General features: G+C 69.2%; 54 protein-coding genes (1 of these 54 running past the window's edge). 19 read left to right on the plus strand and 35 right to left on the minus strand.

Annotation, left to right across the window (positions count from 1 at the left end; all coding sequences use genetic code 11):
- Positions 1-125 precede the first annotated feature (125 nt).
- From ACWGID_RS37740 to ACWGID_RS37755, 4 genes are all read right to left on the minus strand, one after another.
- Positions 126-1,628: a hypothetical protein gene (locus ACWGID_RS37740; RefSeq protein ID WP_452204164.1), complete on the minus strand. Its 1,503-nt coding sequence runs from the start codon at positions 1,626-1,628 to the stop codon at positions 126-128.
- 231 nt (positions 1,629-1,859) lie between these two features.
- Positions 1,860-2,105, minus strand: coding sequence for a hypothetical protein (locus tag ACWGID_RS37745; protein ID WP_452204165.1), 246 nt, complete (start codon positions 2,103-2,105; stop codon positions 1,860-1,862).
- Positions 2,106-2,222: 117 nt separating this feature from the next.
- Positions 2,223-3,059, minus strand: coding sequence for a DUF4097 family beta strand repeat-containing protein (locus ACWGID_RS37750; RefSeq protein ID WP_452204166.1), 837 nt, complete (start codon positions 3,057-3,059; stop codon positions 2,223-2,225).
- Positions 3,056-3,835, minus strand: a complete 780-nt coding sequence (locus tag ACWGID_RS37755; RefSeq protein WP_452204167.1) for a hypothetical protein — start codon at positions 3,833-3,835, stop codon at positions 3,056-3,058. Before ACWGID_RS37755 ends, ACWGID_RS37750 begins: the two co-directional genes overlap by 4 nt.
- A gap of 111 nt (positions 3,836-3,946) precedes the next feature.
- Between ACWGID_RS37755 and ACWGID_RS37760 the strand changes: the two genes are divergently transcribed.
- The 3 genes from ACWGID_RS37760 to ACWGID_RS37770 all read left to right on the plus strand — a co-directional run bounded on the left by ACWGID_RS37760 (position 3,947) and on the right by ACWGID_RS37770 (position 9,984).
- A complete protein-coding gene (locus ACWGID_RS37760) occupies positions 3,947-4,741 on the plus strand; it encodes an SDR family NAD(P)-dependent oxidoreductase (protein ID WP_452204168.1) in 795 nt (264 codons plus the stop codon).
- 194 nt (positions 4,742-4,935) lie between these two features.
- Positions 4,936-7,368 carry a hypothetical protein gene (locus ACWGID_RS37765; protein ID WP_452204169.1) on the plus strand — a complete coding sequence of 811 codons (2,433 nt, stop codon included), beginning with the start codon at positions 4,936-4,938 and terminating at the stop codon, positions 7,366-7,368.
- Positions 7,369-7,497: 129 nt separating this feature from the next.
- Positions 7,498-9,984, plus strand: a complete 2,487-nt coding sequence (locus ACWGID_RS37770) for a polysaccharide lyase family 8 super-sandwich domain-containing protein (protein WP_452204170.1) — start codon at positions 7,498-7,500, stop codon at positions 9,982-9,984.
- On the opposite strand, the gene ACWGID_RS37775 is transcribed toward ACWGID_RS37770, so the two are convergent.
- The 4 genes from ACWGID_RS37775 to ACWGID_RS37790 are packed head-to-tail and all read right to left on the minus strand — an operon-like array spanning position 9,962 to position 11,722.
- Positions 9,962-10,453, minus strand: a complete 492-nt coding sequence (locus tag ACWGID_RS37775) for a MarR family winged helix-turn-helix transcriptional regulator (protein ID WP_452204171.1) — start codon at positions 10,451-10,453, stop codon at positions 9,962-9,964. The genes ACWGID_RS37770 and ACWGID_RS37775 overlap by 23 nt on opposite strands.
- Positions 10,450-11,049, minus strand: a complete 600-nt coding sequence (locus ACWGID_RS37780) for a DJ-1/PfpI family protein (protein WP_452204172.1) — start codon at positions 11,047-11,049, stop codon at positions 10,450-10,452. The genes ACWGID_RS37775 and ACWGID_RS37780 overlap by 4 nt, the downstream gene beginning before the upstream one ends.
- Positions 11,050-11,099: 50 nt before the next feature.
- Complete coding sequence (locus tag ACWGID_RS37785) at positions 11,100-11,489, minus strand: type II toxin-antitoxin system VapC family toxin (RefSeq protein WP_452204173.1); 390 nt, start codon at positions 11,487-11,489, stop codon at positions 11,100-11,102.
- Positions 11,489-11,722, minus strand: coding sequence for a hypothetical protein (locus ACWGID_RS37790; protein WP_452204174.1), 234 nt, complete (start codon positions 11,720-11,722; stop codon positions 11,489-11,491). Before ACWGID_RS37790 ends, ACWGID_RS37785 begins: the two co-directional genes overlap by 1 nt.
- A gap of 89 nt (positions 11,723-11,811) precedes the next feature.
- Here ACWGID_RS37790 and ACWGID_RS37795 point away from each other — a divergent pair, with 89 nt between their 5' ends.
- A complete protein-coding gene (locus tag ACWGID_RS37795; protein WP_452204175.1) occupies positions 11,812-12,132 on the plus strand; it encodes an N-acetyltransferase family protein in 321 nt (106 codons plus the stop codon).
- On the opposite strand, the gene ACWGID_RS37800 is transcribed toward ACWGID_RS37795, so the two are convergent.
- From ACWGID_RS37800 to ACWGID_RS37815, 4 genes are read right to left on the minus strand one after another with little or no spacing between them, the layout of a single operon-like run.
- Positions 12,099-13,280: an MFS transporter gene (locus ACWGID_RS37800; protein WP_452204176.1), complete on the minus strand. Its 1,182-nt coding sequence runs from the start codon at positions 13,278-13,280 to the stop codon at positions 12,099-12,101. The two genes, ACWGID_RS37795 and ACWGID_RS37800, sit on opposite strands and share 34 nt — an antisense overlap.
- On the minus strand, positions 13,277-14,308 hold the full coding sequence (locus ACWGID_RS37805) for a DNA polymerase III subunit beta family protein (RefSeq protein WP_452204177.1): 1,032 nt from the start codon (positions 14,306-14,308) through the stop codon (positions 13,277-13,279). The genes ACWGID_RS37800 and ACWGID_RS37805 overlap by 4 nt, the downstream gene beginning before the upstream one ends.
- A 34-nt stretch (positions 14,309-14,342) precedes the next feature.
- The gene (locus ACWGID_RS37810; RefSeq protein ID WP_452204178.1) at positions 14,343-14,861 is read right to left on the minus strand and encodes an AAA family ATPase; all 519 of its coding nucleotides are present in this window, start codon (positions 14,859-14,861) and stop codon (positions 14,343-14,345) included.
- A gap of 15 nt (positions 14,862-14,876) precedes the next feature.
- The gene (locus ACWGID_RS37815) at positions 14,877-16,028 is read right to left on the minus strand and encodes an anhydro-N-acetylmuramic acid kinase (protein WP_452204179.1); all 1,152 of its coding nucleotides are present in this window, start codon (positions 16,026-16,028) and stop codon (positions 14,877-14,879) included.
- Between the two features lie 253 nt (positions 16,029-16,281).
- Here ACWGID_RS37815 and ACWGID_RS37820 point away from each other — a divergent pair, with 253 nt between their 5' ends.
- Positions 16,282-17,214, plus strand: a complete 933-nt coding sequence (locus ACWGID_RS37820; protein ID WP_452204180.1) for an endo-beta-N-acetylglucosaminidase H — start codon at positions 16,282-16,284, stop codon at positions 17,212-17,214.
- Here the strand turns inward: ACWGID_RS37820 and ACWGID_RS37825 are convergent.
- A complete protein-coding gene (locus ACWGID_RS37825; RefSeq protein ID WP_452204181.1) occupies positions 17,211-17,729 on the minus strand; it encodes a histidine phosphatase family protein in 519 nt (172 codons plus the stop codon). The genes ACWGID_RS37820 and ACWGID_RS37825 overlap by 4 nt on opposite strands.
- An 83-nt stretch (positions 17,730-17,812) precedes the next feature.
- On the opposite strand from ACWGID_RS37825, the gene ACWGID_RS37830 reads away from it, so the two are divergent.
- From ACWGID_RS37830 to ACWGID_RS37850, 5 genes are all read left to right on the plus strand, one after another.
- On the plus strand, positions 17,813-19,681 hold the full coding sequence (locus tag ACWGID_RS37830) for an acyl-CoA dehydrogenase (protein ID WP_452204182.1): 1,869 nt from the start codon (positions 17,813-17,815) through the stop codon (positions 19,679-19,681).
- Positions 19,682-19,942: 261 nt separating this feature from the next.
- Positions 19,943-21,187 (plus strand): hypothetical protein, encoded by a 1,245-nt coding sequence (locus ACWGID_RS37835; protein ID WP_452204183.1) that lies wholly within the window; start codon positions 19,943-19,945, stop codon positions 21,185-21,187.
- A complete protein-coding gene (locus ACWGID_RS37840; protein WP_452204184.1) occupies positions 21,184-21,828 on the plus strand; it encodes a hypothetical protein in 645 nt (214 codons plus the stop codon). The genes ACWGID_RS37835 and ACWGID_RS37840 overlap by 4 nt, the downstream gene beginning before the upstream one ends.
- Positions 21,825-23,048, plus strand: a complete 1,224-nt coding sequence (locus tag ACWGID_RS37845; RefSeq protein ID WP_452204185.1) for a hypothetical protein — start codon at positions 21,825-21,827, stop codon at positions 23,046-23,048. Before ACWGID_RS37840 ends, ACWGID_RS37845 begins: the two co-directional genes overlap by 4 nt.
- Before the next feature lie 121 nt (positions 23,049-23,169).
- A complete protein-coding gene (locus tag ACWGID_RS37850; protein WP_452204186.1) occupies positions 23,170-23,940 on the plus strand; it encodes a DUF4097 family beta strand repeat-containing protein in 771 nt (256 codons plus the stop codon).
- Here the strand turns inward: ACWGID_RS37850 and ACWGID_RS37855 are convergent, their stop codons facing one another.
- Complete coding sequence (locus ACWGID_RS37855; protein ID WP_452204187.1) at positions 23,941-24,189, minus strand: DUF6458 family protein; 249 nt, start codon at positions 24,187-24,189, stop codon at positions 23,941-23,943. It lies immediately after the preceding gene.
- A 64-nt stretch (positions 24,190-24,253) separates the two neighbouring features.
- On the minus strand, positions 24,254-26,032 hold the full coding sequence (locus ACWGID_RS37860; RefSeq protein WP_452204188.1) for an NHL domain-containing thioredoxin family protein: 1,779 nt from the start codon (positions 26,030-26,032) through the stop codon (positions 24,254-24,256).
- An 82-nt stretch (positions 26,033-26,114) separates the two neighbouring features.
- Between ACWGID_RS37860 and ACWGID_RS37865 the strand changes: the two genes are divergently transcribed.
- Positions 26,115-26,933 carry a hypothetical protein gene (locus ACWGID_RS37865; protein WP_452204189.1) on the plus strand — a complete coding sequence of 273 codons (819 nt, stop codon included), beginning with the start codon at positions 26,115-26,117 and terminating at the stop codon, positions 26,931-26,933.
- Here the strand turns inward: ACWGID_RS37865 and ACWGID_RS37870 are convergent, their stop codons facing one another.
- From ACWGID_RS37870 to paaN, 12 genes are all read right to left on the minus strand, one after another.
- The gene (locus ACWGID_RS37870) at positions 26,934-28,568 is read right to left on the minus strand and encodes a hypothetical protein (protein WP_452204190.1); all 1,635 of its coding nucleotides are present in this window, start codon (positions 28,566-28,568) and stop codon (positions 26,934-26,936) included.
- Positions 28,569-28,693: 125 nt separating this feature from the next.
- Positions 28,694-29,587: a carbohydrate ABC transporter permease gene (locus tag ACWGID_RS37875; protein ID WP_452204191.1), complete on the minus strand. Its 894-nt coding sequence runs from the start codon at positions 29,585-29,587 to the stop codon at positions 28,694-28,696.
- The gene (locus tag ACWGID_RS37880; protein WP_452204192.1) at positions 29,584-30,486 is read right to left on the minus strand and encodes a carbohydrate ABC transporter permease; all 903 of its coding nucleotides are present in this window, start codon (positions 30,484-30,486) and stop codon (positions 29,584-29,586) included. Before ACWGID_RS37880 ends, ACWGID_RS37875 begins: the two co-directional genes overlap by 4 nt.
- 43 nt (positions 30,487-30,529) lie before the next feature.
- Positions 30,530-31,816, minus strand: coding sequence for an ABC transporter substrate-binding protein (locus ACWGID_RS37885; protein WP_452204193.1), 1,287 nt, complete (start codon positions 31,814-31,816; stop codon positions 30,530-30,532).
- Between the two features lie 200 nt (positions 31,817-32,016).
- On the minus strand, positions 32,017-33,048 hold the full coding sequence (locus tag ACWGID_RS37890; protein WP_452204194.1) for a zinc-dependent alcohol dehydrogenase family protein: 1,032 nt from the start codon (positions 33,046-33,048) through the stop codon (positions 32,017-32,019).
- Positions 33,049-33,062: 14 nt separating this feature from the next.
- Positions 33,063-33,617 carry a hypothetical protein gene (locus ACWGID_RS37895; RefSeq protein ID WP_452204195.1) on the minus strand — a complete coding sequence of 185 codons (555 nt, stop codon included), beginning with the start codon at positions 33,615-33,617 and terminating at the stop codon, positions 33,063-33,065.
- On the minus strand, positions 33,614-34,177 hold the full coding sequence (locus ACWGID_RS37900) for a TetR/AcrR family transcriptional regulator (RefSeq protein ID WP_452204196.1): 564 nt from the start codon (positions 34,175-34,177) through the stop codon (positions 33,614-33,616). The genes ACWGID_RS37895 and ACWGID_RS37900 overlap by 4 nt, the downstream gene beginning before the upstream one ends.
- Positions 34,178-34,219: 42 nt before the next feature.
- On the minus strand, positions 34,220-34,738 hold the full coding sequence (locus ACWGID_RS37905; protein WP_452204197.1) for a flavin reductase family protein: 519 nt from the start codon (positions 34,736-34,738) through the stop codon (positions 34,220-34,222).
- On the minus strand, positions 34,735-36,105 hold the full coding sequence (locus tag ACWGID_RS37910) for a serine hydrolase domain-containing protein (protein ID WP_452204198.1): 1,371 nt from the start codon (positions 36,103-36,105) through the stop codon (positions 34,735-34,737). The genes ACWGID_RS37905 and ACWGID_RS37910 overlap by 4 nt, the downstream gene beginning before the upstream one ends.
- 97 nt (positions 36,106-36,202) lie before the next feature.
- Positions 36,203-36,349: an LPXTG cell wall anchor domain-containing protein gene (locus ACWGID_RS37915; protein ID WP_452204199.1), complete on the minus strand. Its 147-nt coding sequence runs from the start codon at positions 36,347-36,349 to the stop codon at positions 36,203-36,205.
- A gap of 40 nt (positions 36,350-36,389) precedes the next feature.
- Positions 36,390-37,481 (minus strand): glycosyltransferase, encoded by a 1,092-nt coding sequence (locus tag ACWGID_RS37920; RefSeq protein WP_452204200.1) that lies wholly within the window; start codon positions 37,479-37,481, stop codon positions 36,390-36,392.
- Positions 37,482-37,621: 140 nt separating this feature from the next.
- Positions 37,622-39,295 carry a phenylacetic acid degradation protein PaaN gene (gene paaN / locus ACWGID_RS37925; protein ID WP_452204201.1) on the minus strand — a complete coding sequence of 558 codons (1,674 nt, stop codon included), beginning with the start codon at positions 39,293-39,295 and terminating at the stop codon, positions 37,622-37,624.
- 74 nt (positions 39,296-39,369) lie between these two features.
- Here paaN and paaI point away from each other — a divergent pair, with 74 nt between their 5' ends.
- From paaI to ACWGID_RS37950, 5 genes are all read left to right on the plus strand, one after another.
- Positions 39,370-39,795, plus strand: a complete 426-nt coding sequence (gene paaI / locus ACWGID_RS37930; protein WP_387769211.1) for a hydroxyphenylacetyl-CoA thioesterase PaaI — start codon at positions 39,370-39,372, stop codon at positions 39,793-39,795.
- On the plus strand, positions 39,792-40,994 hold the full coding sequence (pcaF, locus tag ACWGID_RS37935) for a 3-oxoadipyl-CoA thiolase (protein ID WP_452204202.1): 1,203 nt from the start codon (positions 39,792-39,794) through the stop codon (positions 40,992-40,994). The genes paaI and pcaF overlap by 4 nt, the downstream gene beginning before the upstream one ends.
- A 9-nt stretch (positions 40,995-41,003) precedes the next feature.
- On the plus strand, positions 41,004-42,302 hold the full coding sequence (paaK, locus tag ACWGID_RS37940; protein ID WP_452204203.1) for a phenylacetate--CoA ligase PaaK: 1,299 nt from the start codon (positions 41,004-41,006) through the stop codon (positions 42,300-42,302).
- A 204-nt stretch (positions 42,303-42,506) separates the two neighbouring features.
- The gene (locus ACWGID_RS37945) at positions 42,507-43,028 is read left to right on the plus strand and encodes a DinB family protein (protein WP_452204204.1); all 522 of its coding nucleotides are present in this window, start codon (positions 42,507-42,509) and stop codon (positions 43,026-43,028) included.
- Between the two features lie 150 nt (positions 43,029-43,178).
- Positions 43,179-43,805, plus strand: a complete 627-nt coding sequence (locus ACWGID_RS37950; protein WP_452204205.1) for a TetR/AcrR family transcriptional regulator — start codon at positions 43,179-43,181, stop codon at positions 43,803-43,805.
- 55 nt (positions 43,806-43,860) lie between these two features.
- Here the strand turns inward: ACWGID_RS37950 and ACWGID_RS37955 are convergent, their stop codons facing one another.
- On the minus strand, positions 43,861-47,124 hold the full coding sequence (locus ACWGID_RS37955; protein ID WP_452204206.1) for an AfsR/SARP family transcriptional regulator: 3,264 nt from the start codon (positions 47,122-47,124) through the stop codon (positions 43,861-43,863).
- A 72-nt stretch (positions 47,125-47,196) separates the two neighbouring features.
- Here ACWGID_RS37955 and ACWGID_RS37960 point away from each other — a divergent pair, with 72 nt between their 5' ends.
- Positions 47,197-48,549, plus strand: coding sequence for a serine hydrolase domain-containing protein (locus ACWGID_RS37960; protein WP_452204207.1), 1,353 nt, complete (start codon positions 47,197-47,199; stop codon positions 48,547-48,549).
- A gap of 4 nt (positions 48,550-48,553) precedes the next feature.
- Here ACWGID_RS37960 and ACWGID_RS37965 read toward each other — a convergent pair whose 3' ends face one another.
- The 5 genes from ACWGID_RS37965 to ACWGID_RS37985 form a co-directional block, all read right to left on the minus strand.
- Positions 48,554-48,997 (minus strand): VOC family protein, encoded by a 444-nt coding sequence (locus tag ACWGID_RS37965; RefSeq protein WP_452204208.1) that lies wholly within the window; start codon positions 48,995-48,997, stop codon positions 48,554-48,556.
- A 38-nt stretch (positions 48,998-49,035) separates the two neighbouring features.
- Entirely contained in the window at positions 49,036-49,854 is an 819-nt protein-coding gene (locus ACWGID_RS37970) for an ABC transporter permease (RefSeq protein WP_452204209.1), read from the minus strand.
- The gene (locus tag ACWGID_RS37975) at positions 49,851-50,840 is read right to left on the minus strand and encodes an ATP-binding cassette domain-containing protein (protein WP_452204210.1); all 990 of its coding nucleotides are present in this window, start codon (positions 50,838-50,840) and stop codon (positions 49,851-49,853) included. Before ACWGID_RS37975 ends, ACWGID_RS37970 begins: the two co-directional genes overlap by 4 nt.
- A 133-nt stretch (positions 50,841-50,973) precedes the next feature.
- Positions 50,974-52,302: an MFS transporter gene (locus ACWGID_RS37980; RefSeq protein WP_452204211.1), complete on the minus strand. Its 1,329-nt coding sequence runs from the start codon at positions 52,300-52,302 to the stop codon at positions 50,974-50,976.
- Positions 52,299-53,051 (minus strand): GntR family transcriptional regulator, encoded by a 753-nt coding sequence (locus ACWGID_RS37985; RefSeq protein ID WP_452204212.1) that lies wholly within the window; start codon positions 53,049-53,051, stop codon positions 52,299-52,301. The genes ACWGID_RS37980 and ACWGID_RS37985 overlap by 4 nt, the downstream gene beginning before the upstream one ends.
- A gap of 278 nt (positions 53,052-53,329) precedes the next feature.
- Between ACWGID_RS37985 and ACWGID_RS37990 the strand changes: the two genes are divergently transcribed.
- Both ACWGID_RS37990 and ACWGID_RS37995 read left to right on the plus strand, forming a co-directional pair.
- Positions 53,330-54,733: a S8 family peptidase gene (locus tag ACWGID_RS37990; protein ID WP_452204213.1), complete on the plus strand. Its 1,404-nt coding sequence runs from the start codon at positions 53,330-53,332 to the stop codon at positions 54,731-54,733.
- Positions 54,734-55,138: 405 nt separating this feature from the next.
- Positions 55,139-55,972: a carbon-nitrogen hydrolase family protein gene (locus ACWGID_RS37995; protein WP_452204214.1), complete on the plus strand. Its 834-nt coding sequence runs from the start codon at positions 55,139-55,141 to the stop codon at positions 55,970-55,972.
- Positions 55,973-55,974: 2 nt separating this feature from the next.
- Here ACWGID_RS37995 and ACWGID_RS38000 read toward each other — a convergent pair whose 3' ends face one another.
- Together ACWGID_RS38000 and ACWGID_RS38005 are read right to left on the minus strand one after the other, a co-directional pair.
- Entirely contained in the window at positions 55,975-56,805 is an 831-nt protein-coding gene (locus ACWGID_RS38000) for an EamA family transporter (RefSeq protein ID WP_452204215.1), read from the minus strand.
- A 103-nt stretch (positions 56,806-56,908) separates the two neighbouring features.
- A protein-coding gene (locus tag ACWGID_RS38005) for an NAD-dependent epimerase/dehydratase family protein (protein WP_452204216.1) crosses the window boundary here: on the minus strand, positions 56,909-57,134 show its final stretch. The gene runs 725 nt beyond the window's last position; only the last 226 of its 951 coding nucleotides appear in the window; the start codon falls outside the window, past its right edge; its stop codon occupies positions 56,909-56,911.

Consider the following 57,134-nt stretch of genomic DNA (forward strand, 5'->3'; position numbering starts at 1 on the left):
CCACCAACCTCAACAGGCCGGCCAACTCCTCCGAAAACGACACGGTCCCCGCAACTCCTCAAATCGAGGTGTTGCGAGGACCGCATGAACCCGCCGAATGGCGGGGGCCTTTCTGCTGCTCACACTCAGGCAGTCGGCTTCAGGTAGACGCAGATGGTCTCGACGCTCAACGTGCTGCCGGTGGCGCCCGTCGGAGCCTGCGAGTAGACACCGCCGTACGGCGACACCGCGTCCGGCGACCCCTGCGTGCCGTTGTACTCGCTCATGTCGCTGCCGCCCGGGGTCGAACCGTCCGACGGCGAGTCGCTGTCGGACGGCGTGTCACCGGAACTCGGGGAGTCGCTGTCCGAGGGCGTGCTGCCGGCGGACGGGCTGCTCTCGCTCGGGCCACCGGACGGGCTCGCGCCCGGCAGGTCCTGGCCGGTCTTGCCGTCCAGCAGCACGCCCTGCTTCTCGGTCTGGACGTACACGACCCCGTGGAACGCAGCGGTCACGCTCGGTACGACGCGCCCGCCGGTCAGACTGGTCCAGCCCCAGGCCTTCTTGCCGGTGGTGTCGTCGAACCCGACGATCTCCTGCGGGCCGGTGGGCTGGGCCTCCCGGCAGGCGATCGAGCTCACCTGGTCCCAGACGCAGCTGTAGCCACCGGAATCGCGCGCGGTCAGTCCGGGCGCCGACTTCACCACGGCGCCGGTCGCCAGGTCGACCGAGTAGAACGAACCGACCTCCTCGGACCCGTAGGTGCCTTCCTTGGTCACCGTGCCATAGAAGTAGGCGTGCTTCGTGCCGCCGGCGATCTCGCTCAGGGAGACGCCTTTCAGCGGGATCTGCTTGGTGATCTTGCCGCTCGCACCGTCCGCGATCAGGACCGTCCCGTCGTCGCTCGACCGGCCGTCCGTCGACTTGGCACCGGCGACGACACCGCCGTGCACAGCAGCCGCGAGGACGCCCGGGATGACCGTCGCCTTCTTCGTCTTGGGGTCTGCGAACACCGTCTTGCCGCCACTCGCGCTGACGCCGATCGCGACCTGGCCGGTCTCCGGGTCGAACCGCAGATTCCGCAGGCTCGGCGTACCGGCCGCGACCGCACCGGTCCCGTCCACGGTGCTCACCGGTGCGGAGACCTCGGCGACCTTCTGCCCGGAGTCCACGTCGATCCATTGGACCAGCACCAGGCCCTGCGGCTTCTGCGTGCCGTTGCCCTTGTCGGACTGGCCGTAGGCGACGATCGCGACGTCCTTGCCGTCGAGCTTGACGCCGACCGGCTCGGTCGCGTCGCTGACGGTCGTGGTCTCCGCCGCGGTCGACTTCATCGTCCAGGACTTGCTCGGGTCGGCGACGTTGTTGCCGATCAGCCCGTCGTAGTGGCCGATCAGGGCCACCGGGCCGACCATGCCCAGCTTCGCCTCGTCGTACATCTCCCGGGTCTTGATCTTCTCCACCGGGAACGCCGCCGCGGCGGTGAAGGCCTTGGGCGGGTCGAAGGACGGGACGCTCGGTGCGGTCGGCGTGGGCGAACTGTTGGAACTGCCGCCGTTGTTGTCGGAGCCCGAATCGGACTTCTTGTCGCCGCCGCCGCAGCCGGCCACCAGGATCAGGGCGGCGGTGACGGCTGTGGTTGCCACCATCGGGCGCAACATCGTTGGTTTCTCTCCCCAAGTCGACCGAGAATGATCGACTGAACGCTAGCAGTGTCCATGGGTCCGCCCGGCAGTTATCCACAGGCATTGCACGAAGCTGCAGCGACCGGGGAATCGGTCAGCGGGTCCTGGTCCCCAGATCGACCAGACCGAGACGCTGCAGCACTGCACAGAGCGCGGCGGCCGCGCCGTTCATCGGTACGCCGGTCAGTACGCCGTTCATCGGACGATCGAGAGCCCGGTACCGCGATGACGCGGCTGCGGCTCGGTCAAGGCCCGGGTGGCGGGCTCGGCCAGCCGGCGGGAGGCCGGCTCCAGCCGGTCGGCCAGCCGGCGCAGCGCGCTCGCCAGCCCCTCGCGCGGACTGTTCCGGGTAGAGCGGTCGTGCCGCTGGGCCCTGGCCTCGGCGGCGCGCAGCTGCTCGGCGACGCGGTAGCGGGCGATTTCCTGGTGTTCGGTGATCATGGTCGTTTCCCCTCGCGTAATCCCCGTGGTGTGGTGGTTTTCGGCAATGCTTCGCCCAGGTCCCGCCCGCCAGTGGCGGGACCTTGGTGCAGGTCGTGCGTGGTGTGGGTTGTTGCGTCAGACCTTGACGACGGTGATGTCACCGGACACGGTCCGGGCCCGCAGCATCAGGGCGCGCTCACCCTCGTCCGGCTTCTGCCCGGGCTCGAGGTCGCACCGGATCCGCCCGGTGACCGTCTTCAGGTCGAGGTACGTCGGCAGTCCGTCGGGCACCCCGACCTGGACGTCGCCGCGGGCCGTCTCGGCCTGGACGCTCGGTCCGTCGGCGATCTCGACCTTGACGTCGCCGGAACCGGAGGTGGCGACCGAGTGGTCGCGGATCCGCTCGATGGTGATGTCCCCCGAGCCGACTTTGACCGAGGTGGGACCGGCGGCGTCGCCGATCGTGACGTCACCCGAGCCGGTGCTCAGGCCGAGCGCGTCGCCGGCCTCCTCGATGTCGATCGAGCCGGAGCCGGTGCTGGCCCGGACCGCGCCCTCGGCCGCCTCCACCTTGACGTCCCCGCTGCCGGTGTTGACGCCGAGCTCGCGCTCGACCCGGGACAGCCGGACGTCGCCGGAACCGGTGGACAGCCGGGCCGCCCCCAGCGGTACGTCGGAGGTGATGTCGCCGGACCCGGTCTTGATCCGGGCGTCGAGCACCGCGGAGGTCGCGATCCGCACCTGGATCTCCGGGCCGCGGCGGACGTTCCGCGGGCTCTCGATGACGAGCTCGCCGTCGACGACCTCGAAGATCACGCCCTCGTCGTCGCCCTCGACCTCCATGGCGACCGCCGTGCCCTCGTGATCGGGGCTCGGCCCGATCACGACCAGGCCCGACCCGATCTCGATCCGGACCCGGTCGATCCGCTCGTTCTCGTCGTCGTTGAACTGGGTCGCGCTGCGCTCGCTCATTCCGCCCATCCCGTCACTCGCTGGCCTGGGCCGTGGCCGCCCCGTCGCCGGTCCTTGTCTTCGCGCTTGCGGTCCTTGTCCTCGCGGCGGCGGTCCTTGTCCTCACGGCGCCGGTCGCGCTCCCAGCGGCCGCGGTCCGGCCCGAAGACGCCCTCCTCGCCGAACGGGCCGTTCGGACCGAACACGCCGTTCGGGCCGAAGACGCCGTCGGGGCCGAGCGGGCCGTTCGGACCCAGCGGGCCCTCCGGACCGAACACCGGTCCGCGCGGTGGGCGCGGGGGCCGCGGCGGGCGCGGGCCACCCCGGCGGCCGCGCTCGCTGAGCTCGGTCATCACGGTGCGCATCAGCCAGGCGTTCGAGGAGATGCCCTCGGCGTTCGCGGCCTCGTCCACCTTGTTCTTGATCGACATCGGCAGCCGCAGCGTGATCCGGGCGGTCGGCTCGTCGGCGTCCAGCACGAACTCCGCGGCCACCTCCGCCTCGTCCTCGTCGTCGATGTCGTCGTCGATGTCGTCCGGACCGGTCAGCTGGCTGGGTGCCGGCGTGACCACGAACTCCGGGCGGCCACCGGCCATCCGGAGCTCGACCGAGCCCGGGGACAGCTCGCGGCTGATCTCCCCGGCGGCGTCGGACAGGGCTGAGATGAGGGCCAGGCGGCCCGCGTCATCCAGCGTGGCCCCGAGGCGCTGGGCCACGGAGCGAGTCTGCTCGTCGGCCAGGGCGGTGGCGTTCTCGACGCTCCGCCGCACCGACTCGAGGTAGTGGTCAAGTTCCATGACAACAAGCATGACGTCATGATGACGTCACTGTCAACCCCTGCTGATGTCATGGTGGCGGCAAAGGCACAATGAGGTGCAGTCACACCAGCAGGATCGACAGGAGGAACGATGTCCCGAGGAGTACTTGTCACCGGCGCGTCCCGTGGGGTCGGGGCGGCCGCGGCGCGGGCGTTCGCGCGGGCCGGCGACCGGGTCGTACTGCACTGCCGCGGCGCCGTCGACCGCGCCGAACAGATCCGCGCCGAGCTACCGGGAGACGGCCACGCGGTGGTCGCGGCGGACCTCGGCGATTCGGCCGCAATCCCTGCCCTGGTTGACGAATCGGCCGCCGCGCTGGGGCGCATCGACGTCCTGGTGAACAACGCCGCGATGTTCGTCGACGAGCCGGTCGCGGGTTCCCGTCGCGTCGGTCACCCGCTGGCGGAGACGGCGTACGACGAATGGGTCGCGACGTGGCGCCGTACGCTGGCCGTCAATCTCGAAGGGGCCGCGCACGTCACCTGGTGCGTCGCGCGGCAGATGCTCGACCGGGAGCCCGCGGACGGCGTACGGCGGGGCGCGATCGTCAACGTGGGGTCGCGGGGAGCGTTCCGTGGTGAGCCCGACGTCCCGGCGTACGGCGCCTCGAAGGCGGGGCTGCACTCGCTCGGGCAGTCGCTGGCGGCATCGCTGGCGCCTCATGACATCACGGTGACGTCAATCGCTCCCGGGTTCATCGCCACCGACATGACCGAAGCGTTCCTCGACGGCCCCGACGGCGACGCGATCCGCGCCCAGAGCCCGTTCGACCGGGTCGCCACCGCCGAGGAGGTCGGAAACGCGATCTACTGGCTGGCCTCACCCGAGGCGAACTGGGCGAGCGGCGCCGTCCTCGACTTCAACGGCGCGTCGTACCTCCACTGAGCCGCACCGCAGTCGCTCCTGGGTGAGGTAAGGGGCGACGGGGCCGTAACAGATCCTTGTTGGGTCAGTTATTCAGTGACAACGGGTAAGCATCCGGACACCGTTTCGGCACTGAAGAGGGGTCCGGACTGCAGCGCCCGCCTGTCCGGTGCACCCGTCCGTCGCCGGGCTCGTCGTACAACGGGAGCCTCTTCATGCGTTTCGCCCGCATCACCCTGGGCCTGCTGCTCGCCCTGGCCGGCCTGGTGGCCACCGTGGCCGGAGCAGTCGCCGCCTTCTGGATCGTCGGCCCGGACAACACCGTCACGACCCCCAGCCGTGAGCTCGCGAGCGACGGTCTCGCGGTCGTCACCGCCCCGACGCTGCTCGACCGGCACGGCCCGACGCTGCACGTCACCGCGTCCGGCGACAAGCCGCTGTTCATCGGCGTCGGGCAGGACCTGGACGTCCGCGACTACCTCTCGGGAGCCGCGCACACCCGCGTGATCCGTTTCGATCCGCCGGACGCGTTCGGCACCCAGGACATGCGCGGCGGCAACCGCAAGCTGACGCCGCCCGGCCAGCTCGACTGGTGGGTCGCGCAGTCCGCGCCTGGCTCGCAGTCGATCAGCTGGCCGCTGCAGGACGGGCCGTACTCCGTCGTCGTGATGAACGCCGACGGTACGCCGGCCGTCGGCGCGCAGGTCAGTTTCGGGATCCAGGTCCACCGCCTGTTCGGCATCTGCCTGCTGGTGCTGGGCGCCGGCGTGCTGATCCTCGCCCTCGGCCTCGCGCTGATGTTCCGCCGCCGCACTCGAGCGACCGCCACCGCCGACGAGCCCGACACCCTCGAGATCCCGGTCGCCGCGACCTCCCGCATCCCGGTCCTGGTCGCCGCCGAGGACCGCGCACCGGCGTACGACGCCTCCGCCTTCGCCCCGGACCGCGTGAGCCCGTTCGCCCCCGACCGCGTCAGCCCCTTCGCCCCGGACCGGGTCGGCGCGTTCGCCCCGGAGCGCGCCGAGCCGACGCCGGCTGAGACCGCGCCCGAGTCCACGCCGGCTGCAGCAATCGCAACCGAGCCCGCGCAGGCGGCAGCTGCGACCGAGTCCACGTCGGCTGCGGCAGCCGCGCCCGAGCTCACGCCGGCTACGGCGGCCGCGACCGAGCCGACGCCTGCCGAATCGACGCCTGCCGAATCGACGCCTGCCCAAGCTGCTCAGGTCGAGCCCGCCCGGCCCGCCACCGCCCAGCCCACAACAGCCCGTCCCGGCACCGCCCGCCCGGCGACGGCCCGGCCCACGCCTCTCGTCCGGCCGACGCCGACGGCTCTCCCCGCGGCGCCGATGTTCATGTCGGCCGCCGCCGTCGCCCGGGCCAAGTCCAAGTCCCGGGTCCTCATCGGCGCCGGCGCCGCCCACCACCACGACGAACCCACCCGCCCGGCCCCGCTGCACGACCGCGCCGCCACCCCCCGGCCGACCCGCAACGAACCGACCACCCAGAAGCCCACGCGGACGCCGACCCCCCAGAACCCCACGCCGACCGCCCAGAACCCCACGCCCGCCGCCGAGAACCCCGCGCCGGCCGTCAACAAGCCCGCCGACGAGGCGACTGTCCCGCTCGCGGCCTCGCCGGAGTTCGAGAAGAGCGACGAGGCCGTACGCCGGACCGCCGCCCTGCTCGCCAGTGGCGCACTGTTGCTGACGGCCACGAGCTGCGGACTGGTCCCGCCGAAGAACACCCTGACCGCAGCGGACAGCCGCCCGGCGGTGACCTTGGCAGACGCCCAGTCCGTCGTCCAGCGGTACAACCAGGTCAACAACCAGGCGAACAAAACCCGCGACGGCAACCTCGCGCAGACGGTCGAGGGCAACCCGACCCTCGCGCAGACCCAGGCCGGTTTCGCGATCGGGCGGAAGCTCGACGTGGCCGGCAAAGACGTCTCGAAGCCGTTCACCTACACCGACCCGGAGATCGGTGCGCCGCAGTTCGCGTCGTACCCGATGCGGTTCGTGGTCAGCTCGGGCATCTCGAACGCGCCGGGCAGCCGTCAGCTCGGCGTCTGGCAGCGCGAGAACGCGGGCAGCCCGTGGCTGCTGACGCACTCGGTCTACCCGTCGAAGTCGGTCCAGCTCCCGTCCGTGGACGGCCTGCGTACGCCCGACGCCGCCGACCTGGACAACCTCCAGCTGCGGCCCGAGGCGGTCGCGAAGGACCTGGCGACGTACCTGAGCGGTGGTGCGCAGGCGGCGCAGGCGAAGCTGTTCACGCCGTCCCCCAGCGTGTCGAAGCTGCTCCAGGTGCGCGCCGCGTCGAAGGCGAACGACACCGCGGAGCCGTACATCGCGAGCGTGACCGACACCTTCGCGACGAGCGGCGCCCCGCTGATCTTCATCACGTCGAACGGCGACGCGCTGGTCTTCCTGTCGCTCACCGAGCAGTACCTGCAGCGCGTCGAGCCGGGCTCGAACGCATTCTGGACGAGCGGCGAGGCGACCGCGTTCAGCAACATGGTCAAGTACACCCAGACCCTGCACCAGGACTACCTCCATCAGGCCGCCGTGGTCATCCCGGCGAAGTCGAGCAGCGGCCCGGTCCGCGTCCTCTCGATCGACCCCCAGCTCGTCGGCGCCGGCGGCGCCTGAACGGCCTGCGGGACCGGAGCCGCCCGGCCACCGGGCGGCTCAGAAGTCGGCGGTAAGCGCTTGTCGAAGGATAGTTCCGGCTGATTGACTTCCACAGTTAGGTTTTTCCCATCCGCCCGGGAGCCCGCTGTGGAACTGTCACGTCGCCGTCTGCTGTCCTTCGTCCCCGCCACCGCCCTGCTGACCGCGGTCAACCCGGCCCCCGCTGCACGCGCCGCCTCAGGTGCCGCCTCAGTCGCCACGGCCGCAGGCCCCGGTCAGCTACTCGCCAACACGATCGCGATCTACGCCGGTACGGCGGAGTCGAACGCGCGCCCCGAAGTCGCCGCGAAGGTCACCGCGATCGACAACACGGCCCGCACCTGGCTGGCCGCACTCGACCGCGCGGGCACCGGCGAACTCTTCGCCGGCCTGCCGCTCGGAACCAGCGATCCGAATCTGAGCTCGTCGTACCAGCACCTCTACGAGATCGCCCTGGCCTACCGCCGGCCGGGGCCCGCGTCCGACTTGCAGGGCAACGAGCAGGTGCGAACGCGGATCGCCGAGAAGCTGGTCTGGTTGCACGACAACTACTACGGCGACCAGTCCAAGGGGTACTACGGCAACTGGTTCACCTGGGAGATCGGCATCTCGACGTACGTGTCGAAGACGCTCGCCCTGATCACCCCTGGCACCGACACCGGCACCGACCTGATCACGCGGTACGTCGCCTCGATGGACGCGTACCTGCGCAACGGGAAGGACGGCGACGTCGACCTCGACTCGCGCTTCCACACCGGCGCCAACCTGGTCGACATCACCGCGAACCGGGTCCTGCAGGGCGCACTGCTGAACGACGACGCGCGGATCCGCAAGGCGCTGCAGGACCAGTTCACCGTCTTCGCGACCGTCGACCCGTACAACCTGCAACACGGCGTCACCGACGGGTACTACGCCGACGGCTCGTTCATCCAGCACGCGTCGGTCGCGTACACCGGCTCCTACGGGAAAGGCCTGCTCAGCCGGGTCGTCCAGACCATCAAGGTGCTCGACGGGACGGAGTACGCGCAGAGCGACGACCTGGTCGGCGTGGTGCAGGGCTGGGTCGAGCACGGGTTCGCGCCGCTGATCTTCGAGGGCTGGATGATGGAGATCGTCAAGGGCCGCGCGGTCTCCCGGACGGCCACCGGGTACGACGATGTCGCGGTGATCGTGGAGGCGGTCGTCGACCTCGCCGACTACGCGACCGGCGCGGACGCGACGCGGTTGAAGGCGTTCGCGAAGTTCACCGCCCGGCCGACGATCAACGTGAACAGCTTCGCGTCGCCGGTCAGCATCGGTAGGTTCGCGGACCTGAAGGCCGACGCCTCGATCGTCCCGGCCGACCTGAACCCGGCCGCTGCCAGTACGGCGTTCAACGCGATGGACCGCACCGTGCACCGACGGCCCGGCTACGCGTTCGCACTCGCGCGGAACTCGTCGCGGATCAGCAAATACGAGTACATGAGCGGCGAGAACCTGATGCCGTGGTTCCAGGGCGACGGCGCGCACTACCTCTACCTCGCCGGCCAGGACCAGACGCAGTCGTTCGGCGTCGACTACTTCACCACGGTCTCGCCGTACGCGCTGGCCGGGGTGACGGCGCCGGTCGAGACGCGCAAGTCGATCCCGGAGCTGTACGGGACGCAGTACTACGACAACGCGGCGCTGGGCTTCACGGCCTCGTCGGAGTCGCAGAACACGTACGTCTACTTCCCGACCGGGACGAATGCGTACTCCGGTGGCGCGACGCTGGACGCGTACGGCGCGGTCGGGTGGGTGCAGTCGGACGACTTCGCCTACGCGTCGCGCGCCGAACTGCCGGACAACTTCGTGGTCTACAAGAACGCGTCGTCCACCAAGTCCTGGTTCCTGCTCGACGACGAGATCGTGGTCATGGCGGCCGGTGTCGGCGATGCGACGCGGGCCGTGACGACGACGCTCGATACGCGGATCGCCGCGGCTTCGGATGCGGTCGACGTACAGCAGGACAAGCGGTGGGTTCGGTACACCAACGGCGCGCTGTCGATGGGGTACTACCTCCTGCAGCCGACACAGGTCTCGGCCGATCTGCAGACGGTCACCCGGAGCCGACGGGTGATCCGCGCGTCCAACCCGGACACCGCGGTGACCAAGCAGGTCTTCGGCCTGACCGTCACCCAACCAGCGGGTACGACGGGGTCACTGGCCTACACCTTGGTGCCCAACGCAACGGAATCTGCGCTGCGTTCCTACGCGCACGGACGGATCAAACTGCTCTCGAACACCGTGAAAATGCAGGCGATCCAGCATCTCGGCCTGCGTCTGACGGCGGCGAACACGTTCACCGCAGGCACGCACCACCTGCCCAGTCTCGCGATCGACGGACCGGCTTCGGTGCTCGTCCGGCGCGAGAAGTCGAGTGTGCAGGTCGCGGTCTCCGATCCCACCACGAGTCGGGACACGGTCACGGTCAACCTGTGGGCGCAGTACCTGAAGCCGGCGACGCCGACACCTGGCGTGCAGGTGACGCGGACGGCGACCGGTACGCGGCTGGAGTTCAGCACGCGGCACACCTACGGGAGGAGTCTGGCGATCACGCTTCTTCCAGCGTGGTGATCAGGGTCTGCATCGTCGCGAGCGTCGTCTGAAGGTCGTCGAGGTCGACCGACGTGGCGAGCTCGGAGGTCCACGGGTGCTGGGCGACCGCGATCTTGCGGATCGCCCAGTAACCGGCCTCGGTACAGGCGAGCAGCTTCGCGCGCCGGTGCGCCGGGTTCGGCCGGTACTCCGCGAGGCCGCGCTCCACCAGCAGGTCCGCGATCCGCTGCACCCCCTGCCGGCTGACGCCCATGATCCGGCCGACGTCGGCGACCGACCGCGGTTCGTCCAGTACGCCGCCGAGCACCTGCCACCACGCCGCGGTGATTCCACCGTTCGCCGCCAAACCCTGCGCGGCCTCCATCAGCCGCGCGTTCAGCCGGAAGGTGGCGAGCACGACGTCCGTCAGCAGCGCGCCACCCTCCGACTGTTTGCCGGGCTTCGGCCAGTCCTCCCGCGGTGGGACGGGCTCGGCGGGATCAGTCATCCGACCAGCGTGGCGTAAGCGGCTGGGTCGGCGCGATGGAACACGCCCTCGTACGCCTCCAGCTTCGCCTCGTCCGCGAGCTCGAGCCGCTGCAGCACCGCCCGCGCGAACTGCACCGGCGAGTCCGGACCGGCCGTGATCAGATCGCCGCCGACGACCGCGCGCGCCTCGACGTACCGGCCGGAGCCCTGGTACCCGGTCGCCTGCAGGTACTCCTTGGCCGCACTCGTGTGGTCCCGATCGTCCAGCAGTCCGGCCTGCGCCAGCCCCGCCGTTGCGCCACAGATCGCCGCGACCGGCACGCCCGCGTCCAGGAACTGCCCCGCCAGCTTCGCGAACACCTCGCTGCCACCGTTGTCCCATTGCCCCGACCCCGCGAGCACCAGCAGATCCCCCGCATCCGGCGCGACATCCGCGACCGTGACGTCCGGCACGATCCGCATCCCACCCATGCTCACCACCGACTCGAGCGACTCCCCCACCGTCACCACAGTCCACGGCACCCCGGTGAACCGCCCGGTCCGCAACTCCACCAGAAGATGCCCGATCTCCCAGTCCGCCCACGTCTCGTACACCGCCACATACGCTGTCCTCATAGACAACATACTGTCATCCCGACAACATACTGTCAATAACCCAGGGGGGGTCAGGCGGGCGCGTCGACAGCCAGTCCGGCCGTTCGGGCGGCATCCGCGAGGCGCTTGTCGTAGGTGACGAACGAGGTCAGCGGCTGGATCCGCAGAGCGGTCGCCAGGTGGATGGCGTCGAGGCTTCGCACGGTCGCCGGCCGCACAGTCTGCGCGAGAATCCGAGTCCCCGAGTCCAGCTCCAGCAGGTCAGTCAGGTCCAGGACTCTCGCCAGCCGCGTCACCGCTTGCGGAGCATGCCGTGCGAGCGCCCGCGTGGACTCGATCTCCGCAAGAACCGAACTCACCCAATCGATCTCCGCCCGCTCATCGAGCCAGTGGCGCAAGGCGTCCGACTCGGCCTCGGCGTGCACCAGCTTCACGATCGCCGCCGAGTCGAGGTAGATCATCAGCGCTCGCCGTCGCGATCCCGGGAGAGCTCGGCCGCGACGTCGACGCCGTCCGGCTCCCCGAGCGGCATCCGAAGGACCGCGCGCCGCAACTCGGCGGCACGCTCGCGGCGCATGGCGGCCTCGAGCACCGCCCGCCTGATGACCGCCGACCGCGAGCCACCGCCATGGGTCAGCACCGCCAGCGCATGCTCTGTCTCCGCATCCGAGCGGATCGTGATCGTGTCTGCCATGGAACCATCGTAAGACACTTTGTCTTACACCCCAAGGCTCCACCGAAAATCACCTGCGCGCGTGGGCGGTCCGCTGGGAAGGTGGCGAGATGGGTGTGCGTGAGCTGACGTTGGGTGACTGGGGGCGGTTGTGGCCGTTGTTGGAGGGGTTTGGGATTGAGTTCGGAGAGGGCGAGTCGCGGGGGTACTTCGAGGAGTTGGTGGGTGATCCGCGGTGGGTGGCCCTCGGGTACGACGACGGTGGCGAGCTGATCGGGTACGCCGCTGTGCAGGACTACGGGACGCACCTGCGCGCGGGTCGACGGCATCAAGGTCGGTTGCATGACTTGTACGTGCTGCCCGAGCGACGGCGTACCGGGGTGGGGCGGGCACCCGACTACCCCACCTTCGACATCGAGTTCCCCAGGTAGTTCCTGTCCAGCCGGAGCAGGGAGAGGCCGGCGAGGGCGGTGGCGCCGGCGGCGAGGGTCAGGGCGTGGTGGATGTCGAGGGTCGCGAGCAGGTTGGTGGAGGCGATCAGGGGGACGGTTTGCGCGAGGGACAGGAGGGACTGCAGGCGGGTGAGGTGTGATCGCGGCGTACCGCGGACGAACACCGGCGCGAGGTGTGAGGTGAAGAGGCCGACGCCGAGGCCTTGGACGACAGTTGCGGTGACTGCGAACGGGATCGATGGGGCGAGCGTGAGGGCGCCGATGCCTGCCGCGGCGAGGACGCAGCCGAGACCGCCCGCGACACCAGGACGGTCGAACGTCCCGAAGCGAGCGACGAGAACCGTCACGAGCAACCCGCCGCACACGTTGCCGGCGACAACGAACCCCGCCTGACCGGCCGTCCAGTCGTGCGACCGAGCCAGCAGCGGGACGCACAACGACGTAACCGGGAGGACAAAGGCAGCGACGAGTGCGACGACCGCGAGGATCACCCGAAGCACGGGATCGCCAACGGCGAGGCGCAGTCCGTCCAGGGCGGAACGCAGTACCGGGGCGGCAGGTTGCGGAGTCACGTCGTACGGCGGTTTGAGCATGAGCAGCACGACGAACTGGACGGCGAAGGTCAGGCCGTCGAGTGTGAGCGCGCCGACCAGCCCCACCGTCGCGACGAGCAGCCCGCTGAGCGGTCCGCCGGCGAGCGTGATGACCTGAGTGGCCGACGTACGGATAGCCATTGCCCGGGGCAACTGATCGTCCGTGACGAACAGGCGCGGCAGGGCCCCGGCGGCGGGCAGGGCGAACGCGTCGACGGTCCCGACCACGACCGACGTCGTCAGCAACAGACCGGCCGAGACGCCGCGGACACCGACGGCCGCGGCGAGCATGAAGCAGCAGGTGCCGACGATCGCGGTACAGGCAAGGAGTAGACGGCGCGGCCCGATGCGGTCGCCCAGGACGCCGCCGAGCACCAGGAGTACGGCGCGCGGCAGGGTGAACCCGGTCAGTACCAGCGCGGCGACGTGCGGGCCGATGCCCGTCGCCGCCCAACCGAGCGCGAAGAACAGCGCGGTGTCGCCGAGTACCGAGAGTGTGGAGCCTGCGAGCCAGCCGTAGTACGACCGGTTCACCCGTCCAGCCGGACAGGCATGACGAGCGTGGTGAACGTACCTTGGTCGGCCGACCGCACCACGACCGGACGGTCCTGCGCGCAGATCTCGAGCAGCACGTCCGGACCGACACTCGCCTCCAGCGCGGCGGCGAGCAGACTCGCGGTGAACCCGATCCGCACCGGCGCCGACCCGACCGCGTCGAGCTTCACCTCGTCACCGATCCGCAGCGCGTCGGTGTCGATGTCGAAGGCAACGACGTCCCGCCCGGCCAGCGCGTCCAGCAACCCCGCGCGATCCACTGCGACCCGGCACGCCGGCGGCGTCAACCCGTCGAGGATCTGCTGGTACGCCGGAAACTCCGCCTCGACCACCGCCAACTCGCGCGCGTCGTCACCCCGCACGAGCCTGAGCGGAGCACCAGGCTCCACCTCGACCCGCACGACGTCCCCCGCCGCGGCCCACCGGCTCACGCCCGCCAACTCCTCCGCGCGAACCAGCACGCGCCCCGGCGCCCCGACGAACTCCTGCGGCCGCACCGTTCGCACCGCCAGCCGGTACCGGTCCGTGGCGACGAACGTGATCTCCTCGGGCGCGACCTCGAGCAACACGCACCCCAGCACGACCTGGAGCTCGTCCTCAGTACTGGCCGAGGAGGCGGCCGGCGCCACCTGCCGGATCGCGCTGGCGAACTCGGGACCGCCGAGAACCGTCGTGGTTCGGTGGGCTACGAGCTGAGTGAGCAGACGGGTCGCGGCGGCGCGGGTGGCGGTGGACTTGGCTTCGAGGGTGCACAGATGCGCTCGGACCAGCTCGGCGACGTCGGCGGGATCGGCGTCGAGGGCCAGGCGGACGTCGGGGAGGGGCAGGTCGATCTCGCGGAGGTCCCGGAGCAGGCGGGCGCGGGGTTGCTGCGACTTGTCGTAGTACCGGTAGCCGTTCGTCGCGTCGACTTCCGCCGGCGGCAGCAGACCGCAGTCGTCGTAGAACCGCAGGGCACTCGGCGCGAGCCCAACCAGGCGCGCGAACTCACTGATCGTCAACCTCATGGGCCCGACCCTCACCCCTGTACCAACTCGAAGGTCAACTCCGGAGCCGGCCCCACAGGTTGAGGGTCTTGCCGAAGCGTTCGCCGCGGATCCAGTCCAGGATGCTCTTCGCGGACCGCTCAGGCGCCACGTCACCGCGTACCGACCGCGGTACGTGCTTGCGGATCTCCGCCGCGTCCGCGAGCGCCTCCTCGATCTGCGCCTCGGGCCAACCACGCCCGGCCAGGCGCTTGCGGCGTACCGCGTCCGGGCAGTCCAGGTGCAGCCACCGGCCCTCCGGCAGCTCGGTCGGCAGCAGCGGCGACAGCAGCAGCACCGGGATCCCGGACCGCCGGATCAGTTCGGTGATCCGCAGCCACAGCGCGTTGTACGCCGGCCAGATCGGCGCCGCCGTCGGACTCGCGATGGAGATCCCGAGCAGCCGGCCGTTGTCGTCCAGCAGCTCGTCCATGTCCATCACCACCAGGTTTCCCGGACTGAGCCGCACCAGCTCCGGCACAACCGTGGACTTCCCCGCCCCGGGCGCCCCCGTCACCACGAACAACCTCGTCACAGCTCTAGTGTGCGGTCATTGGACTGAGAGACGTCTGGGAGGCCGGGCTTCGCCGGAAATTGTCGGGAGGCCGCTGGGGCCGGGGGTGACTGAACCGAGGACGCTGGAGTGCCGCGCGCCGGTACAGCTCGGGACCGTTCCGCCGAGGCCGTGCACGGTGAGGAACCCGAGAACGGCGAACGCGTACGCCTCCTTCGCAGCCGACGGCACCCCGAGCTCGTCCGTAGTCCGGACCGGAATCTCCAGTTCGTCCGCGAGCAGATGCATCAGCACCGGGTTCTGGATCCCGCCGCCCGACGCGACCACCTCGGTCCCGCCGTACCGGCGGACCGCGTCCGCGACCGTCCGGGCCGTCAGCGTGGTCACCGTCGCGACCAGGTCCTCGGCCGGGATCTCCGGTAGCCCCTCCATCGCCCGCGCCACGTACGCGAGGTTGAAGAGCTCCTTCCCCGTCGACTTCGGCGCCGGCCGCCCGTAGTACGGCTCGGCCAGCAGCCGGGCGAGCAGCTCCTCGTGGACCTGACCGCGGGCCGCCATCACCCCGTCCGCGTCGAACGGCTGCCCGGTCAGCTCCGTCACCACCGCGTCGATCAGCGCGTTCGCCGGACCGGTGTCGAAGGCAACCGGCTCACCCTGGACGACGGTGATGTTCGCGATCCCACCCAGGTTCAGCGCCACCGGTACGCCGGGCAGCCCGCGCAACCACAGCACGTCGATGATGCTCACCAGCGGCGCCCCCTGACCACCCGCCGCCACGTCCCGCGACCGCAGGTCCGACACCACCGGTACGCCGGTCGCCTCCGCGATCCAGGCGGGCTGCCCGAGCTGCAGTGTCCCGCGGACCGAGTCACCGTCGACCCAGTGGAACATCGTCTGACCGTGCGACACGATCAGGTCGGCGTACCCACCGCAGAGCTGCTCGACCGCCTGCCGGGCGACCGCGGCGAACGCCTGCCCGATCCCGGTGTCCAGCCGGCAGACCTGCTCCATCGTCGTCGGTGCCGGCGGCAACGCACCCGCGACGGCCGTCCGCAGCTCGTCCGGGTACGGCTGGCTGAGCATCCCGAGCGGCGTCAGGACCAACTCGTCCCCGTCCAGCCGCAGGTCCGCGGCAGCGGCGTCGATCGCGTCGTACGACGTCCCGGACATCAGCCCGATCACTCGCATGTCACTCCCGCAGTTCCCGTCTCGGCCCGTCGGAGCGTCCATCTTCTTCCATCCACCGCTCCCGCGTGCAACCTTCCGCGCGGCGCCGGAGTCTGTACCGCTGGGGCGAACCCTTGACACCCGATTTCCGCCGGTCGATGATCGGTCTCGCTATACCGGTTTATCTCTCCTCGTCTCCGAGTTGATCGGTCAGGCGGGGGAGAGCTACTTAACCGATATAGACACCGCCCATCTTTGACGAGGAGTCGATCGGATGAGTTCAGAGCTCATGAAGCGAAGGACCCTGCTGTCAGCCCTGGCCGCCGGCACCGCCGCGGCCGCCACCGTTGCCGGTACCGCCGGGACCGTACTTCCGGCCACGGCCGCGAGCAAGCGCAAGCCGCGCGCCGGGAAGACCGGACCGGTCACCGTCGCGTACGTCGAGGTCAACGACCACAGCATGCTGAGCGCCGGCAAGTACACGCTGGCGAACGGCGGCGCGCAGGTGATCGACGTCGCGGTGATCTTCGCGGCGAACATCAACTACGACGGCACGAACGCGTACCTGTCCTGCAACCCGCAGGTGCAGAACGTGCTCGACAACGTCGCGACCCAGGTCCGCCCGCTGCAGCAGAAGGGCATCAAGGTCCTGCTGTCGATCCTCGGCAACCACCAGGGCGCCGGCTTCGCGAACTTCCCGACCCAGGCGGCGGCCGACGCGTTCGCGCAGCAGCTCGCCGACACGGTCAACCAGTACGGCCTGGACGGCATCGATTTCGATGACGAGTACGCGGAGTACGGCAACAACGGCACCGGCCAGCCGAACGACTTCTCGTTCGTCTACCTCGTCCAGGCGCTGCGCGCGAAGCTGCCGAACAAACTGATCACGCTCTACGACATCGGCCCGGCCGCGGACCGCCTGACCTACAACGGCCAGAGCATCGCCAACACCTTCGACTACGCCTGGAACCCGTACTACGGAACCTGGGGCGTCCCGAGCGGCCCGACCTCCAAGTCGAAGCTCTCCCCCGCAGCGATCTCGTACACCGCCACCAGCTCCAGCACCGCGGCCTCGCTCGCCCAACGCACCGTGAACGAGGGATACGGCGTCTTCCTCACCTACAACCTCACCGAGTCCGACACGTCGTCCTACATGACCGTCTTCACCCAGAAGCTCTACGGCAGCGCGACGGTCTACAGCGGTTAGAACTCGTACTCCCAGCCTGGTTGCCAGTTGAAGGGGGCAACGATCAGGTCTTCCATCGGTTGCCCGCTCCCCAGCAGGTGTTCCAGGGCCCACCTGTTGGCGGAGTGGGCGACCACGAGGACCGTCGCGTCGGCGTACCAGGTCTTGACGTCGGCGAGGAACGAACGGGTCAGCTCGACGACGTCGTCGTACGACTGGCCGCCTGGAAACGGTGTGCTGACGCGCTCGACCCGAGGGTTGAGCGCGTCCACCGGCGCCCCGTTCAGCTCGCCGTAGTTGCATTCGCGCAATCGCCAGTCCTGGAGATGCGGTGCCGTCAGCCCGGCCAGTTCGACCGTCTCGACCGCCCGCAGCAGGTCCGAGCTGAACACGACGTCGACATCGCGCCGTCGCTCACCCAGCTCCCGCGCCAACTGCTGGCCGGTCACCGACAGCTCCCCGGGTAACCACCCCGTGGCGATCTCCCGCTCGTTGTCCACCGTGATCGAGTGCGTCTCGTATATCAGCCTGGTCACAGGTCACAGATAACCCCCTTTGTGTTCGTTACCGGCGGGTATATACTTAAGTTACTCGTGAGTACGATACTTAGGGGAGCCGTGTGAGCCACTACAAGTCGAATCTGCGCGACATCGAGTTCAACCTGCTCGAGGTGCTGGGCCGGGGCGAGGTGCTCGGACAGGGCCCGTACGCCGAGATGGACGTCGATACCGCCCGTGAGGTGCTCGCGGAGGTCGACCGGCTGGCCAAGCACGAGCTGGCCGCGTCCTTCGCCGACGCCGACCGCAACCCGCCGGTGTTCGACGCCGAGGCCCACGAGGTCCGGATGCCCGAGGCGTTCAAGAAGAGCTACCACGCCTACATGGACGCCGAGTGGTTCAAGCTCGAGCTGCCGGCCGAGCTGGGCGGCCAGCCGACCCCGCCGTCGCTGCGCTGGGCCGCCGCCGAGCTGGTGCTGGGCTCCAACCCGCCGGTGCACATGTACGCCGCCGGCCCGAACTTCGCGCACGTGCTCTGGCGCAACGGCACCGAGCGGGACAAGTTGATCGCGCACCACATCATCGAGCGCGGCTGGGGCGCCACCATGGTGCTGACCGAGCCGGACGCCGGCTCCGACGTCGGCGCCGGCCGCACGAAGGCCACGCTGCAGGAGGACGGCAGCTGGCACATCGAGGGCGTCAAGCGGTTCATCACCTCGGGCGAGCACGACATGACCGAGAACATCGTGCACCTGGTGCTGGCCCGCCCGCAGGGCATCGAGGGTGTCGGCGGTCCGGGGACGAAGGGCCTCAGCCTGTTCGTGGTCCCGAAGTACGACTTCGACCTCGAGACCGGTGAGCTGACCGGTGAGCGCAACGGCGCCTTCGTCACGAACGTCGAGAAGAAGATGGGTATCAAGGTCTCGACCACCTGCGAGATCACCTTCGGCGACAGCAACATCGGCGGCCCGGCGAAGGGCTGGCTGCTCGGCGAGGTGCACGACGGCATCGCGCAGATGTTCCAGGTCATCGAGTACGCCCGGATGATGGTCGGCACCAAGGCCATCGCCACACTGTCCACCGGCTACCTGAACGCGCTCGAGTACGCGAAGGAGCGGGTCCAGGGCGCCGACCTGACCCAGCCGGCCAAGGACGCGCCGCGGGTCACGATCACCCATCACCCCGACGTCCGCCGGTCGCTGCTGACCCAGAAGGCGTACGCCGAGGCGCTGCGCGCACTGGTGCTCTTCACCGCGACGTACCAGGACCGGGCCGAGCAGGCGCGGTACGCCGGTGAGCACGACGATCTCGCCGAGCGGGTCAACGACCTGCTGCTGCCGCTGGTCAAGGGCTACGGCTCGGAGAAGTCCTGGACGCTGCTCGGCACCGAGTCACTGCAGACGTTCGGCGGGTCCGGCTTCCTGCAGGACTACCCGATCGAGCAGTACGTGCGGGACGCGAAGATCGACACCCTCTACGAGGGCACGACCGCGATCCAGGGCCAGGACCTGTTCTTCCGGAAGATCATCAAGGACCAGGGCAAGGCCCTCGGCCATCTCGCCGAGCAGGTGCAGGCGTTCGTCGCCTCCGAGGCGGGCAACGGCCGGCTGAAGGAGGAGCGCGCGCTGCTCGCGAAGGGCCTCGAGGACACCCAGAAGATCCTGGGCATCATGGGGCAGGCCCTGATGGCCAGCAACCCTCAGGCGGAGAACGGCGACCCGCGAAACATCTACAAGGTCGGACTGAACACCTCGCGGCTGCTGTTCGTGCTCGGTGACGTGGTCTGCTCGTGGCTGATGCTCCGCCAGGCCGACGTCGCGCTGGAGCGGCTCGGCGGCGAGCTTTCGGCCGCTGACCAGGACTTCTACACCGGCAAGGTGGCCGCGGCGCAGTGGTTCGTGCGCTCCACGATGCCGTCGGTGCGGGCCGAGCGGGTCAAGGCCGAGCTCACCGATCTCGACGTGATGGACCTGCCCGAGTCCGCGTTCTGAGCTCCTCCGGCTCGGGCGCTTGCGCGGCTCGAGCCGGAGGTTCACCCCCGCGGGGCAGATTGATCTGCCCCGGGTTGCCCCGCGATCTGCCCTGTTGCGGACCGGGGATGTACGGCAACGTTTCTGCCCTGCAACACCGTGACCCTGGCTTGGTTTCCCCTGTCCGAGCCAGGGTCGCGTCTATTCCGGTGCCGGAACCAGCCGAGAGGATGCCGCGTCCATGTGAACGTGCCCGAACCCGGTCGTCGTACGCTGTGCGCGATGCGCGCTCGTCTCTGCACCGCCCTGCTCGCCGCCCTGGCGTTCCTTCCGGCGTCCCTTCTGGCGCTTCCTGCCCAGGCCGCGCCGGCCGAGACCCCCGAGCTGCCCGACCGGATCGCCGCGGCCTGGCGCACCGACCACCTGTCCGTCGACGAGCGGCTGCGCGCGTCGATGCCGAAGACCGAGACCGACCGGATCCGCGCCGCGATCAAGACCGCCGGCCTCCCGGTGTACGTCGCGCTCATCCCGCAGTCGCCGTACCTGAAGAAGAACGGGTACGACCTGCCGACGTTGCTGCACGCACGGATCGGGCAGCCGGGGGTGTACATCGTCGCGGTGGTGTCCGACAACTACTGGTCGGACCGCGCAGAGCTGTTCCGGCCGGCCGGGCTGCGCGGGCGTGACCTGTACAGCGTCCGCTCCGACGACCCGCAGGACCGCGACATCGTCAGCGAGCGTCCGGCGCCGTCGATCGTGCGGACGATCCAGCAGGCGTCGACGGCGTACGACGGTCGGGCGCTGCCGCCGATCCCGAAGTCCGACCTCGACCCGCCGCGCGAGGAGCGGGGGATGTCCGTGACGGACAAGTCGGACCGGGCCGCGTTCATCGGGATGGGCGTCGGCGGGGTGCTCGGGTTCCTCCTGGTGCTGCTGATCGGGCTGCGCCGGCGCCGGCCGGCGAAGCGCACCAAGAAGCAGTCCGGTGACGAGCCGCCGATCGAGGCGTGGGACGTGCAACTCAAGGCCGACGGCAAGATCGAGCAGGCCGAGCGCGCGCTCGCACGGCTCGACAAGCGCCGGAAGAAGTCGACCGAGCAACTGGACCAGCGCGACGACGCGTACCGCCGGCTGGACGCGGCGCGCACCCTGCGCGCGGACCAGCCGGACGACGTGCTCGCGTCGGCGGGGGCGCTCGTACTCGCCCGCCAGGCCGAGCGGGTCGCGTCCGGCGCGGCCCTGCAGCCGCCGTGCTTCTTCGACCCGACCCACAACCCCGGCACGGCCGAGGTCGAGTGGTCGGACGACGTCGAGGTCCCCGCGTGTCAGCAGTGTGCGGGCGTCGTACGCCGGAAGGGGACGCCGCGCGGTCTACGGGTGTGGTCCAAGTCCGGGTTGCGCGGCCGTAAGCAGGTGCCGTACTGGACGCTCGACCCGGAGGAGAACCCGATGGTCGCGAGCGGCTTCGGCGCGCTGTCGGACGACCTGCCCGAGCGGATCGCGGCCCGGAAGGAGGACGCCCGATGAAACGGCTCCTGCTCTTGCTGACGGCAACCGCCTTCCTGCTGACCGGGACGGCGTCGGCCGCCACGCCGGCGGATCCCCGGCTCACCGCCGCGGTGGCGGCCTGGAAGACCGGCCACGTGTACGTCGACCCGGACTTCGCCTCGATTGCCGACAGCAACGAGATGGAACGGGTCGCCGCGGACGCGAAGCTGCCGGTGTACGTCGCCGTCGTACCGACCGGCGAATGGTTCCCGGAGAAGGACGACGCCGAGCTGCTCGCCGGCCGGCTGGCCGCCGCGAACGGCAAGCCCGGCGTGTACGTCGTGATGGACGAGTACACGTCGCACGGTGAGGCGAACAACATCGCGGCGTACGCACCGAACAGCACCTGGGCGGACAAGGACGAGACGCTCAGCAAACAGCTCGCGGCGTACCTCGACGAGGTGGAGCTCAACGACCGCTACACGGCGAAACCGGCCCGGACGGAGCCGATCCCGGAAGAGCCGGAACGGTCGTACCCCGAGGAGAAGTTCACCCCGGGCAAGGCGATCCGGAACGGGCTCGGTGGGGTCGCGTTCGGGATGTTCGGCGGCGCGATCCTCGGTGGACTCGTGCTGGTGGTGGCGGCAGTGACCGCCCGACGACGGGGAGGACAGGCGTGAAGGCCCGGTTTCTTGTGATCAGCCTGGTGGCGGCCCTGACGATGCTGGTCGTCGCCCCGGCCGAGGCGGCGACCCCGGCGGACCGGGCGCGGGCGATCGCGACCGCGTTGAAGAAGGACCCGCTGTACATCGACCCGGCGTATGCGACCGCCCTGCCGCAGAAGCTGCGCGCCGACGTGTCCGCGAAGGCGAAGGCGCTCGGGTACCCGGTGTACACGATCATCCTGCCGCTGACGCCGAGCGACGAGTTCCAGGGCGAGGAGAGCACCGTGCTCACCCTCGTCATGGACGCGCTCCGGCAGCCCGGCCTGTACGTCGTGGTGGACGGCGGCAGCCGCTTCCCCTGGTACGAGACGCGGGACCTGCCGCAGGTCAGCGAGGACAAGCTGTCCGCGTCGCGGTCGCGCGCACTCGACGACGAGGGGTACGACGCAGGGCCGACCGAGGTACTCGCCCGGATGTACGAGTTGCTCGCGCAGCCCGGGATCCCGAAGACGTCGAAACGTCCGGGCACGGTGTCGTCCGGCCGTTCGGACCGCTCCGACTCCGACGAGGGCGGGCACGGGACGGTCGTCGCGGTCTCGATCGTCGGCGGGCTGGTCGTACTGATCCTGCTCGGGCTCGTCATCGGGCGCCGTCGGGGTTCGTCGTCGTCGAAGACGTTCCGCATCCCGCCGCACGTGGCCGCGACCGTGGCCGCCGAGCGGCGCCGCCGGCTCACTCGCGACACCACCGCGGAGCTCACGACACTCGGCTCCGAGCTCGCCGCACTGCCGTCGACCGACGGGCCCGGGCTGCGACACCAGCAGGCCGCGCTCGACGACCACGCCGCCGCGTCCAAGGTCCTGGACTCGTCGACCGAGCTCGTCGATCTGGTCGGCGCAATGGTCCTGCTGGACAAGGCCCGGCGCGAGTACGACGCGGCTGTCGCGACAGCGGCCGGGCGCAACGCGAACGCCGTACCGGATTTGTGTGCTTTCAACCCGTTGCACGGTCGGGCATTGGCGAAGGCCACGCAGGTGGAGGCGGATGGCACGACCGTCACCCTGCCGCTGTGCGCCGAGTGCCGGCGAGCACTGAAGCGCGGCGCTGCGCCGGCGTCGCTACCCGGCAAGGACGGGCCCTACTGGTACGACGACTCGCTCTGGGCGCGGACCTTCTTCGGCACGACCGGCGACGACCTCGCCGAGGCGGTCTCCCGGGGTGAGCTGAGCAGGTGATGTCCCTGGTGTCCCTGAGCGCCGGTCAGGGGCACCTCGGGGGATCTGCCTGATCCTGGCGACACACCTCGCGGCCTACTGTCGTTGCGACAACGTGGGTGGGCTCGAGATGAGGCGGACGATGGCGGAGAACAAGCAGCTCGGCGTGATCCTGCTGGTAGCGGCGGCCGGGCTGGCGTTCTGGCAGTTCGGGGACAAGAAGGCCGACGACACGCACAAGGTCGACGACAAGATCACCACGGTCCAACTCGCCGCCGACCACGCCGACATCACGATCAAGGTGTCCGACGACGACACGACGTCGGTGCGCGAGGAGCGCAAGTACTGGTTCTGGAAGCGCGGCGACGCGTACTCCGTGCAGGACGGCGTACTCAAGCTCGACGGCGACTGCGGGTGGCAGTGCTCCGCCGACCTCGAGGTCACCGTGCCGCGCGGTACCAAGGTCACCGGCGAGAACGGCAGCGGTGACATCGCCATCGCCGGAGTCGCGGGTGTCGACGCCAAGTCCCGCTCCGGCAAGGTCGAGCTCAGCGACGTCGCCGGCGACGTGAACCTCGACGTCACCTCCGGCGACATCTCCGTCAGCGACCTCGACGGGAAGCTCGACCTGAAGGCCAACTCGGGCGACATCGAGGCCCGTGGGCTGAAGGGCGGCGCGGTTTCCGTCGAGACCACGTCCGGCGACATCGAACTGCAGCTCGCCGAGGCCAACGACGTCCGCGCGAAGGGCACCAGCGGCGACATCGAGATCTCGGCGCCGGGCGGTGACTACAAGGTCACGACCGACACCGGCCACGGCGACGTCGAGAACAACCTCGGCAACAACACCAACGGCTCGCACTCGATCAACGCCACCACGACGTCCGGGGACATCGAGCTCCGCGGCGAGTGACTACTCCTTGATGTCGCGGTGGCTTTCCTCGACGACCCGGTACTCCTCCTCGATCGCCGGGTCGATGGCGTCGGTGTCCACCCGGCGGCGCCGGTTGGTGATGTAGAAGGAGAGCAGGATGCCGGCCAGGCCGGCGAGGAGCAGGATGTAGCCGACGACCTGCAGGTTGACGGCATCCCAGCTGTCTCGCACGGCGAACGCCAGCACGGCGCCGACCACCATCAGAAAGATCCCCACACCGATGCTCATCCGAGCCTCCCAGCGAGTAGCGTCCTACGACTTCGAAGCTACTTCTCTGTACCCGCCCGCCAAACTATTTGCCGCCGGACAGGACCAGTTCGACGCGCGTAGGGCCTTCGGGACTGATGTGGATCGGGACGCCCCAGTCCTGGCGGTGCATGTGGCAGGCGGGGAACTCGACCTCGGCGGAGTCGTCGCAGGACGCGGCCTGGACGGCGACGTGCAGGACGCCCGAGCCGGCGTGCGGATCGATGACGAGGCGGCGCACCAGGTCGGTCGAGTCGCCGGCGCCATCGCGGAGCAGGGAATCCGGGGTGGACGAGACCAGGAGACGCGTGGACGGGCCGTACCGGTCGTCGAGTTTCTGGCCCGGCGGCGGCGTGAACACGACCTCCAGGGTGACCTCGCCGGCGGCGAGATCCATCGGCGGGCGTTGCGTGCGGGTGCTGAACTCGTCGGCCGTCGCGGACGCGCCCAGCGGCACCCGGGTCAGGCGATGGGCGGCCGACTCCACCACCAACAGTTCGTTGCCGACGACAACAGCACCGCTCGGCTCGGCGAGACCGGTCGCCATCGTCTCGACAATCTCGGTACGCGGGTCGTACCGGCGTACGGCGCCGTTGTAGGTGTCGGCAATCGCGATCGAGCCGTCCGGGAGGACTGTCACCCCGAGCGGATGCTGCAGCAGCGCCTCGCTCGCCTTCCCGTCGCGGAGACCGAAGTCGAACAGCCCGGTACCGACCGCGGTGTGGACGGCGGTGTCGATCCACCGCAGTGCGGAGATCTCGGAGTCGGCGAGCCACAACCGATCGCCGTCGGCGGCCAGCCCGCTGGTCTGCGCGAACCAGGCCTCGGCCGGCGGACCGTCCTTCAGCCCTTCGTTGGTCGTACCTGCCGCAACAGCCGTCACGCCGCTGACCGGATCGAAGGTCCACAGCTGGTGAAGGCCGGCCATCGCGATCCACACCTTGTCGCCCCACCAGGCAACGTCCCAGGGTGAGCTGAGCGCGTCGGTGCCGTCGCCGTCCATCCACTGCTGACCCGTCCCGGCCAGCGTCCGCACCGCACCGGTCGCCAGTGAGATCCCGCGCAGCGCGTGGTTGACGGTGTCCGCGACCACCACGTCGTACCCGACCTGGCCGGCGATCTCTGACGGCAGCACCACCAAACCGTTGGGCTCCGAGAACCGCGCCTCGTCGGGCGCACCGTCGGCGAACCCGCGCTCCCCGGTCCCGATCCGGCGTACGACGGTCGTCGGGTCCGGTGCGAGCTCGACGATGCTGTGGTTGCCGGCGTCCGCCACGAGGAAACCGTTGTCCAGCGCAACGACCTTCGCGGGGAAGCGGAGATCCGTCGGTTCGGCGGGCGGAGCGACGTACGGCGAGTGGCCGCGCGTGAGCGTGCCTGCGGCCTCGTGCTCAGCGACCAGGTCGGTCAGCAGGGCATCCAGGGCGTGCAGGTGCCCCTCACCGGAGTACTGCGCGACGATGTACCCGTTCGGATCCACCAGCACCAGCGTCGGCCAGGCGCGGGCGGTGTAATTCTGCCAGGTGACCAGCTCGGGGTCGTCCAGCACCGGGTGCGCGACCTCGTACCGCTCGACGGCGCTCCGGACCGCGGCCTCCTCGCCCTCGTGCGCGAACTTCGGCGAGTGCACCCCGACGATCACCAACGCGTCGCCGTACTTCTCCTCGAGCGGCCGCAGCTCGTCGAGGACGTGCAGGCAGTTGATGCAGCAGAAGGTCCAGAAGTCCAGCAACAGGAACCGCCCGCGGAAGTCCGCCAGCGACAGGTCCCGTCCACCGGTGTTCAACCACCCACGACCCCGCAACTCAGGCGCACGCACATGCATGCCCCATTGTCCGACTCGGCTCAACACCGCCGGACGTCAGCCCGGCATGCGAGCGCTCCCGAACGCTGGCACAATCCCCCCGGTGGCCAAGCGCACCGTCAAAGCACCCGAGCGTTCGCGGTGGTATCGCGACGGCACCATCCTCACCTGGATCGGGATCGCGCTGGCGATCCTGGTCGCGCTGTTCGGTGACAACCTGTGGTCGCGGCTGACCGGGCTGTTCGATCGTGAGCCGAGCCTCCAGCACCGGGTCGAGCAGGCGATCGCCGAGTGCCGGCAGGACGGCTACGAGTGCCGTACGACGAAGTCGATCGTGATCGCCAACGGCGCCGGCGCGCTGACGGCCGTCGGTGTCGACCTGATCGACAAGAACCTGTCCGGGAGCGCAGCAGGGTCCGCAGTGCTGGTGTTCGACGCCTCCGGCGGCCTGCGGTGGACCTCACCGATCCAGTCGTTCCAGCCCGGGTACGGGCTGACCGGTCTGGACACCGACGTGACCAACCACCTGTTCGTCAGTTTCGCGGTGACGAACCACAGCGGCATCGCGTGGGTGATCGATCCGTCCACGACCCCGGTCCAGACGTTCGGCAGCGTCGGCGGGTCCGGTCTGGTGATCGACGGCTACGAGGAGCCGACGTTCGCCGGCGTACGGCGACTCCACACGTACCGCGAAGGCTGGCCGGCGAACACCCGGAACCCGAGCACCAGCCGCGACGTGTTCGAGTGGAACGGCAGCAGGTACGTCCACCGGGGCTGCGAGCTCGTCGGCCCGATCGAGGCCGATGGCAACCGTCAGGTGCAGGCGATGCGCCCGGCCGGGTCGGCGCGCTGCCGGCAACCGGTCGGCAAGTACTCCGTCGACCTCGACGGCGATCGCGCCGCCGGCGCACAGGTGCCGTGATCAGCGAGGCAGGATCAGGGTGTCGGTCAGCATCTTCGCGGTCTTGCGCAGCGTGGCCGGGGACGACGAGAGGTCGGTGGCCAGCGCGTACGGCGTGAGCGTCTCGCCAGGGCCCACCAGACGATGGCGGTGGGCCAGGAGCCAGACGATCGCCCGCGGCCAGGTGGAGAGGCGGGCCTTGGCCAGCAGGTCGGGGGCGTCGCGGACCAGGCGTTCGGCGATGTCGAACGCGTCGGGGGCGTACGCCGTCCCGAGGGTCTCGCCGGCCATCAGCCAGGCGTGCGGGGCCAGGACCGAGAGAGTGGCCGCCTGGGAGTTGTCCAGGCCGCGGAGATCGGGCTGCGGCGGCGAGCCGAGGCCCGCGAGCGCTCGGTAAGCGTCTTCCAGATCGTTGGTCGTGTCATCGAGGAAGACCCGCTCCCCCGGCTTGGAGCCGACCGGGTCGATCATCGCCGCGGCTTCCAGGGCGGGCTGCCAGACGTCCACGGCGTCGACCGCCTCGTCGACGGCGTCCAGCGGCAGGTGCGTCCGGTCGCCGCAGAACTCCAGCCAGGCCTTCACCACGCCCGGCACCGCGTCGAAGTAGGTGCTGTCGGCAAGCACCTTGCGCGGCAGCCAGTGCGCGAGGAAAAGCTCCACCAGTACGGCGCTGACGCGCAGCGGACCGCCGACGGTGTGGTCGACCGCGTGGTCGATCCACAACCGGACGATGTCCGCGGCGTCGTCGGGCAGATTCACGGCGTACCGCGACTCGAGGAACTCGTCGACCAGTTGGTCCCGCTGGCGCGGGGTCAGCAGCGGCCGGATCGGTGGCCGGATCGGGCGCTCGGGCAACTGGGTCAGCCTGTTCACCAGCAGGCCGGTGAAGAACTCGAAGTCCTCGCTGACCGGCGGATCGTCGTAGTCGCGGGTCTCCCCCAGCGCCTGCAGGATGATCCCGGCCGCGGTCGGTGGGCGCACCGTCCGGATCGTCACCCGGCCGCCGCGCTGGTACGCCTCGAGGACCCGGTCGACCGGCGGGCCGACGAAGACGTCCTTCACGATCGCGCCGAGGTTGTTGTCGATGAACACCACCACGGTGTGCGGGTGCTGGTCGTCGTCGTAATCCAGCACGACGCTCAGGCCGTCGCCGGTGATGTCCTCGGACACGATCGCGCTCGTCAGCCGGAAGCCGGCGATCCGGGTCACCCACTCGGACACCTCGTCCTGCGTGCGCAGGCGGGAGACATGAGCCCGCTGCAACGGCAGCCGACCGGCCGGACCGACCGTCCGCGCCAGGCTGGTCAGCAGGACGAAGGACTCCGGATCACGGCGCTCGCCGAGCACCCGCGCGGCATCGGCCCAGAAGAACCGCTCCACCTCGCCGATCTCGTCCGGACGCCCGGCCGGCCACAACTGGTCGGCGAGCATCGCCGCGGAGCGGGCCACCGACGCCTCGGCGATCACCGGGTGCAGCGCGGCCGGCACCGCGGCCAGGTCGAGGGAAAGCGTTTCCAGCAAGGTCTCCAGGACAGCGACACTCGGCGTGGTGTCGACGTCGACACCCGCCGCCGGCCCGACTGGCTCGCCGGGCTCGGAGCCGACCAGCCGCAAATGGCTGCGCCGTCCGTCCCGTCCGTGGGGAGACTTGGTCACCTCCGTGAGATTACCGTCCGGAACGAGTCCCCCGCAGTCAGCACCGCGAGTCCTGTGGATAACTACGGCCCGGACTCGATCACGAGCCCGGGCCGGAGAACGGCGTACCACAGTCCGTCGTTGAGTCAGCCCTTGAGGGCACCAGCCATCAGGCCACCGATGAACCAGCGGCCCAGGACGATGTACACGATCAGCGTCGGGAACGACGTGATCAGCGCACCCGCCATGCTGGCCGCGTAGTCGACCTTCTGCCCACCGGCCAGCGCGGCCAGGCCCAGTGTCACCGGGCCGTTCTGCTGGGTGGTGAGGAACAGCGCGAACAGGAAGTCGTTCCAGACCGAGGTGAACTGCCAGATCAGCGTCACCACGAAACCGGAGATCGAGATCGGCAGGATGATCCGGGCGTAGGTCTGGATCAGGCCGGCGCCGTCCACCCGGGCCGACTCGATGATCTCGTTCGGTACGACGGTGGCATAGTAGTTCCGGAAGATCAGCGTGCAGATCGGGATGCCGTAGATGCAGTGCGCGATGATCAGCGTCGGGATTCCCCGGGTGATGTCCAGTTCGGTGAACGTCGTCCGCAGCGGCAGCATCACCGCCTGGTACGGGATGAACATCCCGAACAGGATGAACGCGAACACGATGTTCGCGCCCGGGAACCGCCAGCGGGCCAGCACGAACCCGTTCACGGATCCGATCATCGAGGAGATGATCGCGGCCGGGATCGCCAGCGACAGCGACCGCACCATGTACGGCTGCAGGACGTCCCAGGACTTGCGCCACGGGTCCAGCGTCCAGACCTGCGGCAGGTTCCACTGCGCGGCGGCCGTGGTGTCGCTGGACGTCTTGAAGCTGCCGACCACAACGACGTACACCGGGATCAGCACGAACAACAGGAACAGCAGCAGGATCAGGTACTTGATCGACCGGCTGAGCCGGGTGGTCCCGTCGGAACCGGCCCGGGGCTTGTGCCGAATCGCGGTCGCGGAAGTGCCGGTGGCGGCGTCGACGGCGGTCATTCGTTGCTCTCCTGCCGGACGGTGTACGCGACGTACGGGATGACGAGGACGGCGACGACCGCAAGCATCACGATCGCGATCGCGGCCGCCTTGGCCTGGTCGCCGCGCAGCAAGGTGTTCCACATCAGGATCGAGGGCACCTCGGTACGGAACTGGTTCGGCCCGGTGATCGCGTAGATCAGGTCGAACAGCTTCAGCGACATGTGACCGAGGATGATCAGCGCCGACAGCGCGATCGGCGACAGCTGCGGGAACAGCACGTGCCGGTAGAGCTTGAACTCCGAGGCACCGTCGACCCGCGCGGCTTCCCGCAGCTCCGGTGGGATGCCCCGGAAACCGGCCAGGAACAGCGCCATGATGTACCCGGACAGCTGCCAGACCGCCGGGAGCGCGATGGCCGCCATCGTCGTCCATCGGCTGCCGGCGGTCCACCAGGCGTTCTCCAGGAAATGCAGCTGGAGGATCTCGAACAACCGGTTCAGCCCGCGGGCGTCGTCACCCTGGGACGGGTTCAGCAACCAGCCCCAGACGACCCCCGAGGCGATCATCGAGATCGCCATCGGGAACAGGAAGATCGAGCGGAACACGCCCTCGCCGCGGACGCCCTTCTCCAGCAACAGCGCCCAGATCAGACCGAAGATCAGCGTGCCCACGATGAACAGCACCGTGAGCACGCCGAGGTTCTTCAGCGAGTTGAGGAACCGGTCCTCGTGGAACAGGTTCGTGTAGTTCTCGAACCCGACGTAGTCGACCGTGCCCCCTCTACGCGCGGTGTGCCGATCGGTCAACGAGGTGTTGAACGTCCACGCGATCAGCCCGTACACGAAGTACCCGAGCAGCAGCACGGTCGGCAGCAGCACCAGGGCTCCAGGACCCCAGGTGCGAATTCTTCCGTGCATGCTCAGTTCACCGCCCGGGGACCGGTCCGCAACTCGACCCGCATCAGCTCGTCTTCATCGCTTGGCCGAGCGCCTGCTGCAGCTTGGCGACGTCCTGACTACCGCTGAACTGACTCATCGCGGACAGGATGTCGTTGTTCTGACCCAGCGTGCACGCGGCACCGTGGGCGCAGGACGGGACGATCGTGTCCTTCTTCCAGTCCGCCATCGCGGACTGCTGGTACTTCGGGTAGTCGGCCGGGTTGGCGTCCGAACGGGCCGGGATCGAGCCCTTCTTGGTGTTGAACGCCTTCTGGCCCTCGGCCGAACCCACGGTCTTCAGCCAGCACTTCGCACCGTCGGGGTCGACACCGTTGGTCGGCAGCGTGAACGAGTCGGCGAGGAACTGGAAGTCCTCCCCGGTGCCCGGCGCCGGCCAGTAGGTGTACGCCGTGTCCGGCACCTTGTCGGCCAACTGCTGCGCGGCGACCCAGTCGCCCATCAGCGTGTAGCCGGCCTGGCCCTTGTTGACGTAGCCCAGTGCGTCCGGCCAGTCGATCGCCTCGCGGTCGACGTTGGTGAAGCCGAGCAGCGTCTTGTACTTGTTCAGCGCGGACGTCACGTCAGCACCGGACCAGTCGGTCTTGCCGTCCCACAGACCCTTGAACTTGTCCGGGCCGAGCTCGCCCAGCAGCACGGCCTCGACCAGCATCTCCTGCGCGAAGCCCTTGGAGATCGCCAGCGGGGCCTTCACACCGGCCGCCTTCAGCTTGTTCAGGTCGGCGATCCACGCGTCCACGTTGGCCGGGGCCTTGGTGGCGTCGATGTTCGCCTTCTTCAGCACCGTCGGGTTGGCCCAGACCATGTTCGCCCGGTGGATGTTCGCCGGGATCGAGTAGATCTTGCCGTCGACGGTCAGGTTGTCGAGCAGGTTCTGCGGGAAGGCCTTGTCCAGCCCGAAGTCCTTGTACAGCCCGCTGACGTCGTCGACCTGCCCGGCGTTGATGTAGTCCTTCAGCTCCGCACCGGCGTGCGCCTGGAAGGTGGACGGCGGCTTGCCGGCCTGCAGGTCGTTGGCCAGTACCTGCTTGGCGTTCGCGCCCGCGCCGCCGGCGACGGCGGAGTTGACGAACTTGTAGTCCTTGCAGTCCGTGCCGAACACGGACACCAGACCGTCCAGACCGGCCTTCTCACCACCGTCGGCCCACCAGGTGAAGACAGTGACGTCCTTGGTCCCCGACGAGTTCCCACCGCTGCTACTGCTGTTGTTGTCGCTGTTCCCGCAGGCGCTCACTGCGAGTAGACCCGCTGCGCTCAGCACCGCGAGGGTCTTGGTCAGACCACCACGCATGATTCACTCTCCGATCAGTCGATGGAGCCGCCTGTGACAACGATGCCCCCTTGACGGCCCAACTCTGGGACGGTTACCGGCGGGTGTCAACGATCCGCGCAAGCGCGTTGCGCAGCCGTGACCCCGTGCGGCTTGACAGTGTGAGAGCGCGCACATCACAGGCTCGAACGAGTACTGCGCGCACTCGGACTGCGCGAAACTCAGGGCCTGAGCAGCACCTTGATCGCCCGCCGCTCGTGCATCGCGGCGTACCCGTCGGCGACGTCGGCGAGCGGGATCTCGGAGTCGAACACCTTGCCCGGGTTGATCTCCCCGGCCAGCACGTCCGCCATCAGGTCCGGGAGATACGCCCGGCACGGCGCCGCGCCACCGTTCAGGCCGACGTTGCGGCCGAACATCGTCCCGATCGGTACGTCGACCCCGTGCGGAACCCCCACGAAACCGACGGTCGCACCCGCTCGGGCCACGTCGAACGCGGTCGTCATCGACTGACCGGTGCCGACACACTCCAGCACGGCATCGGCGCCGACGCCCTTGGTCAGCTCGAGTACGGCGTCCCGCGCCGCGTCCCCGCGCTCGGAAATGATGTCAGTGGCACCGAATTCCTTGGCGAGCGCTTGCCGGGGTGCATGCCGCGACAAGGCAACGACCCGCTCCGCCCCCATCCGCGAAGCCGCCAGTACGCCGCACAGGCCGACCGCACCGTCGCCGACCACGACCACCGTGTCGCCGGCCTTCACCCGCGCGGATCGCGCCGCGTGCCACCCGGTCCCCATCACGTCGGAGAGCGTGAGCAGGGACGGGACCAGCGAGTCGTCCGGCACCTCGGGTGTGGCGACGAGCGTGCCGTCGGCGTACGGGAGCTTCACGTACTCGCCCTGGCCGCCGTCCGCCTTCGCAGTGCCGTAGCCGACCAGGTTCTGGCAGGCGGTCTGGTACCCGGCGAGGCAGTGCGGGCAGGTGCCGTCGCTGACCACGAACGGCGCGATCACGAAGTCGCCGGGCTTCACCGTGCGGACCTCGGACCCGATCTCCTCGACGATGCCGACGAACTCGTGGCCGATCGGCCGCGGCTGTTTGACCGGGTTCTCCCCGCGGTACGGCCAGAGGTCGGAGCCACAGATGCACGAGGCAACGACCTTGACCACCGCGTCCCCCGGCCCGTCGATCCTCGGATCCGGCCGCTCTTCCAGTCGTACGTCGAACGCTCCATGAATCACGGTGGCACGCATGGAGTCAGGTTAGATCAGACCGTGACGGGGACTTTCTCGACCCGCTTCGCGTCCCAGGCGAGCCACACACAGGCAACCGCGAGCAGTACGCCGTGACCGATCCGCAGGGCGGGCGGACCGAAGAACTGCGGCAGGAACAGTCCGAAACCAACTGCGAACAGGATCGCCGGTACGGTCCGCACCCGGACCGCGAGGATGATCGCGCCGGCCGCCATGGTCAGCAGCCCGACGCCGAACAGCGTCATCGCGAACGGGTTGTAGCGCACGTCGTCGGCCAGGTCGAGGATGTTCGACTGGTTGGCCATCGCGTGCAGGCCGAAGTCCTCGGCACCGTAGTACGGCAGGGTCAGGCCGGCGCCGATCCAGTACACGATCGCCGCCGTCCGGTTGATCGGCAGCAGCGCGACCGCGACCAGGATGAACCCGATCATCGCGCACAGGTGCGAGAGCACCCAGGTGCTGGCGCCCATCGCGGCGGCGGCGCCGGCGGTGGTCGACTCGTCCTCCCACGGACGGAGGGCGGGGTAGAGCAGGAACAGGACGCCTGCGACGGACAGTGGGATCCTCATGATTCGTTCCTCAGACTGGCGAGATACATCCGGACAAGTTGGTCGTAGGTCTCGTCGAGGTCCTCGGGCAGGCCGAAGCCGCCTGCCGACTCGACGGACGCGAAGCCGTGCACGATCACCCGCAACCGCCGGGTGGCCTGCACCGCGGCCGGGCCCTCGAGCCCGTAGCCGCGAAGCGTGGCGTACATGACGCCGACGAGCTTCGTGCCCGCCGCCTCCTGGATCGGGTCGTGCAGCGGGTCCATCGGCATCGCGGCGTACCGCTTCGGGTGCGCCGCGACGTACGCGCGGTAGGCGTGCATCAGCGCGGTGACCGCCTCGTCACCGGCCATCCCCAGGACGGTGGCCGTGAACTGCTCGGCCATGTCCTCGAGGACCCGCACGCCGACGAGCGCCTTCAGCTCACCGAGGTTCGCCACGTGCTTGTAGAGCGACGGTGTGGCGACCCCACAGCCCTGGGCGACCGCGGCGAGCGTGAGGCCGTCCGGCCCGTGCTCGTCGACGATGCCCAGCGCCACCTCGACCACGGCAGCAGGCGTCAGCGACCTTTTAACAACCATAGCCAGGAGGCTAATGGCATTAGCCAACCGCTGTCAACAGGTTCAGATCGTCCCGTAGCGTCCCCGTCGATGGACGAGCGCCGGTACGTCGTCCGCGCCGAACTCGACGTGCGCGATCTCGAGCTGGACCTGCAGGCCCCACCCGACTTCCGGCGGATCCGGGTCGACCAGCGTGCAGCCGGCCCACGTGCTGACGCCGACCGGCGCCGGACCCCACTCGGTGTCGGTCCAGTCGATCAACCGGAACGGGCCGCCCGGAGCGGGCGCGACGTACCCGAAGGCGTCCGCGAGCTGCCGGTGCGACTCGCCGAGCAGCGACACCACCGCGGTCCTTGCCTCGCGCAACGTTTCCCACAGGTCCGAGTCCGGGTCCAGCAGGCCGATCACGTACCCGGGCTCGCCGTCCGCGACCAGCATCGACGACACAGTGAGCCCGGCCCGTTTCCCCTCGTACGCCGTTGTCCACAGGCCGACCGGTGACGGCAGCCGGCCGCGGAACCGGCGTACCGGACTCCGCTCGGACTCGGGCGGCAGGAACGGGTGATCGCCGTGAATCGTCACGGCGCCACGGTAACCCGCTCCGGCAGGCTGAACTTGTCGATCGGGTACGACGTGAGCCCGCTCGAGCCACGCACCGCCTCGACCGCTCCGTCGGAGTCGAAGGTGAAGCGGTACGACTCGCCGTACGAGCCGTAGCCGTTGCCGCCGGTCACGCGCAGGGCGTCGCCGTCCACCTCGAGCGGCTGCGGGTCGTCGGCCGGGTTCCCGCCGGCCGGGTCGGTCGCGTACAGCCGGCCGCCGATCAGGACGAAGTCGGTGACACCCCACAGGTTGGCGAAACGCCCCGTGAACCGCGCGAGTCCGTTCTCGGCGCCACGGTCCTTCGACACAGCGAGATCGAGCAACCGGAACAGGCCCTCCGCGAGCTGGGACGCCGGGCCGTCGATCGCGTTCGTCAGGACCGACACGACGATGCGCTGCTCGGGGTCGACGAGGGTGCGGGTGATGTGGCCCGGGTACCCGCCGCCGTGCCCGAACACCTCCCGGTCGCCGACCTTCGTGACCGCCAGGCCGAGGCCGTACCGGGCCTTCTCGTCGCTGCCGGTCGTCCAGAGCGGGTGCTGCATCTCGCGCTTCGACTTGTCCGACAGCAGCCGGTCGTCGCCGGGCAGGTGCGCGGAGAAGTAGGTCACCAGGTCGCGGGCGTTCCCGAAGAACCCGGTCGCCGAGGCCAGTGCCCGCGTGTCCACGTGCTCGATCGGTACGCGGGTATCGGCGTACGCGAGCGCGCTGTAGCCGGCGGCGTACTCCGACAGCCGGTTCGGATCGAGCTCCGGACCGAGGCCGGACAGCCCGAGCTTGTCGACGATCGTCGTCTGCACGAACTCGTTGTACGGCGTACCGCTCGCCGCCTCGACGACGAGCCCGAGCAGGCCGTAACCGATGTTGGAGTACTTGAAGCGCTCGTTCTCCGCGATCACCGCGGACGCGTCGTTCCGCAGTACGGCGAGAAGCTGGTCGCGGTCCGGGAACGCCGTCGACAGCTGCCACCAGTCGGCGTCGTCGCTGTCCCGGGTGATGCCGCCCGCGTGCGCGAGCAGCTCGCGGACGGTCCGTTCACCGACCGGCGTACCGACGATCTCGGTGACGTGCTGCGCCACCTTGTCGTCCAGCCGCAGCCGGCCCTGCTCGACCAGCTGGAAGATCGCCGTCCCGGTGAACGTCTTCGAGTGCGACGCGATCCGGAACAGGTGCTGGTCGGTGAGTGATACCTCGTTCTCCACGTCCGCGAGACCGTAGGCCGCCGAGAACGCGATCGCGTCCTCGGCGTACACCGCGACCTGGACGCCCGGGACCCGCTGGTAGCGCTGATTGAACGCCAGCCAGCTGTCGTAATAGGCGAGGACCTCGGTCAGATTCTGGGTCACGGCTGTCTCCTGGGCGGGTCGGCGGATGGAGGTGCGTCACGGTGTCACCCGGGTTTCCCGCGGGTGTCACAGTCATACCTTCCGCCTCAGGGTGTTCTCAACGACGCTTGGGCAGCAACTTCAGTACCGCGAGTCCTGCGAAGAGCAGCGCGAATCCGGCCACCATCAGGGCGAGGGTGTTGGTCGCGGCGCCGGTGGCGGCCAGGGTGGTTCCGGGCAGGGTGAGGCTGGTGTGTCCGTACATGACTGTTCCTTGAAGGTGTGTGAAGTGATGAGTGAACCGGTCAGGCGACCGGGGCTGTGACGTGGTGCCAGCTGGCCTCGGCCCGCCGGAGCGAATCCCACGCGGAGCGGAGCAGTACGCCCTGCAGGAACAGGTCGTAGGTCCACTCGACCACCATGACGGCGGCCAGAATCATGGCTCGAGAACCGCGGCGGCGCACCGTGACGATGCGCTCCGCGACGAAGACCAGGCCGACTGCGAGCCACAGCGGCTGGACGTGGTAATTGTGACCGGCGGTCAGCACGGTGAGCAGCACGAACGACCACATCGCGATCACGCCGACGCCCATCCCGAGCTGCTGGACGGCGTACGGGAGGGTCGTGCGGCTGATGCCGTACGCGCGCAGGTTCTCGATCGCGCCGCGCTGCCAGCGCAGCCGCTGCCGCCACAGGTCGCGCCAGGTCGGCATCACCTCGGTGACCACCCAGCAGTCCTGCGGGGACACGCAGCGGTACCCGAGCGACTTGATCGCCAGGGTGATCTCGTTGTCCTCGGTCAGCGCCGTGGTGTCGTAGACCAGGCCGTGCGGACCGGGTAGCTCGGTACCGCGGGCGGCCGCGATCCGCGTCAGTACGTCGACCCGGTGCAGAGTCGCCGTACCGGTGAGGACCATCGCGCGACCGTGCTTGCGGTCGATGTCGCGGGCGTACCGGGCGTACTCGTTGCGCTGCAGCTCGCCGACCAGGCCGTGGCCCGGCTCGCCCCAGAAGACGCCGCCGACCGCGCCGACGGTCTCGTCCTCGAGCTCGTGCAGCGCGACCTCGACGAAGGTCGGCGACAGCGCGCCGTCCGCGTCCATCACCAGGACGTGGTCGGTCGGGTCCAGCAGGTCCAGCAGGATCGCCAGCGCCTGGTTCAGGCCGCCGGCCTTCTTGTCGACATTGGCGACGGTCTCGAAGACCTCGGCGCCGTTGGCCCGCGCGACCGCGGCCGTTCCGTCGGTGCAGTTGTCCGCGACGACGATGACGCGGTCAGGCCGCCGCGTCTGCTGCCACAGCGAGTCCAGCGCGGCCGGCAGGCCCGCCTCCTCGTTGTGGGCAGGGACAAGTACCACCACTCGACCGGCCGCGTGGCCGATCCCCCGTTCCAGCACCCCAACCCCCAGTTAGGAAAGTACTTCTACGCTCAACTAACTGAGAGTATGGGGAGGCGGATCGGGAAGCGCAAGAGGTTGCTCTAAGTTATCTTTTAACGTCCAAATCACCGTGTGTGCATGACTGCTCCGGAAGGCAATCACCCAACGTGGCGGCGGCTCTGGATCACCCGGAAGCGGCTCGCAACGTAGGCGCCATCGGTGTACGTCGCGTTCGCGGCCGGGTTCGCGCCGGTGCCGTGGAAGTCGCTGAACGCGGCCGACTGGTTCACGAACACCTGGCCGGTGAGGTTCTCCGACAGCGCGACTCCGGCGTCCAGCGCCGCCTCGCGGGCTTCCTCGATGACCTTCTCGTCGGTCGAGTAGATACCGGCGGTCATCGCGCCGTCCTCGGTGACGGTCGTGCGGAACAGCTCGATCGACTGCGCGGTGTCCGCGGTCTTCACCAGGAACGACACCGGGCCGAAGCACTCCCGCCCGTAGACCTCGTCGTCGTCGGCATCGATCGCGACGAGCAACGGCGTACGGACGACCGCGTCCGGGAACGCCGGGTGCTGGATCCCGCGGGACTCCAGCACCACCTCGCCGTACTCCGGGGCGAGTTCGAGGCGGCTGATCACGGCCTGGTTCACGATGCCGCCGAGGATCTCGACCGCGCGGGCGTCGTCGCCGAGCAGTTTGCCGATCGACGTGGCGAGACCCTGGCCGACCTCCTCGAAGGACTTGTGGCCTTCGTCGGTCTCGATACCGCCGGCCGGGACGAAGAGGTTCTGCGTGGTCGTGCACATCTGGCCCGAGTACAGGCTGAGGGTGAAGGCGAGGTTGTTGCAGAGCGCCTTGAAGGAGTCCGTGGAGTCGATGATCACCGCGTTGACGCCGGCCTTCTCGGTGAAGACGGTCGCCTGCGTCGCGTTCTGCTCCAGCCATTCGCCGAACTCGCTGCCGCCGGTGAAGTCGATCAGCTTCACCTCGGGCCGCGTCGCCAGCGGCTTCGCCAGTCCGTCGCCGGCACGCTCGGTCGCCAGGGTGACCAGGTTCGGGTCGAAGCCGGCCTCGGCGAGTACTTCGCGGCACACGTCGACCGTGATCGCCAACGGAAGAACGGCGAGCGGATGCGGCTTCACGACGACCGCGTTGCCAGTGACCAGCGAGGCGAACAGCCCCGGCCAGGAGTTCCAGGTCGGGAAGGTGTTGCAGCCGATCACCAGCGCGACGCCGCGACCGGTGACGGTGAAGGTCTTCTCCATCCGGATCGGGTCGCCCTTGGCCGGCTTCTCCCAGCTCGCGGTCGCCGGGTAACGACTCATCTCCTCATACGCGTACGCGACCGCCTCGAGCGCCCGGTCCAGCGCGTGCGCGCCGCCGGCCTGGAACGCCATCACGAACGCCTGCCCGCTGGTGTGCTGGACCGCGTTGGCGAGCTCGAACACCCGCTTGTGCAGCCGGTCGAGGATCTCCAGCACCACCCCGGTCCGCCGATCGATCCCGGCGCGACGCCAGTCCGCCAACCCGTGCTGCGCGGCGGCCAGCAAGTCGTCGAGCCCGTCCTCGACCACCCGCGGGTACGAGACGTCCATCGAGATCCCGTACGGCGACTGCTCGGTGACGACCGTCCCGCGCGACCCGGGGATCTCCAGCGGGTACGTCGTACCGAGGTGGGCCTCGAAGGCCGCCTTGCCGTCGGCCGCCGCGTTCTCGCCGTACACCCGGGGGCTGGGCGACTCGGGGAACGCGGAGTGGTAGCCGCGGTCGCGGATCGCTGTCAGTGCGCCGTCCAGGCGCTCACGGTGGGCAGAGAGCAGGTCGGTCGTCATGTCTGCGATGTTACAGTCATTGGCGCAACTGGGACTAGAGTGTCACACGGCCATCTTCTCGATTGGGCACCGGTATGGACGACTTGGCGACCAGAGTGGCAGCGGCGATGTGGGCGGAGGACACCGCCAGCGCCGGCCTGGGGATGCGGCTGGTGGACGTCGCCGAGGGGACCGCGCGGGTCGAGATGACGGTGCGCGCGGACATGGTCAACGGGCACGGGATCGCGCATGGTGGATTCGTGTTCACTCTGGCCGACTCGGCGTTCGCGTTCGCCTGCAACTCGCGGAACCAGGTGACCGTCGCCCAGGCCTGCGACGTCGTGTTCGTCGCGCCGGCCCGGCGCGGTGACGTCCTGGTCGCCGACGCCCGGGAGCGCACCACGTTCGGCCGGAACGCGATCTACGACGTCACAGTCACCCGCGGCGACGAGGTGATCGCCGAGTTCCGCGGCCGCAGTCGTCAACTGTCCGGAACCATCGTGTCGTCGGAGGATTCATGACTCGTGAGGCATTTCTCGTCGATGGCGTCCGGACGCCGATCGGACGGTACGGCGGTGCACTGTCGGCCGTCCGTCCCGACGACCTGGCCGCCCACGCGATCTCCTCGCTGCTGAACCGGACCGCGCTTGATCCAGTGCGGATCGATGACGTGATCCTTGGGTGCGCCAACCAAGCCGGTGAGGACAACCGGAACGTCGCCCGGATGGCAGTTCTCCTGTCCGGCCTGCCGGAGTCGGTCCCGGGGACGACGATCAATCGTCTGTGCGGTTCCGGACTGGACGCGGTCGCGTATGCCGCCCGCTCGATCATTGCCGGGGACAACGACATCGTGGTCGCCGGTGGGGTGGAGTCGATGTCGCGTGCGCCGTTCGTGATGCCCAAGGCAACGACCGCGTTCGCGCGGCAGGCGGAGATCTACGACACCACGATCGGCTGGCGGTTCGTGAACCCGGCGCTCAAGGCGCAGTACGGGATCGACTCGATGCCTGAGACGGCCGAGAACGTCGCGGCGGACTTCGGGATCTCGCGCGCGGACCAGGACCTCTTCGCGCTGCGGTCGCAGCAACGCGCCGCGAAGGCGCAGGCGAACGGGCGGCTGGCGGAAGAAATCGTGGCGGTCGACGTACCGGGCAAGCGTGGTGCGGTGACCGTGGTCGACACCGACGAGCATCCGCGAGAGACGTCGCTCGAGGCACTCGCCGGATTGAAGACACCGTTCCGTACGCCGGGGTCTGTGACGGCGGGGAACGCGTCCGGGGTGAACGACGGCGCGGCGGCGTTGCTGGTGATGAGCGGCGAGGCCGTCGAGCGGTACGGGGTGACGCCGCTGGCTCGGGTGGTGGGTACGGCGGCTGCCGGCGTACCGCCGCGGATCATGGGTATCGGGCCCGCGCCCGCGACCCGCAAGCTGCTCGATCGCACCGGCGTCGCGCTGTCCGACATCGAGGTGATCGAGCTCAACGAGGCGTTCGCGTCGCAGTCGCTCGCCGTACTGCGGCAACTCGGCCTTCCCGACGACGCCGAGCACGTCAATCCGAACGGCGGCGCCATCGCTCTCGGTCACCCACTGGGGATGTCCGGCGCCCGCCTCGCACTCACCGCGGCCCTGGAGCTTCGCCACCGCGACGCCCGGTACGCGCTCGCCACCATGTGCATTGGTGTCGGGCAGGGCATCGCGACCCTGCTCGCCCGTCCTTAGGAGAACGCCATGCTCGGTGAGGCCTTGCCCGAGGAGTTGCGTGACGCCGGCGAACGGCTGTCCGTCGACGAGCTCCGGTCCCGTCAGCTGTCATTGCTCCAAGCAACGGTACGGCGGGCGTACGAGAACGTCCCGCACTACCGGTCCGCGCTGGACGCGGTCGGGTTCAAGCCGGCGGACCTGCGCGAACTCGGCGATCTGAGCCGGTTGCCGTTCACCGCGAAGAAGGATCTGCGCGACAACTACCCGTTCGGGATGTTCGCCGTACCGCGGACCGAGGTGGCACGGGTGCACGCGTCGTCCGGGACGACCGGGCGGCCGACGGTCGTCGGGTACACCAAGCGCGACCTGGACAACTGGGCCGACCTGATGGCGCGGTCGATCCGGGCGGCCGGTGGACGCGCCGGGGACGTCTGCCATGTTGCCTACGGCTACGGTCTGTTCACCGGTGGGCTCGGCGCGCACTACGGAGCCGAGCGGCTCGGGTGCACCGTCGTACCGATCTCGGGTGGGATGACCGAGCGGCAGGTGGACCTGATCCGCGACTTCGGGGCGCGGATCATCATGGTCACGCCGTCGTACTTCCTGTCGATCGTCGACGAGATGGAGCGCCGCGGTCTCGATCCGCGCGACACCGCACTGCGGATCGGGATCTTCGGCGCCGAGCCGTGGACCGAGCAGATGCGGACCGAGGTCGAGGAACGGACCGGGATCCACGCCGTCGACATCTACGGGCTGTCCGAGGTGATGGGGCCCGGGGTCGCGCAGGAGTGCGTCGAGACCAAGGACGGGCTGCACATCTGGGAGGACCATTTCTACCCGGAGATCATCGACCCGGTCACCGGTGAGGTGCTCCCGGACGGCGAGGAGGGCGAACTGGTCTTCACCACGCTCACCAAGGAAGCCTTCCCGGTACTGCGCTACCGCACCCGCGACCTGACCCGCCTGCTCCCCGGCACCGCCCGCCCCGGGCTACGCCGGATGGAGAAGATCACCGGCCGCACCGACGACATGATGATCGTCCGCGGCGTCAACGTCTTCCCCACCCAGATCGAGGAACAGATCCTCCTGGTCGAGGGCCTCACCCCGCACTACCTCTGCGTCCTCACCCGCCCCGGCCGGCTCGACGAACTCACCGTCCAGGTAGAAGCAGCCCCCGACCTCACCGACCACGCAGCTGCGGCCACCACCCTCGCCCACCGCATCAAGGAGCGAGTAGGCGTCACCGCCACGGTCGACGTGGTAGCCCCGCACGCCCTCGAACGCTCCCTCGGCAAAGCAAAACGCATCCGCGACGACCGCAAATAGTCTTTGGGCTCCTATCAACCAATTCTTGGGGTGAAAAGTGGTTGTTGGGGGCTCAAGGACGGATGTACGGTGCTTCCGCCGGGGGCGTCGACACCCTGGCAGCGGAGAGGAGGTGAGCGCGATGTCGAGTCCGACTGTCGTGCTGCCCGTCCGCCGCATCCGCGGCTGACCGGGTGGCGTCGTACCACCAAGGAGTAGTCGCAGATGACCGAAGTACAACGTCCGTCCTTGACCGCCGGTGAGCGGGACCAGTTGACCGGATGGCTCGACCTGCAGCGTTCGTTCGTCCGGATGAAGTGCACGGGGCTGAGCGAAGAAGATGCCCACCGCAAGGTGCTGTCCACCTCCCCGCTGATGACACCGGCGGGGATCGTCGCGCACCTGCGCTGGGTGGAGTACTCGTGGTTCGAGCTGGGTATCGCCGGCGTCCCCGACACCGGGCAGACGCCGTGGAAGGAAGGCGCGCACGTCGACGCCGAGATGTTCGTCGACGACGTACCGCTCGACCAGTTGCTCGACGAGTACGACGCCGAGTGCGCGCGCTCGAACGCGACCATCGCGGACCTCCCGCTCGAGGTCGTCGAGCAGGGGCAGCCGCCGGAGAAGGCTGCCTCGCTGCGCTACGTGCTGTGCCACATGATCGAGGAGACCGCCCGGCACGTCGGGCACCTGGACATCATCCGGGAACTCCTCGACGGCGCCACCGGGTACACCAAGCAGAACTGAGCACTTACCCCGGTCTGGTCTGCGCAGAGACAACCTCTGCGCAGACCTCCCGCGAGCGCTGACACGTTTGATCAGATAACCCGGTTACGCCCGCGCCGAGGGGTGGATAGGATGACCGGCATCTGACACGGGGTAGCGACAAGAGGTGTGATGAGGGAACCCTCCGTACGCCGTTATTCCGGACGGTCAGTCGAGGAGTGGAAGGCCGCGCGCCGGGAACGGCTACTGGCCGCCGCGCTCGAACTCTTCGGGACCGAAGGATATCCGGCCACATCCGTGGAACGCCTGTGCACACAGGCGAAAGTGTCCACCCGGCACTTCTACCACGAGTTCCAGAACAAGGAGGCCGTGCTCCTCGCGGTGCATGCGCAAGTGATCGAGTTGGCGGTCCGCAGTACCGGCGACGCGCTGCGGCGGACCGCCGACCGGCCGGTCCGGGAGCGGATCACCGCGGCCGTCGACTCTTACCTGCGGACGATCATGGCCGACCTCCGCCGGGCCCGGATCTCGTTCGTCGAGGTGGTCGGTACCAGCCCGGCGGTCGAGGAGCAGCGGATCGCGTTCCGGGAGTTGCTGATCGGCAACGTCCGCGACCTGGGCGACACCGCGGTCGAGCGGGGCGAGATCAAGCGCAAGGACTTCCGGTTCCTCGCGCTGGCGTTCTTCGGTGCCGTGCACACGGTGGTCTACGACTGGATGCTGGCCGAGCCCCGGCCGCCGGAGCAGAAGGTGCAGAAGGCGCTGCGCGAGCTCGCGGTCCAGCTGATCACGGCTTAGGGCGTATCTCCCGATCCCGCGCTGCCTCGAGCGGCGCGGGATCTGAAGACACGTCCTACAGCGGATCCGGGATCGAGTAGCGCTTGCGGAGTTCAGTGACCGCCTCGGCACGGGTGAGGGCGGCGCCGGCGCCGTACGCGGTGTCGAAGCGTTCGTTGCCCAAGGCATCACGGAGCTGGTCGACGAGGCGCTGGACGTCTGCGTCCGGGATCGCGCGGGTGCCCTTCATCGTGGCTGCCAGTCCGAGCGTCCGGGCCGCGAGCTCGTGCTCCTCGGTCAGCACCAGTACGTCGACGGAGGTCTCGATGACGGCTGCCGCGACCGGCATGTCCTCGGTGCCGAGCGCCAGCTCGACCGCCTCCTGGCTGCACCGCCGCGCGTCCTCGACCTGACCCGTGGAGGCGTAGACCCGACCGAGCTGCGACAGCAGTGCGGCCTGACCGTGCGGCGCCATCCGCTCCGCCTCGAGGTCGAGCAACGAGTACGCGTGCTCGGCGAGATCCCGCGCCTCGTCGTACCGGCCGGTCCGGTGTGCGAGTTTGGCCATGCCCATGTACGACATCGCCTGGCCGCCGCGGGACCCGTTCTCCTCGGACAGCCGCAGCGCCCGCTCCAGGTCCGCACGGGCGCCGTCGTAGTCGGCGAGCTCGATCCGGCTGACCGCGCAGCCGCCGAGCAACTGGGCGACTCCTTCGGTCGTGCCGAGCTCTTCGATCAGGCGTAGCGCTTCGATCAACGACTCCAGGGCCTCGGCGTGCTCACCGTTGTTCGCCTGGTACCCGGCGAGTCCGCGCAGCGCCATCGACATACCGAACCGGTCGCCGATCTCACGGAAGCCGTTGAGCGCGATGGTCAGGTTGGCCGCCATCTCCGCGATCTCGCCGTCGTTCTCACGGAACATCGCACTCGTCATCACGCCCATGTTCCGGATCCACGGGTCGGGATGCCGGCCAGCTGCCTCGAGCTGCTCGAAACAGGTCGCCCTGTCCCGCCGGATCGCGGCCCACACCGCGTTGGTGAACAGCCCGATCCCGGAGTCCACCAGCATCTGATGCCGCCGGGTCATCCAGCGGACCGTGGCGAGGCCGCGGATCATCTGCTGGAACGACCGGACCGGATCCTGTTCACTCGACATCCGGCCCATCGCCAGCAGGTACATCGCTTCGGCCTTGTCGGTCGGCACGCTCTTGCCCGGTACCGCGAGCGCGGCCTGCATCCAGTTCACCGCCTCGGCAGGGCGGCCGCTCATCGTCCAGTACTCCCCCAACACCGCGACCATCTGTACGGCGACCCGCGCCGACCCGGTGTCGATCGCGTTCCGGAGCCCGTCGATCAGGTTCTCCTGGTCGGCAGTCAGCCGCGCGATCCACTGGATCTGCTCACCGGTCCGCAGCTTCGGCCGGGCCTTGCGGAGCATCCGGCTGAAGTACGCCATGTGCGCGCGCCGGAAGCGCTCGTACTCACCAGCGGCCTTCAGCTGCTCGGCACCGTACGCACGGACCGTCTCCAGCATGCGGTAGCGCACCGAGCGCTCGTCCGCCGCGGCTTCGACGAGCGACTTGTCGACAAGCGACGCCAGGACGCCGAGGACGGACTCGGCCGGGATGCTCTCGTCACTGCAGATCTGCTCGGCCGCGTCCAGCGTCGCGCCACCGGAGAACAACGAGAGTCGCCGGGCGACCGCCTGCTCGTCCGGGTCGAGCAGATCCCAGCTCCACTCCACCACCGCTCGCAGCGTCTGGTGCCTCGGCAGGGCGGTCCGCGATCCGCTGGTCAGCAGGCGGAACCGGTCGGTCAGCCGGTCCACGATCTGAGGCGGGGTCAGCGCCCGCAGCCTCGCCGCTGCGAGCTCGATCGCGAGCGGCATACCGTCAAGGCGTCGGCAGATCTCAGCGACCGACTCCCGGTTCGCGTCGATCAGTGTGAAGTCCGGCCGTACGGCGCGGGCTCGGTCGACGAACAGTTGCATCGCCGGGTAGTCGTCCACGCCGGCGCCGTCGTGCTCCGGTGGCAGGCCGAGCGGACCGACCGGGTGCAGGTGTTCACCCGGAATGCTCAGCGGCTCGCGACTCGTCGTCAGCACGCGCAACCGCGGGCAGGAGGCGAGCAGCGAGTCGACCAGGCCGGCGACTTCCTGGACCAGGTGCTCGCAGTTGTCGAGGACGAGCAGGATCCGCCGGTCCCCGATGACTTCGACGAGTCGCTGGGTCGCGGCGCGGCTGGTTGGCAGGTGCTTCGCGGTGAACGGAGTCGACGGGAGGTCGACGTACTCACTCGCGCCGAGGGCGGACAGGACGGCGGGGGCTACGTCGGCAGCGTCACCGAGCGGCGCGAGCTCGACGAACCAGATGCCGTCGCCGCTCTGGTCGACGAGCGTCCGGCCGGTCTCGTTGGCCAGTCGGGTTTTGCCCGCGCCACCGGGGCCGACCATGGTGACCAGGCGGGTCCCGTTGCTCAGCAGTCGGGTCAGCTCGGCCACGTCCTCCTGGCGGCCGACGAAGCTGGTCAGCGGCGCACGCAGGTTGCTGCGCGGCACCGACGGCGCGGGAGCCGGGACGGTGGAGCTCTTCGCGGCCGGGTCCACGGTGTCGCCGCGCAGCACCGAGACATGCAGGTCTCGCAGACGCGCGCCGGGGTCGGCCCCCAGCTCGTCGGCGAGCGTGGTGCGGATCCGTTCGTACGCCGCCAACGCCTCGGCCTGCCGACCGTCGGCGTACAGCGCGCGAATCAGGAGCTCGTGCAGCCGCTCGCGGAGCGGGTGGGTCGCGGCGAGGTGCTCGAGGTCGGAGATCAGGTCGCGAGCGTGACCGCAGCGCACGGCGGCCTCGGCGAGATCCTCCGCGGCGGCCAGCCGCAGCTCGGACAGGCGGTCTGCCTCGACCGCGGCGAACGGGAGGTCGCGCAGGTCGGTCAGGGCCTCACCACGCCACAGCTTGTCCGCCTGGGTGAGGAGGGTGTGGGCCTGTTCCGGGTCGGACGTGAGGTACCCGCGGCCGCGCCGTACCAACTCTTCGAACTGGAGGGCGTCGACGCAGTCCGGACCGATGGTGAGGGTGTAACCGGCCGGGCCGGACTGGACCGAGATGCTCGACTCGGTCGCCGGCAGACCGGCCCGCAGCCGGGAGACGAGGGACTGCAGCGCGTTCGCACTCGGGGCCTCGCTGCCCCAGAGCCCGTCGACCAGGGTCTCGACGCTGACCGGACGGCCGGCGCTCAGCGCCAGTCGCGCGAGCAGCCCGCGCAGGCGGACGCCGCGGATGTCGAGCGGGGTCCCGTCGGCCGCCCACATCGCGAGAGGACCGAGCACCGCTATGCGCACCCCACCAGCCTCGCACATCCTCCCGACCAAACCCCCTGCCTTTTGTCACTTGGCTGCTTTAAGGTCGGCCGAGTGACAGAACTCGCCGCGCAGACCCAGCACGCGCTCTCTCGCATCGTCGCCGAACGCCAGTCCAAGGGCCGGGTCCCCGGAGTGGTGGGCGCCGTCGCCCGCGCCGGGTCGCTGGCCTGGTCGACCGGTGCCGGCTCCGCCGACCTGGGCAGTCCGGGCGTCCCGCCGACCGCGGACTCGCAGTTCCTGATCGCCTCGCAGAGCAAGACGCTGACCGCGGTCGCGATCATGGCGCTGCGTGACGAGGGCAAGCTCAGCCTCGACGACACGATCGAGACACTGATCCCGCAGAGCAAACACGAAGGCATCACCGTGCGGCAGATGCTCAGCCACGCCAGCGGCATGCAGCGCGAACCGGTCGGCGACGTGTGGGACCTGATGAAGTTCCCGTCCCGCGAGGAGCTGGTACCGGGCTGGAACGACGCGTCCCGGATCGGCAAGCCGCACCACCGCTTCCACTACTCGAACCTGGTGTTCTCCCTGCTCGGTGAGATCGTCGCCCGGCTCGACGGCCGGTCCTGGTACGACGCCGTCAAGGCCCGGATCCTCGACCCGCTGGAGATGCGCCGGACGACGGTCGGCATGGACGGCGGACCGGCCCAGACCGGGTACTACGTGCCGCCGTGGAGCGACGTACCGGTGCGGGAGCCGCTGCTCGACATCGGCGCGATGGACGCCTGCGGTGGCCTCGCGTCGACGGCCGAGGACCTGGCGAAGTGGGCGATGTTCATCGCGAACCCGGTCGACGAGGTGCTGTCGAAGGACACCCTCGACGAGATGTGCCAGGTGCAGATCATGGCCGACGTGGACCGCTGGCAGCTCGCCTTCGGGCTCGGGTTCATGCTGCTGCGCCGCGGCGACCGGCTGTTCGTCGGGCACGACGGTGGCATGCCCGGTCACATCACCTCGACGTTCGTGCACCGCGAGTCCGGTACAGCGGGGATCGCGCTCTTCGGGTCGACCTCGTCACCCGCGCCGAGCGCACTGGCGACCGACCTGATCATCAAGGTGCTCGAGGACGATCCGCTGCCGCCGGAGGCCTGGGTCCCGGGCACCGAGGTGCCGGCCGAGTTCGCCGGGGTCCTCGGCACCTGGTTCTCCGAGGGCAGCCCGTTCGACTTCACGGTCAAGGGCGGCGTACTGCACGCCAAGGGCCGGGGCGCGCCCGAGCACCAGGCCCCCGCGGTCTTCGAGCGGATCGCCGAGGACACCTACCGAACTATCTCCGGCCGCGAGACCGGCGAAGAACTCCGCATCACCCGCGACCCCACCGGCACTCCCACAAAGTTGCACTGGGCAACCTACCTGTGCACCCGAGAACCGCTCTCCTTCGGAGAGATCAACCCGGGCTGAGTGGTCAGACCACGCAGAAGTCGTTGCCTTCTGGGTCTTGCATCCAGAAGTGGTCGAGGGTGGTGGAGTTTTCCATCGGGACCTCTCGGACGACGGTGGCGCCGGCGGTGACCAGGGTTGCGGCGAAGGCACGGATGCGCTGCTCGCGGAGGTCCTGCGGTACGGCGCGGCCGCCCGCGACCTGGAGATCCAGGTGCAGGCGGTTCTTGGTCGTGCGCGGTTCGGGAACCTTGAGGAACGAGATCCGCGGGAGTACGCCGTTCGGGTCGGACAGCGAGGCGCCGTCGTTCCACTCGTGCTCGGGAACGTTCATCGCGGTCAGCCAGGCCTCCCACGTGTCCCATCCTTCGGGCGGATCGGCCTCCGTGTAGCCCAGCGCCGTACACCAGAACCGCGCGACCAGGGCCGGGTCCGCGCAGTCGACGGTGAGCGTCCAAGTGGTCGTCATACCGACCACTCTGACGCTCACCACCGACAAATCCGGTCTCAGGTACGGCGGCGGTACGCGCGGATCGCGAGCGGCGCGAAGACCGCGACCAGACCGACCATCCAGGCCAGCGTGATCAGCAGCGGCTTCTGCAGGTCACCGCCACCCATCAACGCCCGTTCGGTGTCGACCAGGTACGTGATCGGGCTGATGTGCACGAAGGACTGCAGGAATCCCGGCAGCGTGTCGGTCGGTACGAAGATGTTGCTACCGAACGTCAGCGGGAACATCACCAGGAACGCGATGCCCTGCACACCCTGGGCGGTCTTCAGCGTGAGCCCCAGCCAGACCCAGATCCAGCACATCGACAGCGCGAACAGCAGCACGATCAGCATCCCCAGCAGACCGTTGGCGACACCGTTCTCGAACCGGAATCCGAGAACAAAACCGCTGGTCATCAGGATCACGATCGACAGTGCGTAGCGGACAGCGTCACCGAGCACCGCACCGATCAGTGGTGCGATCCGGGCGATCGGCAGCGACCGGAACCGGTCGAACACGCCCTTGGCGAAGTCGTCGTTCAGCGCGACCCCGGTACCCATCGTGGAGAACACGACCGTCTGCACCAGCAGCCCGGGCAGCAGGTACGGCAGGTACTGGTGCCAGTCGCCGCCCTGCGAGATCGCGCCGCCGAAGACGAACACGAACAGCACCAGGAAGATGATCGGCTGGAACGTCACGTCCGCCAGCGCTTCCGGGTTCTGCCGGATCCGGACGATGTTCCGCCAGGCCAGCGTCAGGCTCTGCTGCACCCAGGCGAACGGCCGGGTACGACGGCTCGCGTGGGCCGGAGGTACTTCAAGAGTTGCGGCGCTCATCGGCCCACTCCTTCCAGAACGTTGTCGGTCTGCTTCTCTTCAGCGGTGTGCCCGGTCAGCGCCAGGAACACCTCGTCAAGACTTGGCAGCCGCAGCGACAGTTCGGTCACCGCGATGCCTTCCTCGTCCAGCCGCCGTACGACGACCGGCATCGACGAACCGTCCGTCACCGCCACGCTGACCAGCGCGTTCACCACGTCCACCGAGGGACGGGCGCCGACGGATTCGGCGACGATCGCGGCCACCCGCTCGAGGTGCGCGGGCTCGGCCGGACGGACGTCCAGCGACTGCTTGCCCGCCTGCGCCTTGAGCTCGGACGGCCGCCCGTTCGCGACCACGTTGCCCTTGTCGAACACCACGATCGAGTCCGCGAGCGCGTCGGCCTCTTCCAGGTACTGCGTGGTGAGCAGCACCGTGGTTCCGTCGAGCACCAGGTTGCGGACCGTCTCCCAGACACCGTTGCGGGCGTGCGGGTCGAGGCCGGTGGTGGGCTCGTCGAGGTAGAGGATGCTCGGGTTGCCGACCAGGCTCGCGGCCAGGTCGAGGCGGCGGCGCATACCGCCGGAGTACGTCTTGGCGATCCGGTCGCTCGCGTCGGTCAGCTCGAACCGCTCCAGCAGCTCGTCGGCCTTCGCCCGGGCCTGGCCGCGCGAGTAACCGAGCAGCCGGCCGATCATGATCAGGTTCCGGCGGCCGGACATGTCCTCGTCGACCGAGGCGTACTGTCCGGTCAGCCCGATGATGCTGCGCACCTTGCCGGCTTCGCGAACGACGTCGTACCCGCCGACCGTGGCGTGGCCGGCGTCCGGGCGGAGCAGCGTGCCGAGAATGCGGACCGCGGTCGTCTTGCCGGCGCCGTTCGGGCCGAGGACCCCGAGAACGGTGCCGGTGGGCACGCTCAGGTCGACGCCGGCAAGTGCGGTCGTGTTGCCATATTTCTTGACCAGACCGACCGCCTCGATGGCGACCTGGTTCGTTGTGGTCATCGGTACCTCCCAGTGGACTTCTTACTGGGACTACCGTGCCGCGCCGCCCTGGCACCGCTCTGGCACTCTGCTGACAGCGCATCTCAGCCGGTATCAGTGCCTGTCAGCGCCTCTCAGCCCACCTCAGCGCACCTCAGCGCGCTGCCTCGGCCTCCAGCGGGACGATCCGGTTGGCGAGCAGCGCCTGGTACGCCTCGGGGTTGTACCGGGCCAGGTTGCCGCGGGCGCGGCGCCGGTACTTGATGATCTGCCGGGTGCCGATCGCCCAGAGCACGTACTGGAACGCCAGCGCGACCTTGAAGTCGCCGATCGCCTGCGGTGCGCCGCCGGACGACGCGTCCAGCAGTACGCCGACCATGCCGATGCAGATCAGCGTCGCGATGAAGCCGCCGGTGTTCACCATCCCGTTCGCCGCACCGAAGCGCGTCGTCGGGTTGAACGTCCGCGCGTAGTCCAGCCCGAGCATCGACCCGGGCCCACCCGCTGCCTGTACGACGATCAGCAGCAGGAGCACCGGCATCGGCGCACGACCCGGCCAGAGCAGGACGACGGTCCACATCAGCACCGAACCCGCGACCACCGCCAGCACGATCCAGGACCGGTAGAACGGGAACTTGGCCGCGTACCGCCCGACCAACGGGCCGTAACAGAGCCCGGCGAGCACCGGAACGATCAGCATCGCCGCAGCGGTCGTCGGAGCCACACCCTGGCCCTGCACGAGGAACGGGTAGCCCCAGAGCAGACCGAAGGTACTGCCGGAGAAGCTGGTCGTGAAGTGCGTCCACAGGCCGAGCCGCGTGCCCGGCTCCTTCCAGGCCTGGCGCAGGTTCTTCCGGACTTCGCTGAGCGCCATCTTGGGCCGCTTGAGCGGTTCGTCGTACGGCGTGTCCTTGATCAGGAACAGCACCAGCACACCGGCGGCGAGACTCATGACACTCGCGCCGGCGAACGTCGGCGTCCAGCCGAAGGCATGGAACGCGGCAGCCATCGGGACGGTCGACATGATCGCGCCGAGCCCACCGAGCATTCCGGTGGCCTGTGACATCACCGGCTGGCGCAGCGCGGGGAACCAGGACATGACCACGCGCAGCACACTGATGAAGACCAGTGCGTCACCGACACCGAGGATCGCCCGCGCCGCGAGCGCAGCGGGGTACGAGTCGACCAGGCTGAACGCGGACTGCGCCACGAAGAGCAGACCGGACGCGGCCAGCAGCAAACGCTTGGATCCGTAGCGGTCGAGCAGAACGCCGACGGGCACCTGCATCGCGGCGTACACGGTCAGCTGTACGACGGTGAAGCTCGCCAGCGCGGACGCGGAGATGTGGAAACGTTCGGCGGCCTGCAGTCCGGCCACGCTCATCGAGCCGCGGTGCAGCACGGTCACGAGGTACGTCAGGACAGCAGTGGCCCACACCGCCCAGGCTCGCCGACCGCCCAGGGGGAAGAGGAGTTCGGTCACCGCGTGCCCCGCAGATCGTTCGAGGCTTCGGCGATGTGTGCGACGACGAGCTCCCGGAAGCGCTTGACGCTGTTGCCACCGAGGGCGTCGATCATCTCCTGGTGGGCGGTGATCGACTTGTCCATCCGGGCCGGCTGGACCTCGATGCCCGGCACGCCCATCCGGACCTGACGGTCCCGCAGGCTGTTGTAGAGCTTGGCCAGGATTTGGTTGCCGGCGGCATCGACGATCGCCTCGTGGAAGGCGCGGTCGGCCTCCAGGAAGCTCTTCGCGTCACCCGCCTTGCGGTTCGCGCGCATCTCGTCGACGCGCTCGGACAGGGTCTCGATCAGCTGCTTGCGGCGCGGCCACACCTTGGCGGCCGCGTGGGTCTCGATCAGCTCGCGGGCCTCGAGGACGTCGTCGACCTCCTGCGGCAGCACCGGCAGGACGAGCGCGCCCCGCTTCGGGTACAGCCGGACCAGGCCGGATTCCTCCAGGCGGAGCAGGGCTTCGCGGACCGGCGTACGGGAGACACCGACCGCGGTCGCCAACTCGCCCTCGGTGAGCAGCTCACCGCCCGGGTACTCCCGGTCGAGGATGGCTGCCTTCACGTAGGCATACACCCGCTCGGCCGCGGGGATCTTCTCCACCCCCGGCGCCGCCTCGACGACCACGCGAGCGATCTCCGCGGTCTCGTCCCCCAGTATCAACGCATCATTCGCCGGCACCTGATCCGGCTTCCCGCCTGCCACCGCACTCCAACCCATACGACTCGTATACCTGATGTATCTATGGTGGCATAAGCCCACCACCCACAGCTAATCCACCGCGCGCGCCGGTTATTCCCCAGGATGTCCACGAGTTATCCACAGGCAGATCCACAGGATGTGGGCAACTGAGCGTGAACGACCGGACGCTCGGTAGTGACGAGCGCAGGGTTTCCCCTGCGTTGTGGACGAACGACTCCGGACGCCGGGATTCCGCTCTAGAGTCCGGGATACCGGCCCGGGCCCGTCCGCCTGGGCCTCGCTCCCGAGGAGGCAGCGTGTCCCGAACTTCCCGCCGGCTGGTGGCCGGTCTCTCCGCCGCCGCACTGACCTGCGCGTCACTCGCCGCCGCGACCACGGCGAACGCCGCTGTGGTTGACGACGCGGCAGCCGGTCCGCTGATGAACTACGTGGTCAACACCAAGGCGACTCCCGGTCACGTCCGCAAGACCGAGGACGCCGTAAAGGCCGCCGGCGGGACCGTGCTGATCTCGTACCGGCAGCTCGGCGTGGTGATCGCCCAGTCGACCAACCCAGACTTCCGGACAGCTGTCCGCTCCGGCCAGAACGGCCGTGAGGTGGAGTCCGTCGGCGCCACCCGTACGGCCGCGGTCAGCGAAGGCGCCGGCGGGTCGACCGCGCTCGACGAGTCCGCGGCGACGCCGGTCCCCGACCCGCAAGAGGGCGACCAGTGGGACATGGCCCAGATCAAGGCCGACCAGGCGCACGCGGTGACCGACGGTTCGAAGAGCGTGCTGGTCGGCATCAACGACAGCGGCGTCGACGACACGCACCCGGACCTCGCGCCGAACTTCGACGCGCGTGACTCGGTGAACTGCGTGAAGAACGGCGTGCCGGATCAGACACCCGGCGGCTGGCGCCCGACGACGAGTTCGCACGGCACCCACGTCGCCGGCACGGTCGCGGCGGCGCGCAACGGTATCGGGATCGTCGGCGTCGCGCCGGGTGTGCGGATCGCGTCGGTCAAGGTGGTCAACGACGCCGGCTTCATCTATCCGGAGTACTCGATCTGCGGGATCGTGTGGGCCGCCGAGCACCACATGGCCGTGACGAACCACAGCTACTTCATCGACCCGTTCGAGTTCTGGTGCAAGGACAACGGTGACCAGGGCGCGGTGCAGGAAGCGGTCCGGCGCGCGTACGCGTGGGCGACCGACGAAGGCACGCTCTCGGTCGCGGCCGCCGGCAACTCGAACTACGACCTCGCCCACAAGACCACCGACAACGGCAGCCCGAACGACTCCACCGCCGTACCGCGGACCATCAACAACGACTGCCTCGACATGCCGACCGAACTCCCCGGCGTGATCACCGTCGCCAGCACCACCCAGACCCGCGCCCGCAGCAGCTTCTCCAACTTCGGCCTGAACAAGATCGACGTCGCCGCTCCCGGCAGCTCGATCCTGTCCACCCTGCCCGGCGGCGGCTACGGACGGATGAGCGGTACGTCGATGGCGTCGCCGCACGTCACCGGCGTCGCGGCCCTGATGAAGTCCGTGCACCCCTGGTGGAGCCCGCGCGACATCGAACGCGCCCTCCAGGCCGAGGCCGACGACACCGCCTGCCCCACCACCCCCGACGCCCGCTGCACCGGCACCACCGCCAACAACTCCTTCTACGGCGAAGGCATCGCCGACGCCCTCGACGCAGTACACCGCTGAGCCGAGTGGGGGTCCACCGCCCGGGACCCCCACTCACTTTCTTCAACCAGGTAATCCAGCCCGCCGCATGGTGTTGGTGGGAGATCCAGCCCGCGCGGCGGGTCAAGGCGTCGGACCTGCGGCGTGCCGGCCGTGGAAGTCGGTGTTGAGGTCCGCCAGTTCGGTCGCCTTCAGTATTCGGCCTCTGCCAGCGTTGACCGGCCACACCGGTCAGGAGATCGACGCGATGACCTGCGCTGCCCAGTACGATCTGTGGCTGGCGTGGCCTGCGCCTAACCTTCGGTGGCCGTTCTCAGCGCGGTCTGGTGTGGAGGCAAAGGGACCTTGGTCTCAGGTCGTTCTCCTGGTCCGACTGTCTCGGGCGTGGTTGCTGAGGAACCGTGTGCCGGGGCGTGGAGGACGACCATGACGAGTACGGCATCTCTTCGTGTCGCGGTGGCGCAGACGATCGCTACCGCCGACGTACGGCACAACGGCAGCACCGTGCGGCGGCTGATGCGCGCGGCCGCCGAGGCGCGGGCTCGGTTGGTGCAGTTCCCGGAAGGGTTTCTGTCGGGGTACGCGAAAGAGCAGATCCAGGACTGGGACGACGTCGACTGGACCGCGGTCCGCGACGAGCTGCGGCAGATCACCGCCTTGGCCGCCGAGCTGGGGATCTGGGTCGTCCTGGGTTCCGCGCATCCGCTGACCCCGCCGCATCGGCCGCACAACAGCCTCTACGTGATCTCCGACGCGGGCGAGATCGTCGATCGGTACGACAAGCGGTACTGCTCGCACACCGAGATCACCACGTTCTACAGTCCGGGGTTCGAGCCTGTCGTGTTCGACGTCGACGGGTTCCGGTTCGGGTGCGCGATCTGTATCGAGATCAACTTCCCGGGTCTGTTCTCGCAGTACGGCGAACTCGGCGTGGACTGTCTCTTGCTGTCGGCCTACCCGGTCGACGAGGTGTTCGAGGCCAAGGCGCGCTCACACGCGTCGATCAACACCTACTGGGTCGCGATGGCGTTGCCGGAGCAGACCGCGCACCTGATGAACTCCGGCGTGATCGGCCCGGACGGGCGCTACCTCGCGCAGCTCGACGGCGGCGAAGGGCTGGTGTACGCCGACCTGACGCGAGCCGACTTCGAGGTCTGGTTCGAGAGGGCACGGCCGTGGCGAAAGTCGGCGTTGGACGGTGAGATCTACCGCAGCCGACGAGTCGACGATCCGCGGAGTGCCGACCGTACCTGTCTGTGAACTCAGCCCGTGGTGATCAGGATGATGCCGGCTACTACTACGGCTGCTGCGGCGGCTCGTTTGGGGCCGAAGCGTTCGTGGAAGAAGAGGGCGCCGATGATGGCGCCGAAGATGATGCTGGTTTCGCGGAGGGCGGCGATGGTGGCGAGGGTGCCTCGGGTTTGGGCCCAGAGGACCAAGCCGTACGCGACCATCGAGACGACGCCGCCGGCCAGACCGGAGAGGATCGCGGGCCTCGGGAGGTTGAACGTCTGCGGCCCGCGCCAGAGCAGGATCGCGATCGGCATCGCGAACCCCTGAAGCATGAAGACCCAGCCCATGTACGTCGCGACCGGCATCTTGTGAACCGCCACGCCGTCCACCACCGTGTACGACGCGATCATCAGCCCCGTGCCGAACGCAGCGAACAGCGCCGGCGCCTGCCCGCGACCAGGCCGGCCGATGAACACGAGCCCGATCAACCCAGCCGACACCAGCAGCACACCGGCCAGCTCGAGTACGGCCAAGTGCTGATGCAGTACGACGATCGACACCACGGCCACGACCCACGGCGACGTACCGCGGGCCAACGGATACATCTGACTGAACTGACCCAGCTGATACGACGCCAACAGCCCACCCAGATACGCGAGATGCAGCAGCGCCGACGCGATGATGTATCCCCACGTGCCACTCGGCGGCAGCCCCATCACCAGTACGGCGACCAGCCCGATGACCCCCGCCGCCAGCTCGAACAACGCGAGCCCTGCAAACCGATCCGGTGCCCCATGCGCCATCGCGTTCCACGTCGCGTGCAACACCGCCGCCCCGAGCACCACCACAATCACCAGCACGGCCCCACCCTCTCACCGCCCGACTGGAGCGGTCAGGTGAATTTCGACCAGCGGATTGTTCGAGCGCTGGCGGGTTTCAACCTGCCAGCCGACACACAACCCGTCAGCGCGACAGCAGTCCCAGGGACAGCAGGCTGTCCGCGGTGTCGGTGATGGTGGTTTCTACTGCGCGGGGGCGCCAGCCGAGGTCTGTGTGGGCGCGGGCGTTGTGGATGACGGGGCGCGGGAGGTCGGGGCCGTCGGCCTCCTCGGTGGGGGTCGGGATGCCGAGGTGGCGGTGCAGGATCTGGGCTATCTCGAGGAAACTGACGGTCGGGCCGTCGGCGACC

This window comes from Kribbella sp. NPDC054772 (genome assembly GCF_053611945.1).

Coding starts and splice junctions, on each gene's coding strand:
- ACWGID_RS37740 (WP_452204164.1), bottom strand. CDS start 1,628: ATGGTGGCAACCACAGCCGTCACCGCCGCCCTGATCCTGGTGGCCGGC.
- ACWGID_RS37745 (WP_452204165.1), bottom strand. CDS start 2,105: ATGATCACCGAACACCAGGAAATCGCCCGCTACCGCGTCGCCGAGCAG.
- ACWGID_RS37750 (WP_452204166.1), bottom strand. CDS start 3,059: ATGAGCGAGCGCAGCGCGACCCAGTTCAACGACGACGAGAACGAGCGG.
- ACWGID_RS37755 (WP_452204167.1), bottom strand. CDS start 3,835: ATGGAACTTGACCACTACCTCGAGTCGGTGCGGCGGAGCGTCGAGAAC.
- ACWGID_RS37760 (WP_452204168.1), top strand. CDS start 3,947: ATGTCCCGAGGAGTACTTGTCACCGGCGCGTCCCGTGGGGTCGGGGCG.
- ACWGID_RS37765 (WP_452204169.1), top strand. CDS start 4,936: ATGCGTTTCGCCCGCATCACCCTGGGCCTGCTGCTCGCCCTGGCCGGC.
- ACWGID_RS37775 (WP_452204171.1), bottom strand. CDS start 10,453: ATGACTGATCCCGCCGAGCCCGTCCCACCGCGGGAGGACTGGCCGAAG.
- ACWGID_RS37780 (WP_452204172.1), bottom strand. CDS start 11,049: ATGAGGACAGCGTATGTGGCGGTGTACGAGACGTGGGCGGACTGGGAG.
- ACWGID_RS37785 (WP_452204173.1), bottom strand. CDS start 11,489: ATGATCTACCTCGACTCGGCGGCGATCGTGAAGCTGGTGCACGCCGAG.
- ACWGID_RS37790 (WP_452204174.1), bottom strand. CDS start 11,722: ATGGCAGACACGATCACGATCCGCTCGGATGCGGAGACAGAGCATGCG.
- ACWGID_RS37795 (WP_452204175.1), top strand. CDS start 11,812: ATGGGTGTGCGTGAGCTGACGTTGGGTGACTGGGGGCGGTTGTGGCCG.
- ACWGID_RS37805 (WP_452204177.1), bottom strand. CDS start 14,308: ATGAGGTTGACGATCAGTGAGTTCGCGCGCCTGGTTGGGCTCGCGCCG.
- ACWGID_RS37815 (WP_452204179.1), bottom strand. CDS start 16,028: ATGCGAGTGATCGGGCTGATGTCCGGGACGTCGTACGACGCGATCGAC.
- ACWGID_RS37820 (WP_452204180.1), top strand. CDS start 16,282: ATGAGTTCAGAGCTCATGAAGCGAAGGACCCTGCTGTCAGCCCTGGCC.
- ACWGID_RS37835 (WP_452204183.1), top strand. CDS start 19,943: ATGCGCGCTCGTCTCTGCACCGCCCTGCTCGCCGCCCTGGCGTTCCTT.
- ACWGID_RS37840 (WP_452204184.1), top strand. CDS start 21,184: ATGAAACGGCTCCTGCTCTTGCTGACGGCAACCGCCTTCCTGCTGACC.
- ACWGID_RS37850 (WP_452204186.1), top strand. CDS start 23,170: ATGGCGGAGAACAAGCAGCTCGGCGTGATCCTGCTGGTAGCGGCGGCC.
- ACWGID_RS37855 (WP_452204187.1), bottom strand. CDS start 24,189: ATGAGCATCGGTGTGGGGATCTTTCTGATGGTGGTCGGCGCCGTGCTG.
- ACWGID_RS37860 (WP_452204188.1), bottom strand. CDS start 26,032: ATGCATGTGCGTGCGCCTGAGTTGCGGGGTCGTGGGTGGTTGAACACC.
- ACWGID_RS37875 (WP_452204191.1), bottom strand. CDS start 29,587: ATGACCGCCGTCGACGCCGCCACCGGCACTTCCGCGACCGCGATTCGG.
- ACWGID_RS37880 (WP_452204192.1), bottom strand. CDS start 30,486: ATGCACGGAAGAATTCGCACCTGGGGTCCTGGAGCCCTGGTGCTGCTG.
- ACWGID_RS37885 (WP_452204193.1), bottom strand. CDS start 31,816: ATGCGTGGTGGTCTGACCAAGACCCTCGCGGTGCTGAGCGCAGCGGGT.
- ACWGID_RS37890 (WP_452204194.1), bottom strand. CDS start 33,048: ATGCGTGCCACCGTGATTCATGGAGCGTTCGACGTACGACTGGAAGAG.
- ACWGID_RS37895 (WP_452204195.1), bottom strand. CDS start 33,617: ATGAGGATCCCACTGTCCGTCGCAGGCGTCCTGTTCCTGCTCTACCCC.
- ACWGID_RS37900 (WP_452204196.1), bottom strand. CDS start 34,177: ATGGTTGTTAAAAGGTCGCTGACGCCTGCTGCCGTGGTCGAGGTGGCG.
- ACWGID_RS37915 (WP_452204199.1), bottom strand. CDS start 36,349: ATGTACGGACACACCAGCCTCACCCTGCCCGGAACCACCCTGGCCGCC.
- paaN (WP_452204201.1), bottom strand. CDS start 39,295: ATGACGACCGACCTGCTCTCTGCCCACCGTGAGCGCCTGGACGGCGCA.
- paaI (WP_387769211.1), top strand. CDS start 39,370: ATGGACGACTTGGCGACCAGAGTGGCAGCGGCGATGTGGGCGGAGGAC.
- pcaF (WP_452204202.1), top strand. CDS start 39,792: ATGACTCGTGAGGCATTTCTCGTCGATGGCGTCCGGACGCCGATCGGA.
- paaK (WP_452204203.1), top strand. CDS start 41,004: ATGCTCGGTGAGGCCTTGCCCGAGGAGTTGCGTGACGCCGGCGAACGG.
- ACWGID_RS37945 (WP_452204204.1), top strand. CDS start 42,507: ATGACCGAAGTACAACGTCCGTCCTTGACCGCCGGTGAGCGGGACCAG.
- ACWGID_RS37950 (WP_452204205.1), top strand. CDS start 43,179: ATGAGGGAACCCTCCGTACGCCGTTATTCCGGACGGTCAGTCGAGGAG.
- ACWGID_RS37965 (WP_452204208.1), bottom strand. CDS start 48,997: ATGACGACCACTTGGACGCTCACCGTCGACTGCGCGGACCCGGCCCTG.
- ACWGID_RS37970 (WP_452204209.1), bottom strand. CDS start 49,854: ATGAGCGCCGCAACTCTTGAAGTACCTCCGGCCCACGCGAGCCGTCGT.
- ACWGID_RS37975 (WP_452204210.1), bottom strand. CDS start 50,840: ATGACCACAACGAACCAGGTCGCCATCGAGGCGGTCGGTCTGGTCAAG.
- ACWGID_RS37985 (WP_452204212.1), bottom strand. CDS start 53,051: ATGGGTTGGAGTGCGGTGGCAGGCGGGAAGCCGGATCAGGTGCCGGCG.
- ACWGID_RS37995 (WP_452204214.1), top strand. CDS start 55,139: ATGACGAGTACGGCATCTCTTCGTGTCGCGGTGGCGCAGACGATCGCT.